Below are 56,635 nucleotides of genomic sequence, written 5' to 3'. Positions count from 1 at the left end.
ACGCAGACGCGGGCGCCGTGGCACGACACGCCGATGGCGTCGGTATCCAGACGATAGGTCGATCGCGCTGCCGCTACAAACGATCGTTTCTGATAGCGGCAATCGAATCTGGAGATAGCGCCCGGCCAGTCGCCACCCCAATCGTCATGGGGTTTTTCCACTTTTCAAATAAAAATAATTATCATTTGCATCTACGAACGGAAACGCCCCCCGGCGAGGAGAGCGCCATGCAGACCACCATCGTCGAAGCCGAACCGTCCCGCCCCGACCACGACGCGCTGGCGCGCTGGCGCCGCTCGATCACCTGGGGCAACCGCGCCTTCGACGAGCGCGACTATCCGAGCGCGATAGCCCATTACGACGCGGCGGTCTCGACGGCCGAATCGATGTACGGCCGCCTCGACGATGCCGAGGCCGGCACGGCCGCCTGGGTGGTGGCCCATCACAACCTCGCGGATACCTACGAGCGGATGGGACGCGATTGCGACCAATGCCGCCATCTGTGCGCCGCGCATGCGCGCCTGTGCGACACCATGAACCGCGGCGGCCTGCCGATCCGCTGGCAAGCCGCCGCCCAGCGGCATTGCCGCCGCACCTATGCCGAGCTCACCCATTTCGCGGCGCGCCATCCCGACGACGAGGCCGCCCGCGAAGCCTGCCAGCTCGGCGCGGCCGGCGCCACCCAGGGGCTGCCGCGCCAATGACCTTCCCGCGGCGCGCCGTGCGCGGCCGCGCCGCCGTCCCGCATCCATCCAACGGAGCCTTCGATGCCCTACGCCCTGCCCCCGCTGCCCTATGCCTATGACGCGCTCGAGCCGCATATCGACGCGCAGACCATGGAGATCCACTACACCCGGCATCACCAGACCTACGTGAACAACGTCAACGCCGCGCTGGAAGGCGCGGGCCTGCCCTTCCCGCCGGTCGAGGAACTGGTCGCCGGCATCGAATCGCTGCCCGAGGCGGTGCGCGGCGCGGTGCGCAACAACGGCGGCGGCCATGCCAACCACAGCCTGTTCTGGAGCGTGATGACGCCCGGCGGCGGCGGCCAGCCGCAAGGCCGGCTCGGCACCGCGATCGACGCCGACCTGGGCAGTTTCGACTCGTTCAAGGACGCCTTCACCAAGGCCGCGCTGACGCGCTTCGGCAGCGGCTGGGCCTGGCTCAGCGTGAACCCGCAGAAGAAGCTGGTGGTGGAGAGCAGCGGCAACCAGGACAGCCCGCTGATGCACGGCAATACGCCGATCCTCGGCCTCGACGTCTGGGAGCACGCCTACTACCTGAAGTACCAGAACCGCCGGCCGGAATACATCGCGGCCTTCTACCAGGTGATCAACTGGCCCGAGGTCGCGCGCCGCCACGAAGCGGCGCTGGCCGCGCTGGGCTGATCACGCGCCGCCGGCACCTGGCGCGTCGCGCCGGTCCCTGCCCGCGCTCCGGTCCGTGACCGGGACGCGGCGCTTGCCATGCCTGGCTGGATGTTGTATGTAATCCAAATCATCCAGACAGCATCGCGCCCATGAGAAAGTCCAGACAGGAGGCGGCCGAAACCCGCCAGCGCATCGTCGAGGCCGCCTCGCGGCGGTTTCGCGAGAACGGCATCGAGAACACCGCGCTGGCCGACCTGATGGCCGAGGCCGGCCTCACCCACGGCGGCTTCTACAAGCACTTCGCCTCGAAGGACCAGGTGGTGGTGGAGTCGCTGCAACTGGCCACCGAGAACGCCCGCAACACCATGTCGGCCACCCTGGAAGGCGCGCCCGGCAAGCGCGGCGTAAATGCCACCATCGACAACTACCTGTCCAGGACGCACCTGGGCAATGCCTGCGACGACTGCGCCTTCGTCTCGCTGGCCAGCGAGCTCGCGCGCGGCAGCGAGGAAGTGCGCGAGGCGACCTCGGCCGGGGTGGTCGCGCTGATCGAGCTGTTCGCGCGCCACCTCACCGACCTGACGCCGGCCGCGGCCCGCAAGCGGGCCTCCGTGATCGTCTCGACCATGATCGGCGCGCTGACGGTCGCGCGCCTCGTCAACGACGAGGCGCTCGCGGCATCGGTGCTGCGCGAGGCGCGCAAGGCGCTCCAGCAGTAGGCAGGCCGCCGGCCGTTCAGCCGGCCGGCTTCGCGGCCGAGGCCGGCGTGTTGGTCGACACCGGCGAACGCATCGCGGCGGGCGGCAACGAGGCCGCGGCAGCCGCCGATTCGGCAACCGGCGCCGCCGCCGTGCTCGCCGCCCCGGTCGCCCATCCCCCGCCCAAAGCACGGAACACCGACACGGCCGCCCGCGCCGAATCGGCACGCGTGGCGTCGAGATCGTCGCGTGCGCTGAGCAGTTGCCGGTCGGCGTCGAGCACGTCGGTCAGCGTGATCGCGCCGGCCTTGTAGGCCCGCTCCGACAGATCCCGCGCCCGCGTGAGCGACTTCACCTCGGCATCGAGCTCGGCCTGCCGCAACTGCGTCTGGCTCAGCGCCACGAAGGCGTTCTCGACATCCTCGGCGGCCTTCAGCACGGTCTGCCGATAACTGGCCAGCGCCTCGGCGTTCGCGCCGCGCGCCGAGGCCACCTCGGCGTCCACCTTGCCGAAATCGAACAGCCGCCAGCGCAGCCCGGCCGTCACGCCCGGCTGGAAAGCGCGCGCCGTGAACAACTGCCCCGCGCTGATGCTGTCGAAGCCGAGCAGGCCCGAGATCGACAGCTTCGGGTAGTAGTCCGACAGCGCCGCGCCGATGCGCTCGTTGGAGGCCGCCAGGCGTCGCTCGGCCGCGATCACGTCGGGGCGGCGGCGCAGCACGTCGGTGGGCGTGGCGCTCGCGTCCACCGAGGGAATCCCCGGGATCTCGCCGGGTAGCGCCAACTGGCTCGCATAGGTGCCCGGCTGCGCGCCCATCAGGATGTCGAGCCGGTTCAACTGCGCGACCAGGTTGGTCTGCAAGGTCGGCACCAGCGCACGGGCCTGCCGCAGCAAGGCATCGGCCTGCGCGATCTCGCGCTCGTCGGCGGCCCCCGCGCGGCGGCGCGCCTTCACCAGTTCGAGCAGGTGCGCATCGGTCTGCACCTGGTCGTTGGCGACCGCGAGCCGGGCCTGGTAGCCACGCACCTGCAGGTAGGCATCGGCCGCGTCGGCGGCCACCGTCACGCGCGTGCCGAGCCGATCCGCCTCGGCCGCCTGCGCCTCGTTGGCCGCCGCGGCCGCGTTGCGGCGCAGCCCGCCCGCGAGATCGATCTCCCAGCTCGCCGCCGCGCCCAGCGTGTATTCGCGCTGGTTGCGGTCGTAGCCCGGGAAGGCCTTGGCCAGCGAGCCGGTCGGGCTCAGCTCGCTCTGGTGCTGCTCGCTGGCCGAGCCGTCCAGGTCAAAGGTCGGCAGCAGCTCGGCGCCGGCCGCCGAGGCGGCGGCGCGAGCCTGCCGAACCCGCGCGAAGGCGGCAGCCAGGTCGAGGTTCTGCGCCAGCGCGCGATCGACGATCGACACCAGCATCGGATCCTGGAACCCGGTCCACCAGGTATCGAGCGAGGGCGCCGGCGCGGCGGCCGCGCCCTGCGCTTGAGACGAAGCGGGCACGTGCTGGAACGGCGCCAGCCCGGAAGCGGGCGGCTTGTAGTCGGGGCCGACCGCGCAGCCGGCCAGCGCGAACACGAAGGCGCAGGCCGCGGCGAGTGCCGGGAAACTGGCCGGAAGACGCGCGACGCCGACGCTCGCGCGTGCGCCCGCCTCGGCGGAGGATGTCATCGACTTCATCATGCTTGCTCCTCGCGACCTTGCCAGGCCGCTTGCTTCTTCAGGCCGAAGCGGCGGATGAACACATAGAACGCCGGGGTGAACAGCAGGCCGAAGCCCGTCACGCCCAGCATGCCGAACAGCACGGCGGTGCCCAGCGACTGCCGCATCTCGGCGCCCGCGCCGGTGGCCACCGCCAGCGGCGCGACGCCAAGGATGAAGGCGAACGAGGTCATCAGGATCGGGCGCAGGCGCGTGCGGGCCGCGTGCACGGCGGCCTCGGCCGCGTCGGAACCTTCCTCCTCCTTCTGCCGCGCGAACTCGACGATCAGGATCGCGTTCTTGGCGGCCAGCCCGACCAGCACCACGAAGCCGATCTGCGCCAGGATGTCGATCGGCATGCCGCGCAGCGACAGCCCCGTGACCGAGGCCAGGATGCACATCGGCACGATCAGCACGATCGCCAGCGGCAGCTTCCAGCTCTCGTACTGGGCGACCAGCACCAGGAACACGAACAGCGCGGCGGCACCGAACACCACCAGGGTGGGCGTGCCCTTTTGCTGCTGCTGGTAGGCCAGGTCGGTCCACTCGAAGGAGATGCCCTGCGGCAGCACCTCGTGGGCGAGCTCCTCCATGCGATGCAGCGCGGTGCCGGTGGCCACGCCCGGCGCGGCGGCACCCTGCACCTCGGCGGCCGGATAGAGGTCGTAGCGAGGCACGCGATACGGGATCGTGCGGTCCTCGAAGGTGGCCACCGAGCCGATCGGCACCATCTCGCCGGCCTGGTTGCGGGTCTTCAGGCGCGAGATATCCTCGCCGCTGCGGCGGAAGCCCTCGTCGGCCTGCACGATCACCTCGTAGGTCCGTCCCAGGTAGTTGAAGTCGTTCACGTACTGCGAACCCAGGTAGACCTGCAGCGTCGAGAACACGTCGGTGGGCGTGACGCCCAGCTTCTGCGCCTTGACGCGGTCGATGTCGGCGAACACCGAGGGCGAACCGGCGTTGTAGAGCGTGAACACGCCGGCGAAATGCGGATCCTTGTTGGCCGCCGCCACCAGCGACTTGGCCGCCTTCACCAGCGCGTCAGGCCCCAGGCCCGCACGATCCTCCAGCATCAGCTTGAAGCCGCCCGCGCTGCCCAGGCCCTGCACCGGCGGCGGCGGGATGGTCAGCACATAGGCGTCCTTGATCACCGACAGACGGCGGCGCAGGTCGGCCAGCACGGTCTCGGCGGTCACCCCCGGCAGCGAGTGGTTGTAGAGCGAGGGCAGGCCCGTAAACACCGTGCCCGAATTCGAGGCGACCGTCAGCGTGGTCGCGTCGAGCCCGACGAAGGGCGCGGCGTGTTCGATGCCGCGCGTGGACAGCGCGATGTCGGTGACCTGGCGCACCACCTTCTCGGTGCGCTCCAGCGAGGCGCCCGGCGGCAACTGGATCACGGTGATCAGGTAGCCCTGGTCCTGCTCGGGGATGAAGCCGGTGGGCGTGCGCGAGAACTCGATGCCCGCCACCGCGATCAGCGCGACGTAGACCGCCAGCACCACGGCCAGGCCGCGCACCAGGCGGCGCGTGACATTGCCGTAGCCGAACGAGAGCCGCTCGAAGCCGCGGTTGAAGCGCGCGAAACCGGCGTCGAGCAAGCACGCAACGCGTCCCCCCTTGCCGGCCTCGTGGCCGTGATGCGACTTGAACAGCACCGCGCACAGCGCCGGGCTCAGCGTCAGCGAGACGAAGCAGGAGATCACCGTCGAGGCCGCGATGGTCACCGCGAACTGCCGGAAGAACAGGCCCGAGATGCCGCTCAGGAAGGCCGAGGGCACGAACACCGCGCACAGCGTCAGCGCGATCGACAGCAGCGCACCGCCCACCTCGTCCATGGTGCGGTGCGCCGCCTCGACGGCCGACATGCCGGCGCGCATGTTGCGCTCGACGTTCTCCACCACCACGATCGCGTCGTCGACCACGATCCCCACCGCCAGCACCAGCCCGAACAGCGAGAGGTTGTTCAGCGAGATGCCGAAGGTCGCCAGCACGATGAAGGAGCCCAGCAGCGAGACCGGGATCGCCACCACCGGGATGATGGTGGCGCGCCAGTTCTGCAGGAACACGAACACCACGCCCACCACCAGCAGGATCGCCACGAAGATGGTGGTGATCACCTCGTCCACCGACTTGCCGATGAAGATGGTCGGGTCGTAGATGATCTGGTAGTCGACGCCGGCCGGGAACTCCTTCTTGAGCCCTTCCATGGCCGCCAGTACCTCGTGCTCGACGGCCAGCGAGTTTGCGCCGGGCTCGGCGTAGATCAGCATCGCGGTGGCGTCGTCGCGGTCCTTGAACGAGGTCGCGCCGTAGTCGGCCGCGCCCACCTCGACGCGCCCGATATCGCGCAGGTGCGTGACCCGCCCCTGCGCGTCCGACTTCAGCACGATGTCGCCGAACTGCTCGGGCGTGGCCAGCCGGCCCAGCGCCTCGACGTTGATCTGGTAGGCGGCGCCGCGCGCCACCGGCGGCTGGTTCAGGATCCCGGCCGAGACCTGCACGTTCTGCGCGCGCAGCGCGGCCAATATCTCGCTGGCGGTCAGGTCGTGCGCGGCGGCGCGATCGGGGTCGATCCAGATGCGCATCGCGTATTCGCGCGCGCCCTGGATCTGCACGTCGCCCACGCCCTGCAGGCGCGCCAGCGTGTCCTTCACGTGCAGGGTCGCGTAGTTCGACAGGTAGAGCGTGTCGTGCGAGTGGTTCGGCGAATACAGATGCACCGCCAGCAGGATGCTCGGCGTCGACTTGCGCACCTGCACGCCGAGCCGCTGCACGTCCTCGGGCAGGCGCGGCAGCGCGTCCTGCACGCGGTTCTGGGTGAGCATCTGCGCGACGTTCAGGTCGGTGCCGATGCGGAACGTGACGGTCACCGTGAGCTGGCCGTTGCCGGTCGACTGGCTGCTCATGTAGAGCATGTTCTCGACGCCGTTGATCTGCTGCTCGAGCGGGGTGGCCACGGTGCGCGCGATGGTGTCGGCCGAGGCGCCGGGATAGGAGGTCGTGACCTGCACGGTGGGCGGCACGATCTCCGGATACTGCGCGACCGGCAGCACGAACATCGCACCCAGGCCGATCAGCGTCAGGAAGGCGCTGACCACCGTGGCGAAGCGTGGGCGGTCGATGAAGAAATGAGCGATACGCATGGAATCGGCGCTCCCTTATTGCGGCTGCGCCGCGTAGCGGATCGTGCCGTCGCGGGTCTTCACCTTCGAGCCGGGCGCCGCGAACGGCAGGCCGTCGATGATCACGCGGTCGCTGTCGGCCAGGCCCGAGCGGATCACGCGCAGGCCGCCGCGCACGTCGCCGGTCTCCACCTGCTTGGGCACCACGGTGCCGTCGGCGGCCACCGTCAGCACCAGGTGCTCGGACTGGTTCGGCAGCACCGAGGCGTCGGGCACCAGCAGGGTGGGCGCCGGATGCGTGACGGCCACCCGCACGCGGGAGAACTCGCCGGGCGTGAAATGGCCGTCGGCATTGGGCACCGTGGCGCGCGCGTGGATCGTGCCGCTGGAGCGGTCGAGCACGTTGTCGACGAAGTCGAGCGTGCCCTGCCGGTCGTAGGTGGTCGAGCCGCCCGAAGCCAGCTCGACGCGGTCGGCCGGCAGGCCCGAGACCTTGCCGCGATAGCGCTGGAAGGCCTCGTAGTCGGACTCGCTCATGTCGAAGTCGAGGTAGATCGGGTCGAGCGAGACGATGGTGGTCAACAGCGTGGTCGGGCTGCTCGCGTAGCGGCTGCCGGCGATCAAGTTGCCCACCGAGACCTGGTGCCGCCCGATTCGGCCGGTGAAGGGCGCGACGATGCGGCAATGGTCGAGATCGAAGCGCGCGTCGCGCACCTGCGCGTCGGCGTCGTCGAGCGCGGCCTGCGCGGCGTGCAGCTCGGAGGTGCGCTGCTCGGTGTTCTGGCGCGTGCCCGCTTCGCTGTGCTCCAGGTCCTGCGCGCGCGTCAACTCCTGCCTGGCCAGTACCAGCCGCGCGGCGGCGCTCTGCTGCTGCGCCTTGGCCTGGCTGTAGCGGATTTCGTAGGGAACCGAATCGATGGTGAACAGCAGGTCGCCCTTGTGGACCACGTCGCCGTCGCGGAAGTGGATGCCGGTCAGGGTGCCGCCCACCTGGGCGCGCAGCTCGACCTGGTCGACCGCCGAGAATTGGCCGAGAAAGCCGAGCCGCGTATCGAGATCGCGCACCAGCGGCCGGCTCACCGTCACCTCGTGCGGCGGCATCGGCGCTGCGGCGGCGGTGCCGGCACCGCCCGTCTGCGCGTGATGGAACCACAGCCCACCACCGATCACCACGATCCCGGCGGCGATCGCCAGGGCCCTGGCGCGCCCCTTCGGCCCGCCGTTGCGGCCGCCACGCAGGTTCGGGCCGTCTTCGTCCAGTCTTGTCTTCGTATCCACTGCTTCACCCTGGAAAGCGTTGCGCCCGGTCGGCCCCGCAAGCGGGACGAACCGGGCGATGTCGGCGCCTCTTACCCTCACCCGGCTGCCGGCCTGAATGGATGTCTATCGACATCCAAGGCTCGTTAGATTACCGATATCATCTAAATGATCAAGCCTGTCAGAATGACGGCTGGCCGCGAGGCGCCCGGCGGTCGGGCGCAATCGCTTGCGGGATGGGGCTTTCGGGGATTGTTGGCGCCTGTCGGCTACTGAATTCAGGCGTATGGCACAGAGCGAATCGCGGAGAAACGTCGGATTTCGTAAGGAAAATCGAAGCTTGGTGCCGTGGCGGACCGATGCAGCGGCCCGCTTGACTTCAAGTCGACTTGAGGCGCCATAGTGCATCGCGTCGCGCCATCCGGCGCTCCGCGAGGACAGCGTCATGCCCACTTCTTCCCCTCCCAGCCAGTCCGAACTCTGGAACGGCAGCTCGGGCCTTGCCTGGGTCGATACCCAGCCGATCCTCGACGCGATGTTCCAGCCGCTCGAACAGCGGCTCACCGAAGCGGCCGCCGCCGATGCGGCGGCGCACCCGCACCGCGTGCTCGACGTCGGCTGCGGCACGGGCGCCACCACGCTGGCGCTGGCCGCGATGGCCGAAGCCGGCGCCGGCGCCGGCGCCGAAGGCGACCGGGGCGGCGCCTTCGGCGACTGCCTCGGCATCGACATCTCCGCGCCGATGCTGGCCCTGGCCCGCGCGCGCGCCGACCAGCGCGGCCTGCACGCCGCCCGCTTCGTGCGGGCCGACGCGCAAACCCACGATTTCGCGCCGGCCGGCTTCGAGCTGGTCCAGTCGCGCTTCGGCGTGATGTTCTTCGACGATCCGCGCGCGGCCTTCGCGAACCTGCGCCGCGCGGCGGCACCCGGCGCGCGGCTGCGCTTCATCGCCTGGCGCCCGGCCGACGAGAATCCCTTCATGACCACCGCCGAACGCGCGGCCGCGCCGCTGCTGCCGGCACTGCCCGCGCGCGATCCGGCCCGTCCGGGGCAGTTCGCGTTCGGCGACCCCGAGCGGATGATCGGCATCCTGCACGGCGCGGGCTGGGAACGCATCGAGATCGCGCCGCTCGACGCCGCCTGCGCCCTGCCCGAACGCGACCTGCCCACCTATGCGCTGCGGCTCGGGCCGGTCGGCCAGCAGTTGCGCGAGGCCGATGCGCGAACCCGCGCGCAGGTGATCGAGACGGTGTGCGCGGCCTTCGCGCCCTTCCTCGACGGCGACATGCTGCACTACCAGGCGGCATGCTGGTGGGTCGAGGCGCGCGCCCCGCGCTGAACCCGGCGCGTCGGCGCGGGCAAAGAAAACGGCCGCCCGAAGGCGGCCGTTCGACTCGACACCCGCGCTCACCTATCGTCGGATCACGCCCAGCAACAGCGTGACGATGAAGATGATCACGAAGATGAAGAACAGGATCTTCGCGATCTCGGCGGCCCCGGCCGCAATGCCGCCGAAGCCGAACACCGCCGCGATGATGGCGATGATGAAAAAGATCACTGCGTAACGAAGCATGTCTACCTCCGGATTGGACTGCGAATAAGCCATGTCGCGCACGGCCGGGCCGTGGCGATCTCGTTCGATGATGCCGGCGCGCCTGTGCTGCGCGCCGCGCCGCTCAGATCGGCACGCGCCGGCGCAGCTCGGCCGGCAGGATCTTCATGCCCTGCCGGTACTTGGTCACGGTGCGCCGCGCCAGCACCACGCCGCGCCCGGCCAGGCGCTGCGCCAGCGCCACGTCGGAGAGCGGCTCGCCGGCCGGCTCGGTCGAGATCATTTCGCGGATCAGCACCTTGGCCGCCGCCGCCGAGCAGGCGCCACGCCCCGCCGCCTCGAGCTTGCGCGGGAAGAAGTGCTTGAACTCGAACACGCCGTGCGGGGTGGCCATGTACTTGTTGCCGGTGGCGCGCGAGATGGTCGATTCGTGCAGGTCGAGCTCCTCGGCGATATCGCGCAGCACCAGCGGCTTGAGCGCGATCGCGCCGTAGCGGAAGAAATCGCGCTGCCGCGCGACGATGCACTCGCCCACGCGCTGGATCGTGTCGAAGCGCTTCTGCGCGTTGCGGATCAGCCAGCGCGCTTCCTGCAACTGCTGCCCCAGCGGCGACTGGGTCGACTCGCTGGACTTGGCGAACAGCTCGGCATAGAGCTTGTGGATCCGCGCACGCGGCATCACCGCGGGGTTGACCGTCACCACCCAGCGGCCGCTCACCTGGCGCACGATCACGTCCGGCACCACGTAGTCGCCGCTCGCGCCGCCGAAATGGTTGCCGGGGCGCGGATCGAGCTTGCGCACCAGCGCGCAGGCCGCGCGCAGCGTGCGCGTATCGCAGCCCAGGCGTCGCTGGATCTCGGCGGTCTCGCGGCGCGCGAGCCGCTCCAGGTGATGCTCGGCGATCGCCTTGGCGCATTCGACGTCGGGGCGCCCGGCCGGCATCGCGGCGAGCTGCAGCGTCAGGCATTCCGACAGCGAACGCGCGGCCAGCCCCGGCTTGTCGAGCGACTGCACGCAGCGCAGCGCGATCGCCAGGTCCTGCTCGTTGAAGCAGTTCTCCGAGTCGGCGATGGTCTCGGCCAGTTCGGCCAGCGACTGGCGCAGGTAACCGTCGTCGTCGAGCGCGTCGATGATGGTGCGGGCCGCCGCGCGGTCGCGCGGATTGAGCGGGTACAGGCAAAGCGCCGCGTGCAGGTGCTCGTGCAAGGAAGGCTCCACCACCAGCCGTTCCGAAGGCTCGAGATCGAAGGCCTCGCCCGAGCGGCGCAGCGAGCTGCCGCGCATCGAGGGCTCGGCGGTGTATGAGGGCTCGCCGTCGGGCGGCCCCGCCTCGGCCGCGATCAGGGTCGGCGGCTCGGTGGTTTCCGCCGACTCGGCCGCCTGGGTGGCCTCGTCGAACGGCGTGCGCGTGTCCTCGTCGCCCGAAATCTGGACGTCCTCGAGAAAGGGGTTGGTGTCCAGCGCTTGACGCAGTTCCTGCTGGAATTCGAGCGACGACAGTTGCAAGAGCCGCAGCGACTGTTGAAGTCGCGGCGTCAGTGTCAGGTGTTGTCGCATCTGTAGCGCGAGCGTTGCGGGCATCCGGATGCTCCTCGTCGTTGATTGGGACTGTCCCGACTTTTGCAACATCCGTACCAGGCTGGCGAAGCCTTGTGCCACGGGGCTCGCGCACGCGCGAGGGCGGCGCTCCCCACGCGGCCGGAGCATTTTTTACAAGCAGCTTCGCAAGATTTGGTCCGGGAGAATCGGTCCCGGGCACATGCTCCGCGGCCTTTTCGCGTGCCCCGCACCGAAGGCTTCCTCTAGTCACGCTAAAGAACCCACGAGCCCCTGCCCTCGGGCGATGCAGCGCCATGCGATGGGTCCGGCCGCCCCCCGAAGCGCATCCGCCACGCGCCTTCCAGATACCGCCGGGTACGCATCCTGCTCATTGTCATCGCCCGCCGGCGCATCGTGCGGGACCGGCGAGGGGGGCGCCAATCAGGCCGCATTCGCCGTGCAAGCCGTAACCACTGGTCGCGCAAGCTCGTGCCGGACCGTGCACGCAGCGCAGCTCATATGAACGACAGAATCAGAGAGGAAAGTATGAAAGGACTACGTACCCTGGCCGTGATGGTGTCCGCGGTGGCCATGCTCAGCGCATGCGGCGGCGATGACGGCAACGACGTCGGCACCATCATCGGCGTCTCGAAGCCGCAGGCGCGCTTCATCAACGCGGTGCCGCTCGGCCCCAATCTCGACTACTACCTGAACGGCCAGGTCAACACCGCCAACATCGCCTACAAGGGCGTGACGCGCTACGCCGACCTCGGCACCGGCAACCAGACCGCTTCGTACGACGCCAACGGCACCACCGTCACGCTGGGTTCGCAGGGCTTCTCGACCGCCAACGGCCATCACTACACCACCATCGCGCTGCCGAGCACCTCGGCGCCGATCTCGGTGATCGACGACCCCTACGCCAAGGGCCTGCTGTCGGACAAGGCGCGCGTGCGCGGCTTCAATGCCTCGCCGAACGCGCAGAACGTCGACATCTACGTGGTGCCGGCGGGCAAGACCGACATCAGCGCGATTGCCCCGACCATGCCGGGCCTGGCCTACCAGGGCGCGGTGCCGGCCAGCGGGCAGGATTCGATCTACATCGAGGGCGCCAGCGTCCAGGTGATCGTCACCTCCACCGGCTCGAAGACGCCGATCCTGACCACCGCGCCGGTCACGCTCTCGGACAACGCCGACTGGCTGGTGCTGACGATTCCGGCGGGCGGCATCAAGGACGTGGTGCCGAACGACATCCACGTGCTGGTGGCGCAGGGCAACGATGCCGATACCTCGGCGCAGGAACTGGGTCCGCAAGGGCAATAAGCCTCGCCGCCGCGCGTCGCGCCACGCGACGCGCGCGATATACGACGACGCCCCGCTTCGAGCGGGGCGTCGTGCCATTGGGGGTCGTGCCGCTAGAGTGAGGAGTGAGCCGCGCAGGCCTCAGCTCGAGGACGGGCCCGCGGGTTCGAGCCGGATCACGCGCTCGGTGCGCGCGCCGTAGGTGCGGCCCGCGTCGACGATGCCGGCCTGGCTGACCTGCCAGCCCAGCCGTGTCTCGACGGCCGGCTGCGAGCCGCCGCGACGGCTGGCGAAACCGGCCAGGCCGTCGTCGGGCGTGCTCACGCTATCGTCGAGCGAGGCGTTCGAATGGATCACGTTATCGCGCCAGTGCGGCGCGTCGCGATGGGCGTCGAAGCTCTTGCCGTCGACGTCGACGCAACTGTCGGAGGCGCCCATGTTGGCGTTGTCGAGCGTCGCGATGCGGCTTGCCGCGCGACGCACCGGATCGCCGTGCTCGAGCAGCGCATAACGCGCGCGGTCGATCGGCGGCAGCCCGGTCGGCATCTTCGCGGCGATCCGCTCGGGCGTGAGCCTGCGATCGGCCGCCGCCGGCTTGCCGGCTGCTTCGGTTTCCGAATGATTCTGTTCCATCGTCTCCTCCAGGTCGAAACACCGGGCGGGCGCCGGGCACGAAGCCCGGCGCTCGCCAATCGAACCGCCCGACGCGCGAGGACGCGGCCGGACTAGAACTGGTAATTGATCGACAGGTCGAACGTGGCGTTTGCCGAGCTCTGCGTGATGGGACTGTGGCGCGCGCTGCCGACCAGCTGCTGGATCGCGCCGTCCGCGGTCATGAACCAGTGCTTGCGGAAGTACCAGACCATCGTGATGCCGCCGCCGTAGGACCTCAGGCCTGCCTTGGCAGAATACTCCGGAATACCCGAGCGCGCCGAGGCCGCGGGGTTCACGCCGAACCAGCTGTTCATGTAGCGCGAATCGGCGAAGGTCACGTTCGGCCCGGCGAACCAGAAGAAGTGCTCGGAGCTGCCCGGCAGCGGCATGTAGGCGGCGAAGTCGGCCACCCAGCCGTTCGCGCCGCCGATGCTGCGCTGCACATCGCCGCGCAGCACCAGCGGGAAGCGCTTGGAGAGCACGTAGTCGGCCGACAGCTTGATCTTGGCCGCCGGATTGATGTTGTCGAGGCCGTGCAGGTGGCCGAGATCGTCGGCCGAACGCCGCCCCAGGTCGTAGCCGACCGACAGCGTGGCGCGCCAGTTCTGGCCGCGCAGGAAGTTCACGCCGAGCCCCTCGCCGGTCGACAGGAAGAACAGGTCGCGGTAGCGGATGTCGATGCTCGGGCCCGCCATCGCGCGGTACTGGTCCGAGCCATCGTAGCGCGGCCGGAAGGTGGAGGCGACACCGATACTGGTCTGCCAGGTGTCCTTCGGATTCGGATTGAACAGCTTCTCGAGCGGCACGCCGGCCGAGTACTGCCATTCGCTCAGGGGGCCCGGCGTCTGCGCGCGGGCCGTGACGCTGGCCGCGCAGCACAGCGCCAGCAGGGTGAGCCGTGAGGGCACGATCGCGCGGCGCGGCATCGGGCGGGCGCGGCGCGGGGGGACGGAAACGGCACGGCATCGAATCATCAGCTCATCCTCTTGGTGTTGTCAGTTCTACTGGAAGAGTCCCGACGCAAGCCCGCGCACGCCGTGCACCGCCGCATGAAGAACGCGGCGCGGCGCGCGCAAGCCGGCGGTCGCACCGCGGCTGCGCATGTTGCCCTCGCTCATGTTACCCGCGCCGCATGCATCCTGCCTCGCGAAGCCGGGCCACCCGCTCGGGTGGCTCGCGCGAGGGCGGATCGCCCGCCGGCGGATGCTGCGGCGTCGGCGGATCGGGCGGCCCGTCGTCGCCCTCGTCGGGCTGCGGATCGGGATCGTCGATCTGGGGATACGGCGGCTCGGGTCGATGCAGCGAGATGCCGGTTGGCCAGCCGGCGAAGCCCGATGCACCGGACATGGCGAACCCGGGCGGCGAAGCTGACACAGGCTCCACGGTCGGTCCTCCTAATGCGAGTCAGCGGCAAATACTGCAATTCGTATGCCAGGCGAGCCGGCGGTGATCCGGCCCGGCCGCCGCCGCGCCGGAACCGGGCCCGGCCGCCGTTGATCGCGCACCCTGGGCATTCCTTACATCCGGCACTGAAAATTTTTCAGACGCCCGGCGCGCGCCACGGACCGCCGTGCCGCCCGCAACGGGCGGCACGGCTCGGCACGCGGCTTGCTGAATCGAAAGCATGATCACTCGGAGGGCAAGCGATGCGATCCTTTAACCGATCCCCATTCCCGAGCTCGGCGGAAATCGAGCACCGGCCGCCGCAGCGGATGCACGACCATGGGCAAGTCCAGGCCGCCGGCAAGGACCAGCCCCCGCCGCGCCAGCAGCCCGCGCGTCCCGCCGAGGAGCGGCGCATCGACCGCGCGCTCGAGGACACCTTCCCGGCCAGCGACCCGCCGGCCACCGGCGGCGTGACCCGCATCGATCCGGCCACGCCCGCCCCCCAGCCGCCTCACCGCGGCGAACCGGGCTCGCCCTGAACGGGCGAGCGCTCATTGCAGCAGTTCCTTGCACCAGGAGGTCGAAGATGAACCTGCATCCCGAGACCCAGGGCGCCACCCGCGCCCCCGAGCGCATCATCGGCCGGCCCGCCGATTCCAGCGGCCCCGGCCCCGAGGTGATGGCCGCCTCGACGCTGGACGGCAATCGCGTCTATGCCACCGACGGCGTCCAGGTCGGCCATATCAAGGACATCATGCTGGATGTGCGCGGCGGCCGCATCGCCTACGCGGTGCTGTCCAGCGGCGGCCTGCTCGGCATCGGCGACAAGCTGCTGGCCGTGCCCTGGCACGAGCTGACGCTCGACACCGATCGCAAGTGCTTCGTGCTGCCGGTCACCTCGCAGCAGGTACGCGAGGCGCCAGGCTTCGATCGCCATCACTGGCCGAGCTTCGCCGATGCCGAATGGGTGCGCACCCGCGAGCCGGCCGGCGCCGCGGCCACCGGCTGGGATCCCGCCGATCTCGGCCGCTTCGACGTCGATACCGGCCTGGACGAACCTCCGCACGAAAGCTCGCCGAACCGGCCCGAATCGCGATCCGAACCACGCGACGACCGCCATTGATCTGCTACGGTCGTCACGTTTCCAGGAGCGTCCAGCCAGGACGCTCTCTTTTTTTGGTGCCTAGTTTTTCGTGTCGGGATGGCGCTCGGCGACCGCGGTATCAATGCGCCAGGCCGCCTCGCGCACGCGCCGCGTGGCTGGCGACGGCCTCGCCCGCCACGGCGGCCGGCGCGACTTCCTCGGGCGGCGGCAGCACGGCCGCGAGCCCGAGCGCATCGATCCACAGCTCGCGCGACCAGCCCAGCGTGTGCAGGGCCAGCGGGTCGACCTGCGCCTCGAGCGCCTCGACGGCGTCCTTCAACACCTGCGCGACCGGCCCGGCGGCGCGTTCGGCCGCGATCGCCAGCAGCTTGCGATGCAACTGGTCGCGCGTCTCGACCAGCAGCACGCACTCGGTCGCGACCCGCTCGGCCGCCGCGCGATCCCCGCCCTGCACCGCGTAGGCGATCACCTCGAGCAGGGACTTGCCGAGCGCGGCGGCGGCGGTGCGCACGCGCGAGCTGGCCTCGACGTCGAGGCCGAGCGCGTCGAAGACATCGGCCAGCACCTGGGCGCGGCGATGCGCGGCCTCGCGATGCAGCCGCCATTCGGCGGCCAGTTCCTCGTGCGTGGTGGCGGCCAGCGCGGCGTCGTAGACGGCCATCGCGCGCAGCGTGGTTTCATGCGCCTGGTCCAGCAGTTGATGCAATCCCTCGCGATCGACACGCGTCGTCATCCCGTTTCCTCCTTTCCAGTCCATCGAGCGCCGCCGGCCCCGGCCGGCGGCACGAACGGCGCGCGCCCTCAGCGCCCCACCTCGCGCGCCAGCGTGCGCGCCGCCGCCAGATGCTTGCGCAGCATCGGCAGGCTGTCCTGCGCGAAGCCGCGCAACTCGGTCGAATGCCCGCCGCGCGCCTCGGCCGAGAACAGCCGGATCGCCTGGCGGTGCGCGGCCGGCCCCGCGATCGCCACGTAGGCGACATCGAAATCGTGGCCGCGCTTGTTGCGCAGCGCGTCGATGTCGGGATCGACGATCATCGCCGCCTGCGCGGGCACGCCGACCTTCGCGGCGATCGTGCGCAGTGCCTCGTTGGCGCGGCCGTGGTCGTCCAGCATCATCTTGGCGAACTCGCGCACCGCGGGCGAAGCCGATTGCTCGATCGCCAACTGGCTGGCCTGCACCTCGCGCTTGCCGGCGATCGCGGCCTTGTCGACGAATTCCGGATCGATGCCTTGCGGGCGCTTGGCGATCTCGCTGTCGCCGACCGGCGAGGCCGGCTTGACGATCTCCGCGCCGACGCGCGGATCGGCGGCGGGCGGCTCGTGCGGCGCCGGGTTCGGGTTGGTCTGCGCCGACGCCTCGCAGGCTGCACCCAGCGCGATGGCGAGCGCCACCATTCGCCGGCCCTGACGGCCGGCTGCCCTGGTTCGTTTCATCCTCGCTCTCCTCGATGGGATCGGATCGGCCCTGCCAGCCGCCTCGGGGCGGCGCGCAGCCCGCTCCGGCCTGGAGCGGAACCGGCCGCTACCGGCGGCTTGCTTCGACCGGCTTACTTCGGGTGGATGGTCAGTTGGTCCTGCACCGAGCGCACGCCGTCCACGCTCTTCACCGCGGCCACCGCGAGCGGGCGCTGCGATTCGTCGGGCACGCTGCCGGTGAGCGTCACGTGGCCCTGGCGCGTGCTGACGTGCACGTCGTCCGAGGACAGCCCGCTGGCCTGCACCAGCGCGGCCTTGGCCTTGGTGGTGACGGCCATGTCGCGCATCTTCGCGCCGGCCGAGTGAGTGGCCGAGGCGACCGTGTCGCCCGTGTCCGCGCCGGCGTCGAACGGCATGCTCGCGCAGAACGCGGTGGCGGCCGTCAGCGCGACGGCCAGCAAGCCGCGCGGTCCGCGCGAACGCGCGAGACGACGCGGAGTCGACGAGATCCTGTCTGCGTTGCGGTGCTTCATGCCTGGGCTCCTTGCATCGAGCCGGCCCGGTGCCGGCGACAAGGCAGGAATCGCAAGCGCCATGCCCGGGCCGCGCGCCTTGTCGCGCAAGGCGCGCGCGGCGACGCGGCACTTTTCGTCAAGCCGTTTGAAAGATTTACGAACTCGTCGGGCCGATCGGCAAGCCCGGCTCGAGAGATCGATGCGGCGCCCCCGATATCAATCGCAGTGCGAAGCAAAAAGGCGACAGGCGGGGTGAACGGTGAAAGGCGCGCCGACAAAGGCGCGCCGCGCTCAGTCGCGCGAAGGCGAGGTCAGCGATCGCTCCGGCGCCTGGGTGGCGCGCAGGATCTCGCGCGCCAGGACCTGGATGTCGACCGGCTTGCACAGATAGCCGTTGAAGCCGGCCGCCAGCACGCGGCGCTCGTCGGCCTGCCCGGCATGCGCGGTCACCGCCAGCATCGGCGCGTTGATGGCGGTGCGCGCGCCGCCGCGCAGCGCATCGAGCAGCCAGAAGCCGTCGCCGTCGGGCATGGCCAGGTCGGACAGCACCACGGTCGGCCGCGCGCCGTCGATCTTGGCCAGCGCGTCGCGCCCCGAGGAAGCCACCACCACCGCCGCGCCGAGCGTGGCCAGCGCCGCCGCCAGGCTGGTGCGCGAGGTCTCGTCGTCATCGACCAGCATCACGCGCTGGCCGTCCAGGTTGATGCGCTCGCGCGACAGCGCGTCGTCGTCGCGCCGGCCGCTCCAGGCGATCGCGCCCGAGGGCTGCCAGCCGGCCGGCAGCGCGACCTCGAAGGTGGTGCCGAGGTCGCGCCCGGCGCTGGCGACGCGCACCGCGCCGCCGTGCAGCTCGGCGATGTGGCGCACGATCGACAGCCCGAGCCCGAGCCCGCGCTTGGGCGAGGCCGGCGAGCCCTCGGCGCGGCGGAACGCCTCGAACACATGCGGCAGGAAATCCGCGACCACGCCCTGCCCGGTGTCGGCCACCGTCAGCAGCACGCGCGCCTCGTCGCGGGTCAAGCCGATCGTCACGCGGCCGCCGCGCGGCGTGAACTTGAAGGCGTTGGACAGCAGGTTGGAGAGCATCTGCTTGAGACGCTCGGCGTCGCCCGAGACCACGCAGGCCTCCAACGCGCAGTGGGTCTCCAGCGTGATGCCGTCGTGGCCGGCGGTGGTGCCGAACGAGCCGGCCACGTCGCCGACCACGCGCACCAGGTCGACCGGCATCGGATCGAGCCGCAGCTTGCCGGTGGCCAGCGAGGAGGCGTCGAGGATATCGGCCACCATGCGCGACAGCGATCGGGCGCTGCGGTCGATCGCGTCGATCGCCTGCCGCTGCAGCGCGCCGTCGATCGGATTGCGCATCACCTCGACCCAGCCGTAGATCACGTTCAACGGCGTGCGCAGCTCGTGCGAGACGATCGCCAGCAGTTCGTCCTTGAGGCGGTTCGAGGTGTCGGCCTGGCGCCGCGCATCGCGCGCGCCGCGCAGCCGGTGATGGTTGCGCCGCTCGCGGCGGCGCTGGGCGCGCGTATCGCGCAGCGTCAGCGACAAGGCCACGCAGCGCTGCTGTTCGTCGAACACGGGCGAGGCGGCCAGCGTCACGCGAAACCGCTTGCCGTCCCCCCCCAGGCAAAGCACGTCGAGGCCGCCGATCGCCTCGCGCACCTCGCTCACCTCGGTGGCGATCGGGTGCCGGCGCAGCCAGCGCGGCGCGACCAGCATGTCGATATCGTGGCCGAGCGCGTCGGCCTCGGGATAACCGAACATGCGTTGCGCGGCCGGGTTCCAGCTGGTGATGCGGCGATCCGCGCCGACTCCGATGATCGCATCGGGCGAGGCGTCCACCAGACGGCGCAGCATGCCGTTGGCCAGCGCCCGCTCGTGCTCGGCGCTGACGTCGCGCAGCACCGCCACCGCGCCGCCGCGCGCGCCGTCCGGATCGCGCAGCGGCGAGACCACCACCGCGACAGGCACGCGCGCGGCCTGCCCGGCCGGCTGCAGCCAGTGCAGCTCGCTGGTGCCCGCGCCGTCCTCCGCGCCGGCCAGCACGCGCTCGAGCGCCGCCACGCGGGAACTGACGCCATGGCTGTCGTAGCCGTGGAAGATCTCGTGAAAGGGCTTGCCGTGCGCGCTCGCGCTCTGGTGCCCGGTCAGCGCGGCCGCCACCGGGTTGAGATAGGTGAGCCGGCCGAGCGGGTCGATCACCATCACGCCCTGCGTCAGCGAGGCCAGGGTGATCTCGTAGTGCTGGCGCGCGGCGGCCTCGCGCCGGCGCAGCGTCTCGTTGGTCAGGCGCGCATGGTGGAACGCCGCCACCACCGCGCAGACCACGCCCGCCACCAGCAGGAACAGGCCGACCTGCATCGCCTGCATGGCCGGCGAGAGCGCATAGGCGAGCGGATCGCCGAGGAACAGCAGCCAGATCAGCAGCGCGCTGAGCAGGGTGGCGACCAGCCCAGCGCCGAACGACGCGGTCCAGGCCACCCCCGCGATGAACGGGTAGTAGAGCAGGAGCGGCATGTTCGCGCCGCCGTAATGGACCAGCAACGACTGCAGCACGGTCGGCATCGCCACCAGCGCGGCGATGATCACGCCGTTACGCATCCAGCCTGATTCGAGTTGGGTCATCCGATCGACTCCCGCCCTGGCCGGCTGCCTGCCGACCGGGCGCTGCACGCCGGCCGCCGCAGCGGCCCGCCCTCCCCTGACATGGCATCGTCGGGCGCGGGTACGAGGCCCGCGCCGCGCCTCACGATGCCGTCTTGTCCGTCTTGTCCGCGAGTTGGTCGGCCGATCTGTCGGCCGCCTTGTCGCTCTTGTCGACCTTGTCGGCTTTCTCGCCGCCCTCGATCTGCGCGAGGCGGTTGTAGATCGTCTTGAGGCTGATGTCGAGCACCTCGGCCGCGTGCGTCTTGACCCCACCGCATTGCGCCAGGGTGCCGAGGATCACGCGCCGGTCGACCTCCTCCAGCGTGGTGCCGAACGGCACCGACACCGTGTCGTCGGCCGCCACCGCCTCGCCCGAGACTTCCGCCATGATCGGCGGCGGCAGCGTGTCGATCAGCTCGCCGTCGTTGAAGATGCTGGCGCGCTGCACGAAGTTGCGCAGCTCGCGCACGTTGCCCGGCCATTCGTAGCCGGCCAGCGCCGCGAGCGCGGCCGGCGCGAAGCGCATGTCGCGCCCGCTCTCCTCGTTGAGACGGGTGAGGAAGGCGGCGGCCAGCATCGGGATGTCGTCGCCGCGCTCGCGCAGCGGCGGCAGCGTGATCGGGAACACGTTGATGCGGTGGTAGAGATCGGGGCGCAGCTTGCCGTTGGCCATGGCCGCCTCGGGATCGAGGTTGGTGGCCGCCACGATGCGCACGTCCACGTCGATCTCGCGCGCCGAGCCGAGCCGCGTCAGGCGCCCGGTCTCGAGCACGCGCAGCAGCTTGACCTGCGATTCGACCGGCATCTCGGTGATTTCGTCGAGGAACAGCGTGCCGCCGTCGGCGCGCTCGAAGAAACCCTTGTGCTGGCGGTCCGCGCCCGTGAAGCTGCCGCGGTCGTGGCCGAACATCTCGCTCTCCACCAGGTTCGCGGCGATCGCCCCGCAGTTGATGGCCAGGAACGGGCCCTTGCGGCGCAGGCTCAGGTCGTGGATGGTCTGCGCGGCCAGCTCCTTGCCGGTGCCCGACTCGCCCATCAGCAGCACCGAGGCCTCGGTGCCGGCCACCCGGCTGATCGCGTCGTACATGGTCTGCATCGGCGGCGAGCTGCCCAGCATGCGGCCGAAGCGGCCCAGCCGCTTGAGCTCGCTGCGCAGCGAGGCGATCTCCTCGTGCAGCACGCTGGTGCGCGGCACGCGCGCGAAGATGCTGTTCAGGCGCTGCATGTTGAGCGGCTTGACCAGGTAGTCGGTCGCGCCGCGCCGCAGGGCGTCGATCGCGGTCTCCAGACTCGCGTGGCCGGTGGTCAGCACCATCTCGCAGTGCACGCCCTTGGGCAATTCGTCGAACAGGTCCATGCCGTTGCCGTCGGGCAGCACCAGGTCGCAGAGCACCAGATCGGGCGTGTGGGCAGCGATCAGCGTGCGCGCCTGGGCCAGGGTCGCGGCGGTATCGCAGCTCAGTTGCTGCGTGTGCGCCAGCGCGGCCAGCATGTCACGGGTGTCGGCGTCGTCTTCGACGACAAGAATGTAGGGCATTGATGCTCCGTCGCAAGGCACGTGCCCGGAGGCGGGGCCCCTGCATGGCAACGTGCGGATCGGCCGATCGCGGCGCGGCCGCGGTCGAGACCGTGAGGCGATCGCACGCGGCAACATTGCGTGGATCGCGGGTAGGAATCGGCAATGCTGACCGACGAGGCTCGCGCCCGGTAAGGATGCCCTGAACCGCGGCAGCCGGAGCGGCGTTACGAGTAGTCGCACCGGCCAAGCATTCGGGGAGTATAGAGGAGTCGCCTGCGCCGCCCGGCATTATCGGTTTTTTCTATCCGTACCCCGTAGGCAAATTGGAATTTTCAATTCATGCAGCGGCGGTGGATTCGGCTACGCTTGCGCTTATAAAAATTACACGCTGCGCGGCGACCGTGTAGAGAGTACGAAGGCACGCTGTTTCACCCGAGATCCATCATTCATGTCGAAAACATCCAGCGACGGCCGGCGGCTGGTCGGTTCCTCGCCGCGCATCCAGGCACTGCTCTCGAAGATCGAGAAAGTGGCCGCGACCCGCGCCAGCGTCCTGATCGTCGGCGAGAGCGGGGCCGGCAAGGACATCACCGCGCGGCTCGTGCACGATTCCAGCACGCGCGCGGGCGGCCCGTTCGTGGCCGTCAATTGCGGCGCGATTCCCGCCGACATCGCCGAATCCCAGCTGTTCGGCCATGAGAAAGGCAGCTTCACCGGCGCGGCCGCCCAGCACACCGGCTTCTTCGAAGCCGCGCGCGGCGGCACCATCTTCCTCGACGAGATCGCCGAGATGCCGCGCGAGATGCAGGTCAAGCTGCTGCGCGCGCTCGAGTCGAACACCATCATGCGGGTCGGCGGCACCGAGACCATCGCGCTCGACGTGCGGATCGTCGCCGCCACCCACCACAATCCGGTCGACGCGATCCGCGACGGGCGGCTGCGCGAGGACCTGTTCTACCGGCTCGCCGCCTTCGCGCTGCACGTGCCGGCGCTGCGCCACCGCGACGGCGACGTCGAGGAGATCGCGCGCGACCTGGTGGCCGCGCTCAACGCCCAGCACGGCAGCGACAAGCAGCTTTCGGCGCAGGCGCTGAAGACGCTGCGCGCCTATCCCTGGCCCGGCAACGTGCGCGAGCTGCGCAACACCATCGAGCGCGCCTTCATCCTGGCCGACCACGACATCGACCTCGACCTGCCGCGCCAGTTGCCGCCGCGCGCCGACGTGCGCGACAACGTGATGTCGCTGCCGCTGGGCGCGACGCTCGCGCATGCGCAGCAGCGCTTCATCGTCGCCTCGCTGCGCCACTTCGAGGGCGACAAGCCGCGCACCGCGAAGGCGCTCGGCATCAGCCTGAAGACGCTCTACAACCGGCTCGCGCTGATGCGCGACCACGGCCTGCAGAACGAGCTCGACGACAGCGCGCGGCGCTGAGGGCGGGCGCCGGGTGCTGCCGCGCCACCCTCGCCGCGCGTGCGTCGTCACGGCGAAGGCGATTCAGTGGCGATGGCCATCGGGCCCGGCGCCTGTCGTTGCCCCAGGTCCGGCCGGCCCCGCAGGACCGATCGCACCGGAAGGATGCGCGGCCGGGTCGGGCGAACCAGGATGCGCGGCCGGATGCGAGAGCGCGTCGGCGCGCGGCAGCGGCCTCGGCAGTTCGTCGCGCGAGGCATCGCGCGGCACCCGTACCTGGTTGTCGACGTCGCGCACCCACACGCAACTGGCGGCCAGGTCCTCGATCTCGTGCTTCATCCAGCGCTCGGGCACGCTGCCCTCGAGCCGCACGCAAGCCTCCCGCACCGCCACGCTGACCTCGCTGACGTCGAGGTCGAAGGCATAGGCCAAGCGCTCGCAGACATCCTCGCGAATCCGCTCGTCGGAGCGCGTGTAGCCCTTCGGCCCACGAATGCGCGGCGCGGCGCGCTGGCCGCCGCGCGCGGGTGGCGCGAAGCGCGGGTCGTAGCGCGCATGGGACGGCGCGCCGTGGCCGCCGCCCGATTCGTCGAGCCGGTCGCCGTCGGGCCGGTCGCGGTAGTCGTCGCCCCGGCCCGCGTTGCCCGGCCCGCGCGCGTCGGTGCCCGGGCGCCGCGATTCGCCGTGTACCCGCGAGGGCTCGCCGCGACGCCCCGGCTCGTCCCCCGCCCCCGCTCTTGCGTCCGGGCGGAGAGGTTGCCGGTATGCCTCTTGGTAGGCCTCTCGATACGCCTCGTCGGAGCCGTCGCGCTCGCGCGGCCGGGGAATCTCGCGATCGCGGCCGGCCGCTTCGCGCGGCCCGGCGCGCCAGCGTCGCTCGTCGAACCGATCGCCGGGCAACTGGTCGCGGGCGTCGTGAAAATCGATATCGCGTTCGTCGTCGGGCAGCAGCAGGTCGTCGTAGTGCGGCAGGTCGCGTTCGTCGCTGCCCCAGTACGCGCGTTCGTTGCGCTCCTGCCAGTTCGCAGGCTCGCGGGCGTGTCGCGAGCGATTCGGATGGCGTCCTTGCATCGCTTCCTCCTCGATCGGTAAGGGCCGGCCGGATCCCGGCGCGGCCGGATTCGTCGTTTACTTCAATCGTATTGAAAGATTTCCCGGATCAACGGCGACGGGATCCCGCCCCGCCGGCCGGCAGGGTCGGGTCGGGCGCCCGGGCGTCCTCGTCCTCGTCGTCGCCCACCAGGCGAGCGGTGCGATCGGGCTCGATGTCCTCGTTGTCGACCAGGCCTGCATCGCCATCGGCCGAGGCCCGCTCGCCGGTGCCGGCGCGATCGGTGCCGGCCGCGCCGGCCGCCTCGCCGCGCTCGAGCGCATGCGCGTCGAGTTCGCTGTCGATGTCGAACGGGCGACGCTTCGCGCCGCGCGTGTCGCTGCCGCTGTCGGACGAATCGCTGGGGCCGAGCGTGTCGGCGACGGGCCGGCCGTCATCCGGGTCGAGCGGCTCGTTATCGGGGTTCAGGGTGCTGTTCATTCGGCCTCCTGGTTGAACCGCCGCCCGGCGAGCGGCCGGCGGGAGGGTTGGCGTTCAGGGTTCGCGCGGATCGCGCTCAGGGGTGCGTGTTCAGCCTCCCGAGGCGCCGGAAGCGCCCATGGCACCGGAGGCACCGGACGAATCGCCGGCACCCGAGGCGCCAGTCGCGTCGGAAGCGGCACCCGGCGACATCGGCGCCGGCGTCACGCCGGTCGCGGCACCCGGTTGCGCGCCGCTGTCGCTCGCCGAACTCGATGCCGAGGGCGCAGTGCCCGCGCCGCCGCTGTCGCTCTGCTTCGAACAGCCGGCCGCGGCAAGCAGCGCCGCGCACAGCGTGCCCATCGCGAGCGCGCGCCACACTGGTCGTGTCGGATCGTGTTGCATAGGACCTCCGGTGTTGGATGGAACCTGAAGCGCAGCAAGCCGCGTGCCGCCCGTGCTCGCCCCAGTGGCACGGGGCTTGCTGAATCGGGGAAACACGGGAAACGCCGCCGCATCCCCGGCCATTCGTGCCGACGCGGCTCCGGCGCGGCGCATCGGGCGCGACGCCGCCGTTCAAGCATGGAGGAACGCTCTGTGACCCAAGTCGACCTGCTTCGTTACCTGGTGACGAGCCAGTTGGTCGCGCGCATTCAGACCGGGCGCTGGATGCCGCCCGATCGCGTCGTTACCGCGACGCATGGCTGGCTGGGCGGCCATCGCGTCGAATGCGACTGGCTCGATCGGATTCGAATCGCGATGGCCGCGCGCGGCCTGGCCGGCGAGATCTACGAGGTCGCGACCTCGGGCCAGCACCCGGGCCTCGTCGACGGCCTGCTGGTCGACGAGCACTCGCCGCAGATGGCGGCGCTGCGCGCGCGCTGCGAGCACTATCTGCAGCGGCTGCTGCGCAGCCACTGAGCCGCGCGCTCGTGCCTGCCCCGCTCGTGCTGCCCCGCCCCTCCCTGCCCCATAACCGCCGGCTCGGGGTGGGCGCGCAGCGGCTCGTTTGGCGCTCGACCAGCGTGTCGGCCGGCGCGAGGCGGGCACGCGTGCCGCGCATTGCAGCGGCGCCGCCTCACGCGCGCCTCAGGCCGCGCGCCAGGCGCTCGGCGACAGCGTCTCGATCTGCCGCCAGGCCGAGCGGAACGCCTGCACGCTCGCGAAGCCGCATTGCTCGGCGATCCGCTCGACCGGCGCGTCGCTGTCGCGCAGCAGTTGCCTGGCCCGCGCGATCCGCAACTGCTGATGATAGGCCTTCAGCGTGATGCCGCAGGCATCGCGAAAGCGCCGTGCGAGATGTCGATAGCTGAGCGCGAAACGCCCGGCCAGCTCGGTATAGGACAGCGTGCAGGCCGGCTCGGCCACCAGGAAATCCTGCACCGCGTGGATCAGCTCGTGATCGTGGTCGCGATAGCGCAGTTGCGCGTCGAGCGCGGCGTCGCCGCTCATGCGCCGGAACGGCACCACGTTCTCGCGCGCCACCTCGATCGCGGCGGCCGCGCCGAACTGCCTCGCGATCAGGTGCAGCGCGAGATCGATGCCGGCCGCCACGCCCGCCGAGGTCAGCAGCGCCCCCTCGTCGACCAGCAACCGGTTCGCCAGCACGCGCGCCTCGGGATGGCGCTGCTGCAGGCGCGTCAGGTGCGCGTGATGGGTGGTGCAGGCCTGGCCGTCCAGCAGCCCGGCCGCGCCGAGCAGGAAGGCGCCGGTGCAGACGCCGGCCAGCACGATGCGCTCGCGCTGCGGCGCCACCACGCGCCGCAGCCAGCTCACCAGTTGCGCGTACTCGGCCGACGGCGGCGCGCGGAAGTCGTGCTTCGAGCCGATCACGATCACCCAGTCGCCGGCCGGCACGCGCTCGGGCAAGGGCGCGAGATTCGCGATCCGCAGGCCCTGGTGGCTGTCCAGCGTCGCGTCCGCGCCGATGCAGCAGGTCTCGACCGCCGCGATGCGCAGCGGCGCCAACGAGGCGATCAATTGCAGCGGGCCGCCGAGGTCGAGCATGTGCACGCGCGGCGGCAGCACGAACCAGGCACGCCGGGGCGCCCGGGCGGAACGGGGAACGGTGGCGAGGGCGGCGCACATGCGGGCTCCAGGAACGGGATCGGCGGGATACCTCGCATGATGGCAGGAAATTTGTCGATCCTGTCAGGCAAGCGAATTGTCCCGTCCCGATGCGCTGGCTACCATGGCACGAAATCTTCCTCTTGGATTTCCACCGCGGAGTTAGCCATGTCCCATCGAATCGCATTGCTGATGTTTCCCGGCGTCCAGGCGCTCGACCTGGTCGGCCCCTACGACGTGTTCGCCGCCCTGCCCGACACGACGGTCCACCTGGTCTCCAGCGACGGCGCGCCGGTGCAGGCCGCGCATGGCCTGACGCTGAGTCCCGATACGCGCTTCGAGGATTGCCCGCCGGTGGACGTGCTGTGTGTGCCGGGCGGCCGCGGCATCGGCGAGTTGCTGCTCGACGATGCGACCCTGTCCTTCCTGCGCCGGGCCGCCGGCACCGCGCGCTACCTGAGCTCGGTCTGCACCGGCTCGCTGGTGCTCGGCGCGGCAGGCCTGCTGCAAGGCCGGCGCGCCACCACGCACTGGGCCTTCCTGCCGTTGCTCGAAGCCTTCGGGGCCACCCCGGTGCGCGAGCGCGTGGTTCGCGACGGCAGCCTCGTGACCGGCGGCGGCATCACCGCCGGCATCGATTTCGCGCTGACCATCGCGCGCGAGCTGCATGGCGACGCCGTCGCGCAGGCCACCCAGTTGTCGATCGAATACGCGCCCGCGCCGCCGTTCGACGCCGGCAGCCCCGAGACGGCGCCGGCCGAGGTGGTCGCAGCCGTGCGCGAGCGCTACGCGCCGATCTACGCGACCCGCGAGGCCCTGGTGAAGCGCGCCGCCGAGCGGCTCGGCACCGGGCATTGAGATTGCGGCGCGCGCCCTGCCCCCGAAGGTGCGCGCGCGTTATCGCGCGACTGCATGAGGCCGAATAAAACATTAATCCACCGGCGGGATTTCACATGAAAGCAATTGGTAAAGATTCGGGGATTTTTTAATAAGCCAATCCACTTTCCGCGATTACCCGAATAGTTCATTCGAGCCACCCGCCGCGCAACGAATCCGTCAATCGCGCGCATGCCTTTTCCGATGCCGGGAACCGGTACCTTCCCCCATCCCCCGCTCAAAGCCGCCCTGCCTGCCGATGGCGACACCCATCGCGCCGCATCGCAACAAAATCCCCGTTACAAAACTCCACACGAAATTTTTCGAATTTCGATTGACGCAAATATTTTTCATTCTTACGCTGCTTGCCGACCCACGCGAGTCGATAAACCATAAAAACAATGAATCTGGCGCAATTCAAGCCCATAAAGCCGCGATTGCATCACCATCCTGATTGATTTAAATAAATCGAAAGGAAAAGGAAGCAAGAATGAAAGAGAGAAACCAGGGTCTGGGGCGCGGATCGCAGCGTGCGATCCGGCAAATCGGAGGGATCGTCCTGTCGATGTCGGCGCTCGCGCTGAGCGCGTGCGGCGGCGACGGCACCAGCAGCAGCATCGCCTCGGTCGACGCCTCGGCGAACCATCCCTTCACCGACAACACCGCGTACTCCACCAGCGCCGGCGCGAACCTGCAGGCCTCGCAGGTCAACGAATCGGCGGCCGTCATGCATCGCCAGTGGACGGGCGGCGGCAAGACCGTCAGCTACACCTCCACCACCGGCCACCTCACCGCGATCGATCCGAGCGGCAAGGCCGAGGCGAGCATGTCCTACGTCGCCTACACGGCGCCGAGCCAGGACGGCAAGCCGCGCCCGGTCACCTTCTTCTACAACGGCGGCCCCGGCTCCTCCTCGGTCTGGCTGCGGCTCGGCTCGTTCGCGCCGACCCGCGTGGCCACGCCCGATCCGCTGATGACGAACTGGCCGAACTTCCCGCTGGTGAGCAACGACGAGAGCCTGATCGGCACCACCGACATGGTGTTCATCGACCCGCCCGGCACCGGTTTCTCGGAAGCGATCGCACCGAACACCAACCAGACCTTCTGGGGCGCGGACCCGGACGTGCGCGTGATGCGCGACTTCATCCGCCGCTACATCGCGGTGAACAATCGCGCGAGTTCGCCGCTCTACCTGTACGGCGAGTCCTACGGCACGCCGCGCACCGACATGCTCGCGCTGTCGGTCGAATCGGCCGGCGTGAACCTGACCGGCATCGTGCTGCAGTCCTCGATCCTCAACTACTTCGCGGATCCCGGCGAAACCTACGCGATCACCAACGGCAACGCGGCCAACAACGCGCTGGAGCTGAAGTACACGACCGACGGCATGATCGGCTACTTCCTCGGTTATGCCCAGGTGGCGGCCTACTTCAACCAGGTCTCGCCGGCGCCGACCAGCAACGGCCAGTTCGCGCTGCAGATCCAGAACTTCGTGACCGCGCAGTATTCGCAGCTGGCCACCTACGCGCCGACCTTCTTCTTCGCCGGCAGCCCGCTGGTGCCGAACCCGACCTTCCCCGACAACAACACCTTGTCGCAATGGTCGACGCAGACCAACATGTCGGTCGCCTCGCTGAACGCCTACTTCGGCAACGACTACTACGGCACCAACCTGGTACCGGGCTCGACCATCGGCCGTTACGACGGCCGCGTGATCCTGCCGAGCAGCGACCCGCGCCTGCAGCAGGATTCGGATCCCTCCGACATCCTGATCACCCAGCCCTTCACCAATGCGCTGGCCACGCAGTTGCCCAACGAGCTCGGCTTCGAGGCGCCCAACGCGACCTACGCCACCCTCAACAACGACATCATCGGCGCCTGGGACTTCAGCCACGCGGGCCAGGCGGTGCCGGACACGATCCCGGACCTGCTCGCGGCGCTGCAGCTGAACCCGCAGCTGAAGGTGCTGTCGGCCAACGGCTATCACGACCTGGCCACGCCGTTCTTCCTGACCGAGAACCAGCTCGCGCGGCTGCAGACGGTGCCGGGCCTGAACCCGAACCTGCAGATGACCTTCTACCAGGGCGGCCACATGATCTATCTCGACAATGTCGCGCGGCCGCAGCTCAGGTCGGACCTGGTCTCGTTCTTCGCCAACCAGCCGATCTCGAACGCGCTGTCGCTGGCGCAGTTGCCGGCGCCCTGGCCCGACGAAAGCCCGGCCGGCACGCCGACGCTGAAGACCGCGGTCGCGGCCCGCTGAACCGACAGGCGCGGCGCCGCCCGCCGGGCGGCCCGCGTTCGCCACGCCAACCTCATCGATGAGACAAGCCATGATCCAATCCCATCCGATCGCGCGCCTGCTCGCGCTCGCCCTGCTGCTCGCGCTGCCGGTGCTGCCGGCCACCCAGGCCATGGCGGCCACGCAACAGGCCGTCTCCACTCCGGTGCCGCTCAGGGGCGGCGTGGACGGCCCGTTCCTGCCGCGGCGCCCGCTCGCCGCGCCTGCGGCGGCCACCACCGGCAACGACCTGGCCCAGCAGGCCCAGTCGCGGCTGGCCTCGAGCCTGGCCACCAACAGCGCGCTGGCCAACGGCCAGTCGATCACCAAGGCCCAGGCCCAGGCCGACGGCCTGCCCTTCATCGCGCGCAACTTCGACCAGATCGATACCGCGCACAGCGGCCGCGTGAGCATGCAGCAGGTCAGGCAGTACCTGCAGCAACAGCAGTAAGCGGCAAGAGCGGCAACACGCGGCGGCACGGCACGCCCTCGCCCACCCGCCCCGCCCGAGCCACGGGCGGGGCGGCGACGGTCAGGCTGCGCCGCCGCCGCGTTTTCGTTATGATCGGTCACATACCGGACGATCAGGCCAGGGCCTGTTCAAGCCACCGGGCATCGCGGGCCGGCCGCCTCGGCAGCCGGCTTCCTCGTTGACCAGTACAACAACATCACCGATCCTCCGCCTATGAAAACACGCCGTCTCGGGGCCGCCGGCCTCGCCTGCGCCCTGCTGGGCGCCATGAGCCTGGCCGCCTCGGCCACCACCCTCGCCGCCGAGCCCAAGGCGCTCGACGCCGCGCTCGACTGCTCGTCGAACGGCCATCGCTTCATCGCGCCGCTGGCCGAGGCCGGCGACATCCAGACCAAGCCGATGCATGTCGAGTCGAACTCGATGAATGCCTTCCATACCGAGCACCCGCTCAGCGCCTACGGCTTCTCGGTCTACGTGGTGCTCGGCTACCAGCAGGACGATCCGCTGTTCCAGCACGGCGACGGCAAGCCGATCGACGAATGGGGCTACGGCGTGGTGGTGCGCGGCTCGAAGAGCGCCGTCGAGGCCAAGGTGCGCGCCGCCGGCAGCCAGGCCACCGTGAAGGCCGCCTTCCCGTTCCTTACCGCGATCGTCTGCACCCCGTAGGGATCGGCCGAAAACGACAACGGCCGCACCTGGGTGCGGCCGTCGAGGCACGGGCGGCCCTGGAACGGGCCGGCCGAGGCGAGGCTCGTCAGGCTTCGGTATAGACCACGCGATACGGAATCCCGACCTTCTCCCATTCCGCTGCTTCCTGGCTCAGGCTGTAGTCGGTGAGCGGATTCTGCTCGACCCAGCTGCTCGGCAGCCGGACCTCGTAGCCGCCCTTCCTGACGTGCGATACCGAGATCTCGGGCAGGCCCGCATCGGTTCGCCGACGGCACAGCAGCGCGGCCAGGCGCAGGCAGAACAGCAGCGGCCACTCGACGTCGCGCGACTGCGAGAGCTTGCCGAGCTTGCCCGCGTGACCGAGCACCAGTGCCGCCAGGCGAGCCTGGTCGGTACGCGAGAAACCCGGCATGTCGGCATTGCTGGCGATATAGGCCGAATGCTTGTGATAGGCGCTGTGCGAGATCGACAGGCCGATCTCGTGCAGCGCGGCCGCCCAGCCGACGAAGGTGCGATCTTCCTCGCGGGACGCTTCTTCGGTGTGTTCAAGCTGGTCGTAGAAGCTGGTGGCCAGCGAGGCGATACGGTCGGCCTGCGGGCGATCGACGCCGTAGCGGCGCATGAAGCCTTCCACCGTCACGGCGCGCATGTCCTCGTGCTGGGCCCGGCCGAGCAGGTCGTAGAGCACGCCCAGGCGCAGCGCGCCGTCGGTGGTGTCGACGTAGTCGATGCCGAGCTCCTCGAACACCGCCAGCATGATCGACAGGCCGCCCGCCAGCACCGGGATGCGGTCCGGCTTGAGCGCGACCAGCTTCAGGCGGTTGACGTTCTCGGCCTTGATCAGGGCGCGCTTGAGGCGCTCCAGCCCGCCGCGCGAGATGCCGTGCGAGATGCCGGCGTCGTTGAAGCCATTGCCCTCGACCAGCTCGGCCAGCGCGCGGGCCGTGCCCGAGGAACCGATCGCCTGGTCCCAGCCGGCCTTCTTGTACTCGCCCGAGATGATCTGGATTTCGCGCTTGGCGGCCAGTTCGGCCTGGCGCATGGTGTATTCGTCGACGTTGCCGGCCGGGAAGAACTGGCGGCTATGGCTCACGCAGCCGATATAGAGGCTTTCCATCACGATCGGCGTGTAGTGCTGGCCGATGATGAACTCGGTCGAGCCGCCGCCGATGTCGACCACCAGACGCTTGCCGGCGCTGGCCGGCACCGAATGCGCGGCGCCCGCGTAGATCAGGCGCGCTTCCTCGCGGCCCGCGATCACCTCGATCGGGAAACCGAGCGCGGCTTCCGCCTCGACCAGGAATTCGCCGGCGTTCTTCGCCACGCGCAGCGTGTTGGTGGCGACCGCACGCACGTGATCGGGGTGGAAGTCGCGCAGCCGTTCGCCGAAGCGCTTGAGCGCCTCCCAGCCGCGCTCCTGCGAGGCGCGATCGAGCATCTTGTCGCGCGACAGGCCGGCCGCGAGACGGACCGGCTCGCGCAGCGCGTCGACCGGGTAGATCTGGCTGCCCGCGGGAGTTTCCTCGACGCGGCCGACGATCAGCCGGAAGCTGTTCGAGCCGAGATCGACGGCGGCGAGCAATTGCGGGGATGTAACCATCGGGTAGAAGCTCCGTTCTCAGGCCGGCAAGTCGCCGCCGTGCCGGCCCAGTGCATGACAAACGCGACATTCTAAAGGCTGGCGCGCTTGCGGTGTCGGATCATCGCGCCCTGCCGCGCTCCACCGCAGTATCCGCGATTTGTATCGATTGAAACAGGTGGTGAGTTTCCGCTTGGGCGGACGTATTATTTGTAGACAAAACTGTGATTGTCATCAAGTCGTCATCAAATCATGGAATGTCAAGCCGTATCATTCCAGAACAAGATCAAATACGTCATCAAGATGTCATCGCACCGTGAGAATTTCCGAACTTCCGTTTCTGCCCGCCGCGCCCGATCTGCCATCCTCGCTGCCGATGTCCATCCGCTACCCGCTGCTCAACCGTGAACTAGGCATCCTCGGCTTCAACGAGCGCGTGCTGGCGCAGGCCGCCGATCCGCAGGTACCGCTGCTCGAGCGGCTGCGCTTCATCTGCATCACCAGCAGCAACCTCGACGAATTCTTCGAAGTCCGGATGGCCGGGCTGCAGGAGCAGATGCGCGACAACCCGGGCGCGCTGTCGCCCGACGGCATGTCGCTGCAGCATGTCTACGACCTGGTGGTGGACCGCGCGCAACGCCTGGTGCACAAGCAATATGCGATGCTGCACGAGACCATCTTCCCGGCGCTCGAGACCGAAGGCATCTATTTCCACGGCACCGATACCTGGAGCGAGGCGCAGCTCGAATGGGCGCGCGCCTACTTCCTCGACGAACTGCTGCCGGTGCTCACGCCGATCGGGCTCGATCCGGCCCATCCGTTCCCGCGCGTGCTCAACAAGAGCCTGAACTTCGTGGTCGAGCTGGAAGGCCGCGACGCCTTCGGCCGCCAGGCCCTGCTCGGCATCGTGCAGGCGCCGCGCGCGCTGCCGCGCCTGGTGCGCATGCCGCAGGAGCTGTCGGGCTTCCGTCACGGCTTCGTGCTGCTCAGCTCGCTGATGCAGCGCTTCGTGGGCGAGCTGTTCCCGAAGCTGGTGGTCAGGAGCTGCAACCAGTTCCGCATCACGCGCAACAGCGAGCTGTTCGTCGACGAGGACGAGATCACCAACCTGCGCGTGGCGCTGCAGGGCGAACTGCCGGCGCGCCACCTCGGCAACGCGGTGCGGCTCGAAGTGTCGGCCGACACGCCGGCCCATATCGTGCGCCGCCTGCTCGACGAGAGCGAGCTCAACGAGCGCGATTGCTATCGGGCCGACGGCCCCGTCAACCTGGTGCGGTTGATGCAGCTGCCCGACCTGGTCGACCTGCCCGAGCTGAAGTTCGTGCCGCACACGCCGTCCACGCCGGCGGCCATCGCCAACGACACCTCGATGTTCGACGCGATCGATCGCGGCGACATCCTGCTGCACCACCCCTACGAGAGCTTCCAGCCGGTGCTGGAGTTGCTGCGCGAGGCGGCCAGGGATCCCAACGTGGTCGCGATCAAGCAGACCATCTACCGCACCGGCACCGATTCACCGCTGATGGACGCGCTGATGGAAGCCGCGCGCAACGGCAAGGAAGTGACGGTGGTGGTCGAGCTGCTGGCGCGTTTCGACGAGGAAACCAACATCAACTGGGCCTCGCGCCTGGAGGCGGTGGGCGCGCACGTGGTGTACGGCGTGGTGGGCCACAAGTGCCACGCCAAGATGGTGCTGATCGTGCGCCGCGAGAAGCGTGGCGGCAAGACCGTGCTGCGCCGCTACGTGCACCTGGGCACCGGCAACTACCATCCGCGCACGGCGCGCCTCTATACCGACTTCGGGCTGATGACGGCCGATGAGAGGATCTGCGAGGACGTCCACCACGTGTTCCAGCAGCTCACCGGCATCGGCGGCGAGCTCAAGCTGCACGAGCTGTGGCAATCGCCGTTCACGCTGCATCCGAAGCTGATCGAGGGGATCCGCAACGAGATCGCCAATGCGCGCGCCGGCAAGCGCGCGCGCATCGTCGCCAAGATGAACGCGCTGCTCGAACCCTCGGTGATCGCCGAACTCTACGAGGCCTCGCAGGCCGGCGTGAAGGTCGACCTGATCGTGCGCGGCGTGTGCGCGCTGCAGCCGGGCGTGCCCGGCCTCTCGGAGAACATCACGGTGCGCTCGATCATCGGGCGCTTCCTGGAGCATCACCGGATCTACTACTTCCATGCCGGCGGCGCCGAGCAGGTCTACCTGTCGAGCGCGGACTGGATGGATCGCAACCTGTTCCGCCGCGTCGAGGTGGCCTTCCCGATCCACGATCGCAAGCTCAAGCGCCGCGTGATCGCCGAGGGCCTGTCGGTATTCCTCGGCGACAATCAATCGGCCTGGGTGATGCAGAGCGACGGCCACTACAAGCGCCGCCGCTCGGGCAAGACCCGGCGCAGCGCGCAGCTCGGCCTGCTGGAGAAGTTCGGCGGCTGAGGCCGCGCCGATCCCGGGCCGCTTCAACCGCCGCGCAATGCAAAACGCCACTCGCTAGCGAGTGGCGTTTTGCTTGCCGCGCCGCGAACAGGGCACGGGAACCGGATGGACGGCGGCTGCCGCCGGCCCGCCTCAGGCCGCGCGCGGCCGGCGCACCACCGTGCGCTGCGCCGGGAAGCGCGCCGTGAAGGTGCTGCCCCGCCCTTCCTCGCTCTGGATCAGCAACTGGCCGTCGTGGCGCTGCAGCACGTGCTTGACGATCGCCAGGCCCAGGCCGGTGCCGCCGGTATCGCGCGAGCGGCTGCGGTCGACGCGATAGAAACGCTCGGTGAGCCGCGGCAGGTCCTCGGCCGGGATCCCGAAGCCGCTGTCCTTCACCGAGAACACCGCCTGCGAGCCGTCGCGGCGCCAGCAGACGCGGATCTTGCCGCCCTCGGGCGTGTAGCGCACCGCATTGGTCACCAGGTTGCCGAGCGCGCTGAAGATCTCGGTCTCGGCGCCCGTCACGCTGAGCGTGTCGTCGATCTCGAAGGAGATCTCGTGATGGCCGGCCGACAGCGTCTGCGCGACGTCCTCCAGGTGGCCGAGCACGTCGCCCATGTCGACCGGCTTGTCGGTCGGCGGCTTGCCCTCGCCCTCGAGCTTGGCCAGCACCAGCAGGTCGGTGACGATCTTGCGCATGCGCCCGGCCTGCTGCTCCATCATGTCGAGGTAGCGGGCGCGCTCCTCGTCCGACAGCGGCAGTTCGCGCAGCGTCTCGAGGAAGCCCGAGAGCACCGTGAGCGGCGTCTTCAGCTCGTGCGAGACGTTGGCGACGAAGTCGCGGCGCATCGCGTCGGTGCGCTCGACCTCGGTGATGTCCTGGGTGAGCAGCAGCTTACGGTTGTCGCCGTAGGGGAACACCTGCACCGCGATCACGTGCTGGCGTCCCTCGCCCATGCCGCGCATCACCAGCATCTCGTCGTAGTGCTGGGCATTCAGATAGCGCACGAAGTCGGGATGGCGGACCAGGTGAGTGATGTGCTGGCGCAGGTCGCGCTTGGCGTCGAGCCCGAAATGCAGCTCGGCGATCGCATTGCACCATTCGATCTGGTCGTGGTCGTCGAGCATCGCCACGCCGTTGGGCGAGGCCTGGATCGCCTGGATGAAGCGCGAATGCTGCTGCTCGACCTGGCGCACCTGGGCGTGCCATTGCTTGGCGAGCTTGTGCAGGCGGTAGTAGATCTCGCCCCAGATGCCCGGCGCGCTCGGCACTTCGCCGTACACGGGCGCATCGAGCAGGCGCCAGAGCTGCTGGGTGTGGAAGGTGCTGAAGAATGCCTGCGCGACCAGCAGCGCGACGGCCACGGCCAGGCCGGCGCGCACGCCGATCGTCACGCCGGCCAGCGTCGCGACCAGCGCGAGCAGGACGAGCGACACCAGAAAGCGCGCCCAGATGATGTTCATGGTTGGCGCTCGACAGGAAACGGGATGGAGGCGAAACGCGGCGCCGGCTTCATGCGCCGCGTCGCGTCACGCGTGCTTGGCGAGGCGGTAGCCGCTGCCGCGCACGGTTTCGATCATAGCATCGCAGCCGGCCGGCTTGAGGGCCGCGCGCAGGCGCTTGATATGGACGTCGACGGTGCGTTCCTCGACGAACACGTGGTCGCCCCACACCTGGTCGAGCAGCTGGGTGCGGCTGTGCACGCGTTCCGGATGCGTCATGAAGAAGTGCAGCAGGCGGAACTCGGTCGGGCCGAGGTCGAGCTTGATCTCGTTGCCCTCGGCGGCGGCCGCCACCCGGTGCGTGGCCGGGTCCAGGCGCAGGCCGTTGATCGAGACCACGTCCTCGGTCAGCTGCGGCGCGCGGCGGCGCAGCACCGCCTTGATGCGCGCCATCAGCTCCTTGGGCGAGAACGGCTTGGTGACGTAGTCGTCGGCACCGATCTCCAGGCCGAGCACCTTGTCCTGCTCGTCGCCGCGCGCGGTCAGCATGATGATCGGGATGTGCTTGGTACGCTCGTTGTTGCGCAGTTCGCGCGCGAAGGCGATCCCCGACTTGCCCGGCAGCATCCAGTCGAGCAGGACCAGATCAGGCAGCACGTCGCTGATCAGGTTCTGGGCCTGCTCCGCGTTGTACGCGCGAATCGCACAATGTCCCGCGTGCTGAAGGTTCACCGAAATCAATTCGGAGATCGCGGGCTCATCTTCGATGACGAGAATGTTGCTGGGCATCGGCACCTCGGTGCGTCCTCTGACGTGGGTTAACTATTGGCTTCGCGATCGAGCAGGTCGCGCGGCTGGTGCCGCACGTCGGTGCCCTTCACGATGTAGATGATGAATTCCGCGATGTTCTTGGCGTGATCGCCGACCCGCTCGATCGCCTTGGCGATGAACAGGAAGTCGAGGCCGACCGAGATGGTGCGCGGGTCTTCCTGCATGTAGGAGACCAGCTTGCGCACGAAGGCGCGGAATTCCAGATCGATTTCCTTGTCGTCCTTGACGATCTGCGCGGCGGCCACCGTGTCCAGGCGCGCGAACGCGTCGAGCGCGCGGCGCAGGATGGTCACGGCCATCTCGCCCGAGACCTTGATCTCGGCGATGTTCACGCCGCGGGCGATCGGCTCGTCGGCCAGGCGCCGCACGCGCTTGGCGATCTTCTCGGCCTCGTCGCCGGCGCGCTCGAGGTTGGTGATGGTCTTGGAGATCGACATCAGGAGGCGCAGGTCGCGCGCGGCCGGCTGGCGGCGCGCGATGATGTTGCCGCACTCCTCGTCGATCTCGACTTCCATCAGGTTCAGGCGATCCTCGTTGGCGATCACGCGCTCGGCCGCTTCGCGGTCGAACTCGTTGAGCGCGTGGATCGCCTCGGTGATCTGGGCCTCGACGAGGCCGCCCATTTCCAGGACCTTGGACGACACCGCGTTCAGATCGGCGTCAAACTGGCTGGACAGATGCTTGTCGGTCATTATTGTCGCTCCCTCGTCAACCGAAACGGCCGGTGATGTAGTCTTCCGTTTCCTTGCGGGCCGGCTTGATGAAGATCTTCTCGGTGTCGCCGAACTCGATCAGCTCGCCGAGGTACATGTAGGCCGTGTAGTCCGAGCAACGCGCCGCCTGCTGCATGTTGTGCGTGACGATCACCACCGTGTAGTCGCTCTTGAGCTCGGCGATCAGCTCCTCGATGCGGCCGGTGGAGATCGGGTCGAGCGCCGAGCACGGCTCGTCGAGCAGCAGCACTTCCGGGCGGATCGCGATGCCGCGCGCGATGCACAGACGCTGCTGCTGGCCGCCCGACAGGCCGTAGCCGCTCTGGCTGAGCTTGTCCTTCACCTCGTTCCAGAGCGCGGCCTTGGTCAGCGCCCACTCGACGCGGTCGTCCATTTCCGAGCGCGTGAGCTTCTCGAACATCTTCACGCCGAACGCGATGTTGTCATAGATCGACATCGGGAACGGGGTCGGCTTCTGGAACACCATGCCGATGCGCGCGCGCAGCAGCGAGATGTCCTGCTTCGACTCCAGCAGGTTCTCGCCGTCCATCATGATCGCGCCTTCGGCACGCTGCTCGGGATAGAGCGCGTACATCTTGTTGAAGGTGCGCAGCAGCGTCGACTTCCCGCAGCCCGACGGGCCGATGAAGGCGGTCACCTTGCCTTCGGGAATGCGCAGGTTGATGTTCTTCAGCGCGTGGAACTTGTTGTAGAAGAAGTTCAGGTTGTCGACTTCGATCTTCGCGTCGAGCGGGGCGAGCGGGCGCTGGCCGTTTGCCGCGTTGCCGCCGGCGGGCGCGTTGCCGTGTTCGATCGGATTGAGGTGGCTCTCTGCCATGTTCATCGGATTGCTCCGCCGTTACTTTTTCGAGAAGATCGAGCGCGCCAGGATGTTCAGTCCCAGCACTCCCAGCGTGATCAGGAAGACGCCCGCCCAGGCGAGCGATTGCCACTGCGCGAACGGGCTCATCGCGAACTTGTAGATCGTGACGGGCAGATTGGCGATCGGCTTGGACATGTCGACCGAGAAGAACTGGTTCGACAGTGCCGTGAACAGCAGCGGCGCCGTTTCGCCGGCGATCCGCGCCACCGCCAGCAGCACGCCCGTGATGATGCCGCCGATCGAGGCGCGCAGCGTGATCTTCATGATCATGCGCCACTTCGGCGTGCCGAGCGCGAACGAGGCCTCGCGCAGCGCGTTGGGTACCAGGTTCAGCATGTTCTCGGTGGTGCGGATCACGATCGGCACCTGCAGCAGCGCCAGCGAGATCACCCCGGCCCAGCCCGAGAAGCGGCCCGAGGGCGCCACCACCACCGCGTAGACGAACAGGCCGACCACGATCGAGGGAGCCGACAGCAGGATGTCGTTGATGAAGCGCATCAGGCTCGCGAGCCAGTTCTTCTGGCCGTATTCGGCCAGGTAGACGCCAGCCAGCACGCCGATCGGGGTGCCCACCAGGGTGCCGAGCGCGACCAGCATCAGGCTGCCGACGATCGCGTTGGCCAGGCCACCGCCTTCGCTGTCCGGCGCCGGCGTCGACTGCGTGAACAGTTCGATCGACAGGCCGCCGATGCCCAGGTGCAGCGTGGTGTAGAGGATCCAGACCAGCCAGATCAGGCCGAAGGCCATCGCGGCCAGCGAGAGGGTCAGCGCGACGGCATTGGTGCGCTTGCGGCGTGCCTGCAGGCGCGAGCGCATCGCTTCGAGCGCGGCGCCGGACTGGCCGCCCGGCATGTTCAGGACGCGTTCGCTCATTTCTTGCCTTCTCCCTTCTGGAGGCGCAGCAGCATCAGTTTCGAGATCGTCAGCACGATGAAGGTGATCACGAACAGGATCAGGCCGAGTTCCATCAGCGCCGAGGTATGCAGGCCCGGCGCGGCTTCCGCGAATTCGTTGGCGAGCGCCGAGGTGATGCTGTTGCCCGGCGAGAACAGCGATATGTTGTCGAGCAGGTTGGTGTTGCCGATCACGAAGGTGACGGCCATGGTCTCGCCGAGCGCGCGGCCCAGGCCGAGCATCACGCCGCCGATCACGCCGCTCTTGGTGTAGGGCAGCACGATCTTCCACATCACTTCCCAGGTCGTGCAGCCGATGCCGTAGGCCGATTCCTTCAGCAGCACCGGGGTGACCTCGAACACGTCGCGCATCACCGAGGCGATGTACGGGATGATCATGATCGCCAGGATCACGCCAGCGCAGAGCAGGCCGATGCCGATCGGCGGGCCCTGGAACAGCGCGCCGATGAAGGGCACCGGGCCGAGGATCTGGCCGAGCGGCTTCTGGAACCAGGCCGCGAAGATCGGCGCGAACACCAGCAGGCCCCACATGCCGTAGACGATCGAGGGGATCGCGGCGAGCAATTCGATGGCGATGCCGAGCGGGCGTCGCAACCACACGGGCGACAGCTCGGTCAGGAACAGGGCAATGCCGAAGCTGACCGGCACGGCGATGATCAGCGCGATCAGCGAGGTGGCGATGGTGCCGTAGATGGGCACCAGCGCGCCGTAGACGTCGGCGTTGGGGTCCCATTCGGACCGCCAGAGGAAACCGAGGCCAAACTTCTCGATGGTCGGCAGCGAGGCGATGATCAGCGAGACGATGATGCCGCCGAGCACCAGCAGGGTCACCACCGCGGCGATGCGCGTGAGGCCGCCGAAGATGACGTCGCCGAGCCGGCCGGGCGCGCGCATCTGGCCGGCGGGGCGTGACGTGAGAGGAATGTCGGACATGGGCGCCTGAAGGTTCGATGGCGGGGGCCACGGGCCGCCCGCCGGTACCGCACGCGTCGCCCGGCACATGCCGGACGACGCGACCACGACTTGCTTGCTGCTACCCCAGGCTTATTCCGCGACCGGCTTGCCCGAGGCGTCCGTCACCTTGGTCTTCCACTGCTTGCGGATCTCGGCCGTGACCGACGCCGGCAGCGAGATGTAGTCCAGGTCCGTCGCGGCCTTGCCGCCGTTCTTGAAGGCCCAGTCGAAGAACTTGAGCGTTTCGGCGCCCTGCTCCGGCTTGTCCTGCTTGGTGTGCAGCAGCACGAAGGTCGCGCCGACGATCGGCCACGCGTCCTTGCCCTGCTCGTTCGTCAGGATCTGGTAGAACGACTTCGACCAGTTCGCGCCGGCAGCGGCTGCCGCGAAGGTCTTCGCGTCCGGCGTGACCACGGCGCCCGAGGCGTTCTTCAGGTCGACGTAGATCATCGAGTTCTTCTTCGCGTAGGCCGATTCGACATAGCCGATCGCGCCCGGCAGGCGCTGCACGAAGGCGGCGACGCCGTCGTTGCCCTTGCCGCCCGTGCCGGTCGGCCAGTTGACCGTGGTACCTTCGCCGACCTTGGTCTTCCACTCGTCGTTGACCTTCGAGAGGTAGTTCGTCCAGATGAACGAGGTGCCCGAACCGTCAGCGCGGCGGACCACGGCGATGTCCAGGTCCGGCAGCTTGACCTTCGGGTTCAGCGCGGCGATCGCCGGGTCGTTCCACTTCTTGATCTTGCCCAGGTAGATGTCGCCGAGCACTTCGCCCGACAGCGTGATTTCGCCGGCCTTGATGCCCGGGACGTTCACCACGGGAACGATGCCGCCGACCACCGTCGGGAACTGGAACAGGCCCTTCTGGGCGAGTTCGTCGTCCTTCAGCGGCGCGTCCGAGCCCGCGAAGTCAACCGTCTTGGCGTCGATCTGCTTCAGGCCGCCGGACGAGCCGATGCCCTGGTAGTTGATCTTCGCGCCGCCGGTTTGCTGGTATTCGGCAGCCCACTTCGAGTAGATCGGGGCTGCGAAGGTGCTGCCCGCGCCGGTGACGTCGACTGCGTGAGCGGCGACAGCGAAAAGCGCGCCGGCCAGACCAGCAAACGCGGTTTGCATCAATTTCATGAGACCTCCAGTGTGTGAGCGGATGACTACGGCACCGCGAAGATTAGGGGGTGTCCATGACAGTAATGTGACAATTGATGAACCTGGCGTGACAGCAACATGACAGACCGAAAGCTGGCGCCCGGGCTTCGCCGACCGCCTGCCGCCGGCGCCGCGGGCCCGGCCGGCAAGGCTTGCGCCGGGTTGCCGGGCGGCGCGCGGACATCGCCGCGCGGTCCGCCCCCTCTGCTCGCGCATCGTAAACGTGCACGTCAGCGCCGATTGTTCACCCGGTCGGCGGACCGGCGACGGCGCTCAAGCAGCTTAGATGAAATGTCATGAAACGGAAGGATTTCGGGCGCGCAAACGATTTCGTCTGTGGAATCCGGGGTGGATAGTTGAGTGGATCAGTCGGGAATGGCGCCGGCGCGCGCCCGGGTCGATGATCTCGGCGCATGTGCGCCTGCGACAACATGGCGCCCTCCTGCGCGGGCTCGCCAATAAAAAACGGCGGCCAACCTGGCCGCCGTCGTGGTTTCCGCTGGCGCGGACTCAGGCCGTCGCGAGCCGCACCGCGCCGGCGATCGCCTCGGCATGGCGCTGGGCATCGGCCGCCTCACGCGCCTCGACCATCACGCGCAGCACCGGCTCGGTGCCCGAGGCGCGGATCAGCACGCGCCCGCTCTCGCCGAGCTCGCGCTCGGCCGCGGCGATCGCCGCCTGGATCGAGCTCTCGCCCTTCCAGTCGGCACCGGCCTTCATGCGCACATTGATCAACGTCTGCGGGAACAGCGCCACGCCCTCGAGCAGTTCGGCCAGGGTCTTGCCGCTGCGCTTGAGCGCCGCCAGCACCAGCAACGCCGAGACGATGCCGTCGCCGGTCGAGTGGCGGTCGAGCGAGAGGATATGGCCCGAGCCCTCGGCGCCGAGCTGCCAGCCGCGCTCGCGCAACTGCTCGAGCACGTAGCGGTCGCCCACCGCGGCGCGCACGAAGGGCACGCCGAGCTTGCCCAGCGCAACCTCGACCGCGAGATTCGTCATCAGCGTGCCGACCGCGCCCGGCACCTTGCCGTCGGTCTCGATGCGATCCTTCGCCAGCACGTAGAGCAGCTCGTCGCCGTTGTAGAGACGGCCGGCCGCGTCGACCACCAGCAGGCGGTCGGCGTCGCCGTCCAGCGCGATGCCGAGATCGGCGCCGTTTTCCTTGACGGCCGCGATCAGCGCCTCGGGCGCGGTCGCGCCGACCTTGTCGTTGATGTTGAAGCCGTTCGGCTTGACGCCGATCGGCACGACGTCGGCGCCCAGTTCGTGGAACACGTGCGGCGCGATCTGGTAGGCGGCGCCGTTGGCGCAATCGACCACCAGCTTCATGCCGCGCAGGTCGAACGAGGCCGGGAAGGTGCTCTTGCAGAACTCGATGTAGCGGCCGTTGGCGTCGTCGAGCCGGCGCGCCTTGCCGAGCCCGTCGGAGGCTTCGCAGGCGAGCGGCTTGTCGAGCCAGGCCTCGATCTCGGCCTCGGTCTCGTCCGGCAGCTTGTTGCCGTCGGCCGAGAAGAACTTGATGCCGTTGTCGTGATAGGGATTGTGCGAGGCGCTGATCACCACGCCCGCGGCCAGGCGCAGCGCGCGCGTCAGGTAGGCGACGCCCGGCGTGGGCATCGGCCCGGCCAGCATCACGTCCACGCCGGCGGCCGAGAAGCCCGCCTCGAGCGCGGCCTCGAGCATGTAGCCCGAGACGCGCGTGTCCTTGCCGATCAGCACGGTCGGGCGGCCACTCGCCCCGCGCGCCTTCGAATGCGCGAGCACCTTGCCGGCCGCGTAACCGAGCCGCAGCACGAAGTCGGGCGTGATCGGCGACTCGCCGACCAGGCCGCGGATCCCGTCCGTACCGAAATAACGACGTCCCATGAATGCATTCCTCCTCGTATGTTCTCTCTCAGGCGAGGCGTGCCGCGTCGCGCACGGCGCCCCAGATCTTCAATGCGTCGACGGTGGCCGCCACGTCGTGCACGCGGATGATGGCCGCGCCGCGCTCGGCCGCGCAGACCGCGGCGGCCACGCTGGCCGCCACGCGCTCGGCCGGCGGCTTGCCGATCAGCGCGCCGAGCATGGACTTGCGCGACATGCCGGCCAGGATCGGATATGGGCGTCCGTCGGGGCGCGGCGGCGCCGTGTCGGGCAGGCGCGCCAGCAAGGCGTAATTATGTTCGATGGTGGCCTTGCCGAAACCGAAGCCCGGATCGACGCTGATCCGCTCGGCGGCGATGCCGGCCGCGAGGAAGTCCGCGGCGCGCCCGGCCAGGAACGCCCGCACCTCGGCCACCACGTCGAGATAGTCGGGCTCGCCGAGCTGCATGGTTCGCGGCTCGCCCAGCATGTGCATCACGCACAGCCCGCAGCCGCTGTCCTTCACCGCTTCGAGCGCGCCGGGCTGGCGAAAGCCCCAGATGTCGTTGATCAGGTCCGCGCCGGCCGCGAGCGTGGCGCGCATCACCTCGGGCTTGTAGGTGTCGATCGAGAGCGGCACGCGCATCGCCTGCAGCGCCTCGACCACCGGCACCACGCGCGCCAGTTCCTCGTCGAGCGGCACCGGCGGTGCGCCGGGGCGGGTCGATTCCCCGCCGATATCGATCAGGTCGGCGCCCTCGGCCAGCATCTGCTCGGCCTGGCGCAGCGCGGCGTCGCGCGCGATGTAGCGCCCGCCGTCGGAAAACGAATCGGGGGTCACGTTCAGGATGCCCATCACCAGCGGGCGCTCGAAACTCAGCGTGAAGCGGCCGCATTGCAGCGACGGTGGAAGGGTTGGTTGGAAAACGCTCAAATCAAATGATCCGGAAGCAGAAACAAAACGGGCCGGTGTGATTCACACCAGCCCGTCGATTGGAATCCCGTGGCGGGATTACGCCGGCGCGGTCGCGTTGCCCGGCTTGACTTCGGCGCCGGCGCCGCCCGAAGGATCGCTCGCCGGCGGCACGTTGCCGCTGCTCTTCGGCGAGCGCGGCGGGCGGCCCGCCATGATGTCGTTGATCTGGTCGGCGTCGATGGTCTCCCACTCCATCAGCGCGGCCGTCATGGCCTCGACCTTGTCGCGGTTCTCGTCGAGCAGGCGTCGCGCCAGGCTGTACTGGTCGTCGATCACGCGGCGGATTTCCGCATCGACCTTCTGCTGCGTCGCTTCCGAGATGGCACGCGTGAAGCCCTTGCCGAACGGGCCGCCGTCGTTGTCGTCGTCGGCGTAGACCATCGGCCCGAGCGCATCGGTCATGCCGAAGCGCGTCACCATCGCGCGGGCCGTCTGGGTCGCCTTGTTGAAGTCGTCCGAGGCGCCGGTGCTGATCAGGTTCATGAACAGCTCTTCGGCAACGCGGCCGCCGAACAGGATCGCGAGACGGTCGAGCAGGTAGTCCTTCGAGTAGGTCTCGTTGTCGTGCTCCGGCAACTGCCAGGTCACGCCCAGCGCGCGACCGCGCGGGATGATGGTGACCTTGTGGACCGGATCGGCCTTCGGCAGCAGCTTGGCGACCACCGCGTGGCCGGCTTCGTGGTACGCCGTGGCACGCTTGGCCTCCTCGCGGATCACGGCCGACTTGCGCTCCGGACCCATGAAGATCTTGTCCTTGGCGTCCTCGAAGTCCTGCATCTCGACGATGCGCTTGCCGCGACGCGCGGCGAACAGCGCCGCCTCGTTGACCAGGTTGGCCAGGTCGGCACCCGAGAAGCCCGGCGTGCCGCGCGCCAGCACGGCCGCGTCGACGTCGTTGGAGATCGGTACCTTGCGCAGGTGCACGCGCATGATCTGCTCGCGGCCGCGGATGTCGGGCAGGCCGACATAGACCTGGCGGTCGAAACGGCCCGGGCGCAGCAGCGCCTTGTCGAGCACGTCGGAACGGTTGGTGGCGGCGATCACGATCACGCCCGAATTGGCCTCGAAGCCGTCCATCTCGACCAGCATCTGGTTCAGCGTCTGCTCGCGCTCGTCGTTGCCGCCGCCCATGCCGGCGCCGCGATGGCGACCGACCGCGTCGATTTCATCGATGAACACGATGCAGGGTGCGTGCTTCTTGGCCTGCTCGAACATGTCGCGCACGCGGGCCGCGCCCACGCCGACGAACATTTCGACGAAGTCCGAACCCGAGATGCTGAAGAACGGCACCTTGGCCTCGCCGGCGATGGCGCGCGCCAGCAGCGTCTTGCCGGTACCCGGGGGGCCGACCAGCAGCACACCGCGCGGGATGCGCCCGCCCAGCTTCTGGAATTTCTGGGGATCACGCAGGAAATCGACCAGCTCGGACACTTCTTCCTTGGCTTCGTCGCAGCCCGCGACGTCGGAGAAGTTCACGGCGTTGTTGTTCTCGTCGATCAGCCGCGCGCGCGACTTGCCGAACGAGAAGGCGCCGCCTTTGCCGCCGCCCTGCATCTGTCTCATCATGTAGAACCAGAACACGATGATCAGCAGCGTCGGCCCCAGGTAGTACAGCGCGGAGACGAGCGCGTTGGGCTCGTCGTCGGCCTTGCCGCTCACCTGGACGCCGAACTTCATCAGGTCGCCGACCATCCAGATGTCGCCAGGCGACACGATCTGGTATTTCTGGCCTTCGGCAGGAGTGACGGTGAGGTTGCGCCCCTGCACGATCACGTTCTTGATCTTGCCGGCCTTGGCGTCGTCCATGAACTGCGAATACGACACACCTTCCTGGACGCGGGGCTTGTCGAACTGCTTGAACACTGTAAACAGCACCAGTGCGATCACGAGCCACACTGCCGCTTTCGAGAACATATTGTTGTTCAAAGCACCACTCCTTCACTCATAGAAGAGCGCCCGCAGTTTTCCTGCGGCACTCCCGTGGCATTCTAATCCAGTCCGAAGCCCGTCGCCATAAGGTTCGCCAAACGCTTCGATAGGCAAACCCCATGACCGGCAAGGCTCCCGGCCGGGCTGCGGCGGCTGCGCATCCGTCAGCGCGGATGCTTCAGATGCCGACCCAAAATAAATGTCTCCGACGATTTATCGCGCGAAGCCTTCGGCTTGCGCGGCGCGACCGTGCGGAACTGATGCTTGAACTTTTCGACAATCTGGCTGTAGCCGCTGCCGTGAAAGCACTTCACTAAAAGGGCGCCATCCGGTTTGAGATGGTTCTGGGAGAATTCGAGCGCGAGGTCGCAGACATGTTCGATCCGCGCCGCATCCGCCAGGGCCACGCCGGACAGGTTGGGGGCCATGTCGGAAATTACAAGGTCCACCGCGCGGCCTTCCAGCACGTCCTCGAGCTGGCGCAGCACCTCGTCCTCGCGGAAGTCGCCCTGGATGAAGTGCACGTCGGCGATCGGCTCCATCGGCAGCATGTCGAGCGCGATGATGATGCCGTCGATCCCGCCTTCGCGCTGGCTGTCGCGCTGCTTGCCCTGGGCCAGCTTGTTGCGCGCGTACTGGCTCCAGCTGCCCGGAGCGGCGCCCAGGTCGACGATCACCTGCCCGGGACGGATCAGCTTGTCCTGGTCGTCGATTTCCTTGAGCTTGTAGGCCGCGCGCGCGCGGTAACCCTCCCGTTGCGCCAGCTTCACGTAGGGGTCGTTGATATGGTCGTGCAGCCACGACTGATTGAAACGGTTCTTTGCCATGCAGGGGAAAAATGTCTGCCAAATGCCACAGTGCCGCCGCGAAACCAGGCTTGCGGCGGCCCGCCGGGCCCCTCGAACGCGCAATGGTTTCGTCGGCACCGGCTTTTGGCGGATAATACGCGTCTATTTCGCGCGGCGGACGCCTCGAAGGCGTACCGCCGCGATTTTACGTGGTTTTCGCGCGCGCCCGCGGGCGCGCCGTTCTATTCGATTCCAGAGTTCCGATGCCTGCCCTTTCGCTTTCCCCCGTCGAGCGCTCCGCGCTGCGTTCACAAGCCCATGCGCTGAAGCCGGTCGTGCTGATCGGCGCCGAAGGCCTGACCGACGCCGTGCTGGCCGAGATCAAGGTCCACCTGGCCGCGCACCAGTTGATCAAGATCCGCGTATTCGGCGACGAGCGCGATGCCCGCATCGCGATCTACGAAGACATCTGCGACCGCCTGAATGCCGCGCCGATCCAGCACATCGGCAAGCTGCTGGTGATCTGGCGCCCGGAGCAAGCCGAGGTGGCGCCGGTTCGCGGCCGCCGCGGCCTGCCCAGCGCGCGCGAGGCCGCCAAGCTCGGCGCCGCCGAGCCCGCGACTAAAGGCCGCGCCCCGCGTACCGTGAAGGTGGTCAAGCACTCGCCCGACGCCAGCCCGGTGCGCAAGCCGCGGGCCACCAAGGTGGTGGTGCGCGGCAACGAGCGCGTGACCGCGGGCGGTACCGTGAAGCGTGCCAAGAAGCGTCAGCAGAGCGCGAAGCGCCCGTTCCAGAACGACAAGTGATCGCTGATGATGCCGGCCGGCGCGGGCATCTTTCCCGCCGGCCCGGCCACATGCCGCTCCAATCAAGGGCGGCGTCAGGAACGGCTCAAGCGCCGCCGCGGCCCTCGCCCGCCACCGGCAGGCTCCACACCAGCCACAGTCCCAGCACGCTTTCGACCAGGTAGAACAGGCTCGACATGCCGTGCAGCATCCCGAAGCGGCTCGCATATTCAGAATGGCCGACATCGGTGCCGGCCGCCTGGGCCGCCAAGCGCATCGCGTCCATGAAGGGTTCGATCGCGAAATAGCCGACCAGCACGCACAGCAGCATCGCGGCGACCAGCAGGCGCGAACGCCGGTAGGCAACATCGCCCGCGCGCACGCGCGCGTTCGCGATCAGCAGCATCAGCACGGCGCAGACCACGCCGATCAGTCCCTCGATCCGGAACAGGCGCGCGGCCACGCCGCCCGCGCTGGCGCGATCGAGCGCGACGAACAGTATCGGCGCGACCGCATAACCGATGGTCAGCAGGCTGCCGACCCAGATCGTGGTGAGAAGACGGAACAACCGGGGCGCATGGCGCATCGGATCGCTCCCGGGCTCAGACGTAGCTGACCGAGATGATCTCGTACTCGCGCACGCCGCTGGGGGCCTGCACGGCGGCCACGTCACCCTCGGACTTGCCGATCAGGGCACGCGCGATCGGCGAGCTGACCGAGATCAGGCCGTGGTCGATATCGGCTTCGTCGTCGCCGACGATCTGGTACTTCACCGTGGCGCTCGACCCGAGATCCTCGAGTTCGACGGTAGCGCCGAACACCACGCGGCCTTCCGCGTCGATCACGGACGGGTCGATCACCTGGGCGGCCGACAGCTTCGACTCGATCTCGGCAATCCGGCCCTCGATGAAACCCTGCTTTTCCTTGGCGGCGTCGTATTCGGCGTTTTCGGACAGATCGCCCTGCGCACGCGCTTCGGCGATCGCATTGATCACGGCCGGACGCTCGACCGATTTCAGGCGCTGCAACTCACTGCGGAGTTGTTCGGCGCCACGTTTGGTCAACGGAATGGTGCTCATAAAAACGGCTCAATAAACAAAAACGGGCATAAAAAAAATCACCGCGATTAAGCGCATTTCCGGGAACGCCGGAAACACCGCTTAATCGCGGCATGTGGTGCCTGGGAAAACCCGACGGCTTAGTTTAGGCGAGCATGAAGACCTTGTAAATCATAGACTTCGAGGTCTTTCAGGTAGCGCAGGCCTTCCACCGCCGCGCGCGCGCCCGACATGGTGGTGTAGTAGGTGACCTTCTGCGCCTGCGCGCTCATGCGGATCGAACGCGAGTCGGCGATCGCCGCGCGCGTCTCGTCGACGGTGGTGAACACCAGCGCGATCTCGCCGTTCTTGATCATGTCGACGATGTGCGGACGGCCGTCCTTCACCTTGTTGACCACCTTCACCGGCACGCCGGCCGCCTCGATCGCGGCGGCCGTGCCGCGCGTGGCGACGATCGGGTAGCCGAGGTCGTGCAGCATGCGCGCGACTTCGACCGCCTTGGGCTTGTCGGCATCCATCACCGTCAGCAGCACCGTGCCCGACTCGGGCAGGCGCGAGCCGGCCGCGAGCTGCGACTTGAACAGCGCTTCGCCGAAGGTGCGGCCCACGCCCATCACTTCGCCGGTCGAACGCATTTCCGGTCCGAGCACCGGATCCACGGTCGGGAACTTGACGAACGGGAACACCGCTTCCTTGACGCTGAAATAAGGCGGCTCGACTTCCTTGGTCACGCCCTGCGCGGCCAGCTTCTGGCCGACCATCGCGCGCGCGGCGATCTTCGCCAGCGGCAGGCTGGTGGCCTTCGACACGTAGGGAACGGTGCGCGAGGCGCGCGGGTTCACTTCCAGCACGTAGATGACGTCCTGCTTCGAGCCGTCCGCCTGCGGCACCTGCTGGATCGCGAACTGCACGTTCATCAGGCCGACCACGTTCAATGCGCGGGCCATCGCGGCGGTCTGGCGCTTCAGCTCGAGCACGGTTTCCTTGGCCAGCGAGTACGGCGGCAGCGAGCAGGCCGAGTCGCCCGAGTGCACGCCCGCCTGTTCGATGTGCTCCATCACGCCGCCGATGAACACGGCCTCGCCGTCGCAGATGCAGTCCACGTCGCATTCGATCGCGTCGTTGAGGAAGCGGTCGAGCAGCACCGGCGAATCGTTCGAGACCTTCACGGCCTCGCGCATGTAGCGCTCGAGGTCGCGCGGCTCATGGACGATCTCCATGGCGCGGCCGCCCAGCACGTAGGACGGGCGCACCACCAGCGGGTAGCCGATCTCGGCGGCCAGCGCCAGCGCCTCGTCCTCGGCGCGCGCGGTGCGGTTCGGCGGCTGGCGCAGGCCCAGCTCCTGCAGCAGCTTCTGGAAGCGCTCGCGGTCCTCGGCGGCATCGATCATGTCCGGCGAGGTGCCGATGATCGGCACGCCCGCAGCTTCCAGGTCGAGCGCCAGCTTCAGCGGCGTCTGGCCGCCGTACTGGACGATCACGCCGACCGGCTTTTCCTTGTCGACCACTTCCAGCACGTCCTCGAGCGTGAGCGGCTCGAAGTAGAGACGATCGGAGGTGTCGTAGTCGGTCGAGACCGTTTCCGGGTTGCAGTTGACCATGATGGTCTCGTAGCCGTCCTCGCGCATCGCCAGCGCCGCGTGCACGCAGCAGTAGTCGAACTCGATGCCCTGGCCGATCCGGTTCGGGCCGCCGCCCAGCACCATGATCTTCTTGTTGTCGGTCGGCTGCGCCTCGCACTCTTCCTCGTAGGTCGAGTACATGTAGGCGGTCTTGGTGGCGAACTCGGCCGCGCAGGTATCGACCCGCTTGTAGACCGGGCGCACGTTCAGCTCCAGGCGGCGCGCGCGCACCTCGGCGGGGCTCGCGGCCAGCAACTTCGCCAGGCGGCGATCCGAGAAGCCGCTCTGCTTCAGGAAGTAGAGCTCGTCCTTCGTGAGGCTCGCCAGCGTGCGACCGCCGAGCGCCTTCTCCTTCAGGATGATCTGCTCGATCTGGGCCAGGAACCACGGGTCGATCGCGGTTTCCTCGAAGATCTGCTGGGCCGACATGCCGACCCGGAACGCATCGCCGACATACCAGATCCGGTCCGGACCCGGCTCGCCGATCTCGCGCACGATCTCGTCGCGATCGACCGACTTCTCGTCGAGGCCGTCGACGCCGACTTCCAGGCCGCGCAGCGCCTTCTGGAACGATTCCTGGAAGGTCCGGCCGATCGCCATCACCTCGCCCACCGACTTCATCTGGGTGGTCAGGCGCGAATCGGCCTCGCGGAACTTCTCGAAGGCGAAACGCGGGATCTTGGTCACCACGTAATCGATGGTCGGCTCGAACGAGGCCGGCGTCTGGCCGCCCGTGATCTCGTTCTTCAGCTCGTCGAGCGTGTAGCCGATGGCGAGCTTGGCCGCCACCTTGGCGATCGGGAAGCCCGTGGCCTTCGAGGCCAGCGCCGAGGAACGCGACACGCGCGGGTTCATCTCGATCACCACCATGCGGCCGTCGTTCGGGTTGATCGCGAACTGCACGTTCGAACCGCCGGTGTCGACGCCGATCTCGCGCAGCACCGCCAGCGAGGCATTGCGCAGGATCTGGTATTCCTTGTCGGTGAGCGTCTGGGCCGGCGCGACGGTGATCGAATCACCGGTGTGCACGCCCATCGGGTCGAGGTTCTCGATCGAGCAGACGATGATGCAGTTGTCCGCGCGGTCGCGAACCACCTCCATCTCGTATTCCTTCCAGCCCAGCAGCGATTCCTCGATCAGCAGCTCGCGCGTCGGGGAGAGGTCGAGGCCGCGCTTGCAGATTTCCTCGAATTCCTCGCGGTTGTAGGCGATGCCGCCGCCCGAGCCGCCCAGCGTGAAGGACGGGCGGATCACCGTCGGGTAGCCGCTGCCGCCGGTGATCGCGGCGATCTCGCCGTGCACCTTGAGCGCCTCTTCCATCGAATGCGCGATGCCCGATTTGGCCGAACCCAGGCCGATCTTGGTCATCGCGTCCTTGAACTTCTGGCGGTCTTCCGCCTTGTCGATCGCCTCGGGCGAGGCGCCGATCAGCTCGACCTGGTACTTCTCCAGCACGCCGTGGTGGTGCAGGTCGAGCGCGCAGTTCAGCGCGGTCTGGCCGCCCATGGTCGGCAGGATCGCGTCCGGGCGCTCCTTGGCGATGATGCGCTCCACCACTTCCCAGGTGATCGGCTCGATGTAGGTGACGTCGGCCGTGTTCGGGTCGGTCATGATCGTCGCCGGATTGCTGTTGACGAGGATGACCTTGTAGCCTTCCTCACGCAAGGCCTTGCATGCCTGCGCGCCCGAGTAGTCGAACTCGCACGCCTGGCCGATGATGATCGGGCCGGCGCCGATGATGAGGATGCTCTTGATGTCTGTGCGTTTTGGCATGGCTCGAGTATTCAAAAAGTAATCGTTAATGCGCTTGAGCGGCGGCTGCGTTCATCGGATCGTCGCGAAGGCGAGCTTGAGGCCGAAGCCGATGAACAGACTGCCCACGCCGCTGGCCGCGCCCGCCGCGAGCTTGCGGCGGCGGCGAAACTGTTCGGCAAGACGTGCGCCCGCGAAGATCAGCGTGCTCAGGTACAGGAAGCTCGTGAACTGCGAGATCGCGCCCAGCACGACGAAGGACACCACCGGATAGCGGTAGCTCGGATCGACGAACTGGATGAAGAACGAGATGAAGAACAGGATCGCCTTCGGATTCAGCAGGCTGACGACCAGCGCCTTGCGGAACGGCCGCTCGCCGTCCACGGTGCGCGCGGGGGCCGTCGGCGCGGGGGCCGCGGTGCCGGCGCGCGAGGCACGCAGCGCCCGCCAGCCGCCGCGCAGCATGCCGAAGCCGATGTAGAACAGGTAGGCGGCGCCGCCATATTTGACGACCGAGAACAGCAGCGGGTTGGCCTTGAGCAGCGAAGCGACGCCGGCCGCCGACAGCAGCATCAGCACCGCGTCGCCGACGAACACGCCGCAGGCCGCGCGATAACCGGCCTTGACCCCGCGCTGCGCCGCCAGCGACAGCACGTACATCGAATTCGGGCCGGGCAGCAGGATGATGAACACCACGCCGACGACGTAGGTCCAGAAATCCGTGATCCCGAGTGCATGTCCGAACATGATGTGCCGTCTCCGCTCGCTCAGGCGCTGCGCGCCTTCGCGGTTTCCATCAGCGAGGTGAAGCGATCGAACAGGTAGCCGATGTCGTGCGGGCCCGGCGAGGCTTCCGGGTGGCCCTGGAAGCAGAAGGCCGGCTTGTCGGTCAGCTCGAAGCCCTGCAGCGTGCCGTCGAACAGCGAGACGTGGGTGGCGCGCGCATTGGCCGGCAGCGAGTCGGCGTCGACCGCGAAACCGTGGTTCTGCGAGGTGATCACCACGCGGCCGTCGGTCAGGTCCTTCACCGGGTGGTTCGCGCCGTGGTGGCCGGTCTTCATCTTCAGCGTCTTGGCGCCGACCGCCAGGCCCATGATCTGGTGGCCCAGGCAGATGCCGAAGGTCGGCACGCCGCGCTCGATGAACTCCTTGGCGGCGGCGATCGCGTAGTCGCAAGGCTCCGGATCGCCGGGGCCGTTCGACAGGAACACGCCGTCCGGATTCAGCGCCAGCGCCTCGGCCGCGCTCGCCTGGGCGGGCAGCACCGTGACGTCGCAGCCGCGCTCGGCCAGCATGCGCAGGATGTTGTACTTGACGCCGAAATCGTAGGCGACGACCTTGAAGCGCGGCGCGCTCTGCTCGCCGTAGCCGCTGCCGAGGCGCCACTCGCTCTGCTTCCAGGCGAACGGCTTGTCGGTCGAGACCACCTTCGCGAGATCCATGCCGGCCAGACCCGGGAACGAGCGTGCCAGCGCGACCGCCTTGGCCTCGTCGTCGGAACCGGCCAGGATGCAGCCGTTCTGCGCGCCCTTGTCGCGCAGCACGCGGGTCAGCTTGCGGGTGTCGATGCCGGCGATCGCGACCACGCCTTCGTCGCGCAGGTAGTCGCCGAGCGTACGGTCCATGCGGAAGTTGGACGCCAGCACCGGCAGGTCGCGGATGATCAGGCCGGCGGCGTGCACCTTGGTGGCTTCGACGTCTTCGCGGTTGACACCGACATTACCGATGTGGGGATACGTGAGCGTTACGATCTGCCGCGCGTAGCTCGGGTCGGTCAGGATTTCCTGATAGCCGGTGATCGCGGTATTGAACACGACTTCGCCGATCGTATGGCCGGCCGCGCCAATCGAATAACCGCGAAACACCGTGCCGTCGGCGAGTGCGAGCAAGGCGGGAGAAAAAGACGGCAACACGGGAGGCTCCTTGGGGGACACCCTTGCTGCCGACCTGTCGACCTGCCGCGGCCGGTTCGCCTCACGGGAGGCGTTCGCCGGCGCTCGCTCGGCTCACCCGGACGACGCGCCGGAGCTGCGCCGGATCGATGGATCGGCAGGCTGCATTCGGCGGCGTCGCGTGCCGGGAGGCAGGCGGCGGAAGACGGGGATTTGGAGGTAGGCGCTAGGGTGCGGGGTTGAATTGCACAAACCTTCAAATTATAGCGTGAAACGGGACCTATCTCAAATCGGATCTACCCAGCCTTGTGTGACAAGGGTTTGACCGCCTGGCCCGGCGACATCGGCCGATTCCTCGACACCAGCCGGCGTCGAACGATTCGAGAGGGTCAGAACCACCGCACCTGCCGCCCCGCCCCGCTCTGCTCCAGCGACCTCAGGACGAGGGATGCTGCCCGGCCCCGATCCGCGCACGCCCCGGCAACACGTACCAGATCGCGCTGGCCAGTTGCAGCGCGACCAGCACGCCCCAGGCAGTCAGGTGCGCGGCGGCGGGATAGTGGCCGCCCAGCGTCGGCCATTGCGACAGCACCGCGCCGACCCCGACCTGGAAGCCGAAGATCAGCAGGAAGATCACCAGGGTCAGCGTGGTGTTGGCGCGACCGATCAGTTGCGAGGGGAAATGCTCGGCGAGGATCGCGTAGCTGAGGATGCCGATCCCGCCGAATGCGCCGTAGGCGGCCCACAACACCACGGCCGGCAGCGGCGCGCGCAGCATGATCGCCAACTGGGTGAGCACGAAGCAGCCCATGCCGATCCCGCAGAAGGCATAGACCGACAGGCCGCAGCGTTCCAGCAGGCGCGCCGCCGCGCCGGTGCCGACGCTGCCCGCCATCATCGCCAGGCCGATCACCGACACCAGCGCGGCCGCCTCGCGCGGCGCCAGGCCCATCACGTCGCGCATCCAGGCGCCGACCCACAGCGACTGCATGGCGTAGAACACACCCTGCGTGAGCACCGAGAACGAGGCGATCTTCCAGAACGCCGGGCTCTTCAGGATGTGCCAGGTGCCCTTGAACTGGCTGCCGATGCTGGCCTGGCGATGGGTGCGCGCGGCGTCCGGCGCGCCGAGCCAGATCAGCGCGGCCACCGCCACGGTCAACAGCACCAGCCCCGCGCAGACCGCGCGCCAGCCCACGAAGCCGAGCGTCCAGGCCAGCGGCGAGCCGACCGCCACGCCGCCGAAGCCGCCCACCGCCATCACGAAGCCGTTCACCATCGGCAGCCGCGCGATCGGGAAATGCTCGGCGATCGCCTTGAAGGCCGCGCCCAGGCAGACCGACACGCCGATCCCGATCAGCAGGCGCCCCGCCATCAGCGCGCCGATCCCGTGGCCGAGCCCGAACAGGCCGATGCCGGCCGCCGCGAACAGCAGCATCGCGGCCGTCACGCGGCGCGGGCCGTAATGGTCGAGCAGCACGCCGGCCGGGATCTGCGCGCCGGCGAAGCCGAGGAAATAGAGACTGGTCAGCAGCCCGAGATCGGCGGCCGACAGGCCGAGCTCGTGGGTGATCAGCGGCGCGAAGCCGAGATTGACGCCCCGGAACACGTAGGAAACGAAATACCCGATCGAAAACAGCGCGAACACGCGCAGCTGGACGGAAGACATGCGGCTTACCTCGAATGCGCCGCGCGCGATGGCGCGCGGCCGACCCAAAACGAAAACGCCGTCACCTCGGTGACGGCGTGCGGGCGGATCATAAGCGACGCGCAGCGGATCGGGCGCAATGCCCCCGCGCGCGCGGAGACCGAATCACGTTACTTCTTCTTGCTCTTGTTTGAGGCGGTCTTGGCGGCCGGCTTGGCGCCCTTCGCGGCGGCCGGCTTGGCGGCGGCCTTGGCCGGCGCGGCGCGCCCACCGCGCTTGCTGGCCTTGCCGCCGGTATGCAGGCTGGCGCGTTCGACGCGCGCGCCGCCCGTCGAGGTGGCGATCCGCTGCGGACCCGGCTCGGCCGGCACCACGCGGCCCACCGGCACGTGCAGCA

The 56,635-nt window shown here is 68.7% G+C and carries 51 protein-coding genes (1 of these 51 cut by a window edge); 15 read left to right on the top strand and 36 right to left on the bottom strand.

Annotation, left to right across the window (positions count from 1 at the left end; translation table 11 throughout):
• The first annotated feature begins 227 nt into the window (after positions 1-227).
• From FB600_RS14250 to FB600_RS14240, 3 genes are all read left to right on the top strand, one after another.
• Complete coding sequence (locus tag FB600_RS14250; RefSeq protein WP_145756873.1) at positions 228-704, top strand: hypothetical protein; 477 nt, start codon at positions 228-230, stop codon at positions 702-704.
• A gap of 63 nt (positions 705-767) precedes the next feature.
• A complete protein-coding gene (locus FB600_RS14245; protein ID WP_096749318.1) occupies positions 768-1,388 on the top strand; it encodes a superoxide dismutase in 621 nt (206 codons plus the stop codon).
• Between the two features lie 131 nt (positions 1,389-1,519).
• On the top strand, positions 1,520-2,089 hold the full coding sequence (locus FB600_RS14240; RefSeq protein WP_096749319.1) for a TetR/AcrR family transcriptional regulator: 570 nt from the start codon (positions 1,520-1,522) through the stop codon (positions 2,087-2,089).
• A gap of 16 nt (positions 2,090-2,105) precedes the next feature.
• On the opposite strand, the gene FB600_RS14235 is transcribed toward FB600_RS14240, so the two are convergent.
• The 3 genes from FB600_RS14235 to FB600_RS14225 are packed head-to-tail and all read right to left on the bottom strand — an operon-like array spanning position 2,106 to position 8,155.
• Positions 2,106-3,725, bottom strand: coding sequence for an efflux transporter outer membrane subunit (locus FB600_RS14235; RefSeq protein ID WP_244112506.1), 1,620 nt, complete (start codon positions 3,723-3,725; stop codon positions 2,106-2,108).
• An 8-nt stretch (positions 3,726-3,733) separates the two neighbouring features.
• Complete coding sequence (locus FB600_RS14230; protein WP_145756874.1) at positions 3,734-6,898, bottom strand: efflux RND transporter permease subunit; 3,165 nt, start codon at positions 6,896-6,898, stop codon at positions 3,734-3,736.
• A 15-nt stretch (positions 6,899-6,913) separates the two neighbouring features.
• Positions 6,914-8,155, bottom strand: coding sequence for an efflux RND transporter periplasmic adaptor subunit (locus tag FB600_RS14225; protein ID WP_098154253.1), 1,242 nt, complete (start codon positions 8,153-8,155; stop codon positions 6,914-6,916).
• A 424-nt stretch (positions 8,156-8,579) separates the two neighbouring features.
• Here FB600_RS14225 and FB600_RS14220 point away from each other — a divergent pair, with 424 nt between their 5' ends.
• Complete coding sequence (locus FB600_RS14220; RefSeq protein WP_145756875.1) at positions 8,580-9,473, top strand: class I SAM-dependent methyltransferase; 894 nt, start codon at positions 8,580-8,582, stop codon at positions 9,471-9,473.
• A 72-nt stretch (positions 9,474-9,545) separates the two neighbouring features.
• Here FB600_RS14220 and FB600_RS14215 read toward each other — a convergent pair whose 3' ends face one another.
• Together FB600_RS14215 and FB600_RS14210 are read right to left on the bottom strand one after the other, a co-directional pair.
• The gene (locus tag FB600_RS14215; protein ID WP_013697398.1) at positions 9,546-9,707 is read right to left on the bottom strand and encodes a DUF1328 family protein; all 162 of its coding nucleotides are present in this window, start codon (positions 9,705-9,707) and stop codon (positions 9,546-9,548) included.
• Between the two features lie 103 nt (positions 9,708-9,810).
• Positions 9,811-11,268, bottom strand: a complete 1,458-nt coding sequence (locus FB600_RS14210) for an RNA polymerase factor sigma-54 (RefSeq protein WP_013697397.1) — start codon at positions 11,266-11,268, stop codon at positions 9,811-9,813.
• Between the two features lie 504 nt (positions 11,269-11,772).
• Here FB600_RS14210 and FB600_RS14205 point away from each other — a divergent pair.
• A complete protein-coding gene (locus FB600_RS14205; protein WP_036034014.1) occupies positions 11,773-12,549 on the top strand; it encodes a DUF4397 domain-containing protein in 777 nt (258 codons plus the stop codon).
• A gap of 120 nt (positions 12,550-12,669) precedes the next feature.
• On the opposite strand, the gene FB600_RS14200 is transcribed toward FB600_RS14205, so the two are convergent.
• From FB600_RS14200 to FB600_RS14190, 3 genes are all read right to left on the bottom strand, one after another.
• Positions 12,670-13,161 (bottom strand): DUF3005 domain-containing protein, encoded by a 492-nt coding sequence (locus tag FB600_RS14200; RefSeq protein WP_036052014.1) that lies wholly within the window; start codon positions 13,159-13,161, stop codon positions 12,670-12,672.
• 92 nt (positions 13,162-13,253) lie between these two features.
• Positions 13,254-14,108, bottom strand: coding sequence for a MipA/OmpV family protein (locus FB600_RS14195; protein ID WP_175427752.1), 855 nt, complete (start codon positions 14,106-14,108; stop codon positions 13,254-13,256).
• 193 nt (positions 14,109-14,301) lie between these two features.
• Positions 14,302-14,529, bottom strand: coding sequence for a hypothetical protein (locus tag FB600_RS14190; protein ID WP_052142898.1), 228 nt, complete (start codon positions 14,527-14,529; stop codon positions 14,302-14,304).
• 365 nt (positions 14,530-14,894) lie between these two features.
• Here FB600_RS14190 and FB600_RS14185 point away from each other — a divergent pair, with 365 nt between their 5' ends.
• Together FB600_RS14185 and FB600_RS14180 are read left to right on the top strand one after the other, a co-directional pair.
• Positions 14,895-15,107: a hypothetical protein gene (locus tag FB600_RS14185; protein WP_098154255.1), complete on the top strand. Its 213-nt coding sequence runs from the start codon at positions 14,895-14,897 to the stop codon at positions 15,105-15,107.
• A gap of 53 nt (positions 15,108-15,160) precedes the next feature.
• Entirely contained in the window at positions 15,161-15,691 is a 531-nt protein-coding gene (locus FB600_RS14180; protein ID WP_372586746.1) for a PRC-barrel domain-containing protein, read from the top strand.
• 100 nt (positions 15,692-15,791) lie between these two features.
• Here FB600_RS14180 and FB600_RS14175 read toward each other — a convergent pair whose 3' ends face one another.
• From FB600_RS14175 to FB600_RS14155, 5 genes are all read right to left on the bottom strand, one after another.
• On the bottom strand, positions 15,792-16,406 hold the full coding sequence (locus FB600_RS14175) for a hypothetical protein (RefSeq protein ID WP_017921073.1): 615 nt from the start codon (positions 16,404-16,406) through the stop codon (positions 15,792-15,794).
• 68 nt (positions 16,407-16,474) lie between these two features.
• Positions 16,475-17,107, bottom strand: coding sequence for a DUF4142 domain-containing protein (locus FB600_RS14170; protein WP_145756877.1), 633 nt, complete (start codon positions 17,105-17,107; stop codon positions 16,475-16,477).
• Between the two features lie 113 nt (positions 17,108-17,220).
• Positions 17,221-17,622 (bottom strand): BON domain-containing protein, encoded by a 402-nt coding sequence (locus FB600_RS14165; RefSeq protein ID WP_096749327.1) that lies wholly within the window; start codon positions 17,620-17,622, stop codon positions 17,221-17,223.
• A 273-nt stretch (positions 17,623-17,895) separates the two neighbouring features.
• Entirely contained in the window at positions 17,896-20,235 is a 2,340-nt protein-coding gene (locus tag FB600_RS14160; protein ID WP_096749328.1) for an ATP-binding protein, read from the bottom strand.
• Positions 20,236-20,356: 121 nt separating this feature from the next.
• Positions 20,357-21,793: a sigma-54-dependent transcriptional regulator gene (locus FB600_RS14155; protein WP_013697386.1), complete on the bottom strand. Its 1,437-nt coding sequence runs from the start codon at positions 21,791-21,793 to the stop codon at positions 20,357-20,359.
• Between the two features lie 430 nt (positions 21,794-22,223).
• Here FB600_RS14155 and FB600_RS14150 point away from each other — a divergent pair, with 430 nt between their 5' ends.
• Complete coding sequence (locus FB600_RS14150; protein WP_013697385.1) at positions 22,224-23,207, top strand: sigma-54 interaction domain-containing protein; 984 nt, start codon at positions 22,224-22,226, stop codon at positions 23,205-23,207.
• A gap of 63 nt (positions 23,208-23,270) precedes the next feature.
• Here FB600_RS14150 and FB600_RS14145 read toward each other — a convergent pair whose 3' ends face one another.
• The 3 genes from FB600_RS14145 to FB600_RS14135 all read right to left on the bottom strand — a co-directional run bounded on the left by FB600_RS14145 (position 23,271) and on the right by FB600_RS14135 (position 25,101).
• Entirely contained in the window at positions 23,271-24,257 is a 987-nt protein-coding gene (locus FB600_RS14145; RefSeq protein WP_096749329.1) for a BON domain-containing protein, read from the bottom strand.
• A gap of 88 nt (positions 24,258-24,345) precedes the next feature.
• Complete coding sequence (locus FB600_RS14140; RefSeq protein ID WP_096749330.1) at positions 24,346-24,717, bottom strand: chemotaxis protein; 372 nt, start codon at positions 24,715-24,717, stop codon at positions 24,346-24,348.
• A 90-nt stretch (positions 24,718-24,807) separates the two neighbouring features.
• Positions 24,808-25,101 (bottom strand): hypothetical protein, encoded by a 294-nt coding sequence (locus FB600_RS14135; protein ID WP_098154259.1) that lies wholly within the window; start codon positions 25,099-25,101, stop codon positions 24,808-24,810.
• A gap of 192 nt (positions 25,102-25,293) precedes the next feature.
• Between FB600_RS14135 and FB600_RS14130 the strand changes: the two genes are divergently transcribed.
• On the top strand, positions 25,294-25,617 hold the full coding sequence (locus FB600_RS14130; protein WP_098154260.1) for a hypothetical protein: 324 nt from the start codon (positions 25,294-25,296) through the stop codon (positions 25,615-25,617).
• Between the two features lie 168 nt (positions 25,618-25,785).
• Here FB600_RS14130 and FB600_RS14125 read toward each other — a convergent pair whose 3' ends face one another.
• Entirely contained in the window at positions 25,786-26,784 is a 999-nt protein-coding gene (locus tag FB600_RS14125; protein ID WP_227743822.1) for a GlxA family transcriptional regulator, read from the bottom strand.
• 147 nt (positions 26,785-26,931) lie between these two features.
• Between FB600_RS14125 and FB600_RS14120 the strand changes: the two genes are divergently transcribed.
• From FB600_RS14120 to FB600_RS14105, 4 genes are all read left to right on the top strand, one after another.
• Positions 26,932-27,621, top strand: coding sequence for a DJ-1/PfpI family protein (locus FB600_RS14120; protein ID WP_047835391.1), 690 nt, complete (start codon positions 26,932-26,934; stop codon positions 27,619-27,621).
• A 508-nt stretch (positions 27,622-28,129) separates the two neighbouring features.
• Positions 28,130-29,902, top strand: coding sequence for a S10 family serine carboxypeptidase-like protein (locus FB600_RS14115; protein WP_036052029.1), 1,773 nt, complete (start codon positions 28,130-28,132; stop codon positions 29,900-29,902).
• Positions 29,903-29,972: 70 nt separating this feature from the next.
• Positions 29,973-30,371, top strand: a complete 399-nt coding sequence (locus FB600_RS14110) for a hypothetical protein (RefSeq protein WP_096749332.1) — start codon at positions 29,973-29,975, stop codon at positions 30,369-30,371.
• A 288-nt stretch (positions 30,372-30,659) separates the two neighbouring features.
• Positions 30,660-31,058 carry a hypothetical protein gene (locus tag FB600_RS14105; protein WP_186023057.1) on the top strand — a complete coding sequence of 133 codons (399 nt, stop codon included), beginning with the start codon at positions 30,660-30,662 and terminating at the stop codon, positions 31,056-31,058.
• Between the two features lie 88 nt (positions 31,059-31,146).
• Here the strand turns inward: FB600_RS14105 and ppx are convergent, their stop codons facing one another.
• Positions 31,147-32,661 carry an exopolyphosphatase gene (gene ppx / locus FB600_RS14100; RefSeq protein ID WP_098154262.1) on the bottom strand — a complete coding sequence of 505 codons (1,515 nt, stop codon included), beginning with the start codon at positions 32,659-32,661 and terminating at the stop codon, positions 31,147-31,149.
• A gap of 355 nt (positions 32,662-33,016) precedes the next feature.
• Here ppx and ppk1 point away from each other — a divergent pair, with 355 nt between their 5' ends.
• Entirely contained in the window at positions 33,017-35,080 is a 2,064-nt protein-coding gene (ppk1, locus tag FB600_RS14095; protein ID WP_098154263.1) for a polyphosphate kinase 1, read from the top strand.
• Between the two features lie 132 nt (positions 35,081-35,212).
• On the opposite strand, the gene phoR is transcribed toward ppk1, so the two are convergent.
• The 11 genes from phoR to FB600_RS14040 all read right to left on the bottom strand — a co-directional run bounded on the left by phoR (position 35,213) and on the right by FB600_RS14040 (position 47,520).
• Complete coding sequence (gene phoR / locus FB600_RS14090) at positions 35,213-36,526, bottom strand: phosphate regulon sensor histidine kinase PhoR (protein ID WP_145756879.1); 1,314 nt, start codon at positions 36,524-36,526, stop codon at positions 35,213-35,215.
• Positions 36,527-36,592: 66 nt separating this feature from the next.
• Complete coding sequence (gene phoB, locus FB600_RS14085; RefSeq protein ID WP_025099650.1) at positions 36,593-37,294, bottom strand: phosphate regulon transcriptional regulator PhoB; 702 nt, start codon at positions 37,292-37,294, stop codon at positions 36,593-36,595.
• A gap of 29 nt (positions 37,295-37,323) precedes the next feature.
• Complete coding sequence (phoU, locus tag FB600_RS14080) at positions 37,324-38,028, bottom strand: phosphate signaling complex protein PhoU (protein WP_013697372.1); 705 nt, start codon at positions 38,026-38,028, stop codon at positions 37,324-37,326.
• Between the two features lie 16 nt (positions 38,029-38,044).
• Positions 38,045-38,893, bottom strand: a complete 849-nt coding sequence (pstB, locus tag FB600_RS14075) for a phosphate ABC transporter ATP-binding protein PstB (protein WP_096749336.1) — start codon at positions 38,891-38,893, stop codon at positions 38,045-38,047.
• Positions 38,894-38,908: 15 nt separating this feature from the next.
• Complete coding sequence (pstA, locus tag FB600_RS14070) at positions 38,909-39,805, bottom strand: phosphate ABC transporter permease PstA (protein ID WP_096749337.1); 897 nt, start codon at positions 39,803-39,805, stop codon at positions 38,909-38,911.
• Entirely contained in the window at positions 39,802-40,779 is a 978-nt protein-coding gene (gene pstC / locus FB600_RS14065; protein WP_013697369.1) for a phosphate ABC transporter permease PstC, read from the bottom strand. Before pstC ends, pstA begins: the two co-directional genes overlap by 4 nt.
• Positions 40,780-40,890: 111 nt before the next feature.
• Positions 40,891-41,922 carry a phosphate ABC transporter substrate-binding protein PstS gene (gene pstS, locus FB600_RS14060; protein WP_013697368.1) on the bottom strand — a complete coding sequence of 344 codons (1,032 nt, stop codon included), beginning with the start codon at positions 41,920-41,922 and terminating at the stop codon, positions 40,891-40,893.
• Positions 41,923-42,453: 531 nt separating this feature from the next.
• A complete protein-coding gene (gene glmM / locus FB600_RS14055) occupies positions 42,454-43,809 on the bottom strand; it encodes a phosphoglucosamine mutase (RefSeq protein WP_098154264.1) in 1,356 nt (451 codons plus the stop codon).
• Positions 43,810-43,837: 28 nt separating this feature from the next.
• The gene (folP, locus tag FB600_RS14050; RefSeq protein ID WP_223997817.1) at positions 43,838-44,644 is read right to left on the bottom strand and encodes a dihydropteroate synthase; all 807 of its coding nucleotides are present in this window, start codon (positions 44,642-44,644) and stop codon (positions 43,838-43,840) included.
• A 156-nt stretch (positions 44,645-44,800) separates the two neighbouring features.
• A complete protein-coding gene (gene ftsH / locus FB600_RS14045; RefSeq protein WP_013697365.1) occupies positions 44,801-46,690 on the bottom strand; it encodes an ATP-dependent zinc metalloprotease FtsH in 1,890 nt (629 codons plus the stop codon).
• A 167-nt stretch (positions 46,691-46,857) separates the two neighbouring features.
• Positions 46,858-47,520, bottom strand: a complete 663-nt coding sequence (locus tag FB600_RS14040) for an RlmE family RNA methyltransferase (RefSeq protein ID WP_013697364.1) — start codon at positions 47,518-47,520, stop codon at positions 46,858-46,860.
• A 224-nt stretch (positions 47,521-47,744) separates the two neighbouring features.
• Here FB600_RS14040 and FB600_RS14035 point away from each other — a divergent pair, with 224 nt between their 5' ends.
• Entirely contained in the window at positions 47,745-48,287 is a 543-nt protein-coding gene (locus FB600_RS14035) for a YhbY family RNA-binding protein (protein WP_013697363.1), read from the top strand.
• 85 nt (positions 48,288-48,372) lie between these two features.
• On the opposite strand, the gene FB600_RS14030 is transcribed toward FB600_RS14035, so the two are convergent.
• From FB600_RS14030 to FB600_RS14000, 7 genes are all read right to left on the bottom strand, one after another.
• On the bottom strand, positions 48,373-48,852 hold the full coding sequence (locus tag FB600_RS14030) for a DUF4149 domain-containing protein (protein WP_096749339.1): 480 nt from the start codon (positions 48,850-48,852) through the stop codon (positions 48,373-48,375).
• A 16-nt stretch (positions 48,853-48,868) separates the two neighbouring features.
• The gene (gene greA / locus FB600_RS14025; protein WP_013697361.1) at positions 48,869-49,345 is read right to left on the bottom strand and encodes a transcription elongation factor GreA; all 477 of its coding nucleotides are present in this window, start codon (positions 49,343-49,345) and stop codon (positions 48,869-48,871) included.
• 119 nt (positions 49,346-49,464) lie between these two features.
• The gene (carB, locus tag FB600_RS14020; protein ID WP_096749340.1) at positions 49,465-52,719 is read right to left on the bottom strand and encodes a carbamoyl-phosphate synthase large subunit; all 3,255 of its coding nucleotides are present in this window, start codon (positions 52,717-52,719) and stop codon (positions 49,465-49,467) included.
• 51 nt (positions 52,720-52,770) lie between these two features.
• Positions 52,771-53,445, bottom strand: a complete 675-nt coding sequence (gene leuE, locus FB600_RS14015; RefSeq protein WP_025098576.1) for a leucine efflux protein LeuE — start codon at positions 53,443-53,445, stop codon at positions 52,771-52,773.
• Between the two features lie 20 nt (positions 53,446-53,465).
• Positions 53,466-54,611, bottom strand: coding sequence for a glutamine-hydrolyzing carbamoyl-phosphate synthase small subunit (carA, locus tag FB600_RS14010; RefSeq protein WP_017918449.1), 1,146 nt, complete (start codon positions 54,609-54,611; stop codon positions 53,466-53,468).
• A 415-nt stretch (positions 54,612-55,026) separates the two neighbouring features.
• Positions 55,027-56,259, bottom strand: a complete 1,233-nt coding sequence (locus FB600_RS14005; protein ID WP_098181962.1) for an MFS transporter — start codon at positions 56,257-56,259, stop codon at positions 55,027-55,029.
• A 149-nt stretch (positions 56,260-56,408) separates the two neighbouring features.
• Positions 56,409-56,635, bottom strand: the 3' end of a protein-coding gene (locus FB600_RS14000; RefSeq protein WP_096750632.1) for a transglycosylase SLT domain-containing protein. The gene runs 1,357 nt beyond the window's last position; only the last 227 of its 1,584 coding nucleotides appear in the window; its start codon lies beyond the right edge, outside the window; the stop codon is at positions 56,409-56,411.

Source organism: Burkholderia sp. SJZ089 (assembly GCF_007828315.1).
Lineage (GTDB): Bacteria > Pseudomonadota > Gammaproteobacteria > Burkholderiales > Burkholderiaceae > Burkholderia > Burkholderia gladioli.
The sequence above is the reverse complement of the archived record's forward strand: the minus strand, read 5'-3'. Positions and strand labels throughout refer to the sequence as shown.

What these genes read in the sequence shown, in the direction of transcription:
- FB600_RS14185 (WP_098154255.1), top strand. Translation starts at nt 14,895, where the DNA reads ATGCACGACCATGGGCAAGTCCAGGCCGCCGGCAAGGACCAGCCCCCG.
- FB600_RS14250 (WP_145756873.1), top strand. Translation starts at nt 228, where the DNA reads ATGCAGACCACCATCGTCGAAGCCGAACCGTCCCGCCCCGACCACGAC.
- FB600_RS14035 (WP_013697363.1), top strand. Translation starts at nt 47,745, where the DNA reads ATGCCTGCCCTTTCGCTTTCCCCCGTCGAGCGCTCCGCGCTGCGTTCA.
- FB600_RS14190 (WP_052142898.1), bottom strand. Translation starts at nt 14,529, where the DNA reads ATGTCCGGTGCATCGGGCTTCGCCGGCTGGCCAACCGGCATCTCGCTG.
- phoU (WP_013697372.1), bottom strand. Translation starts at nt 38,028, where the DNA reads ATGACCGACAAGCATCTGTCCAGCCAGTTTGACGCCGATCTGAACGCG.
- FB600_RS14030 (WP_096749339.1), bottom strand. Translation starts at nt 48,852, where the DNA reads ATGCGCCATGCGCCCCGGTTGTTCCGTCTTCTCACCACGATCTGGGTC.
- ppk1 (WP_098154263.1), top strand. Translation starts at nt 33,017, where the DNA reads ATGTCCATCCGCTACCCGCTGCTCAACCGTGAACTAGGCATCCTCGGC.
- FB600_RS14110 (WP_096749332.1), top strand. Translation starts at nt 29,973, where the DNA reads ATGATCCAATCCCATCCGATCGCGCGCCTGCTCGCGCTCGCCCTGCTG.
- FB600_RS14150 (WP_013697385.1), top strand. Translation starts at nt 22,224, where the DNA reads ATGTCGAAAACATCCAGCGACGGCCGGCGGCTGGTCGGTTCCTCGCCG.
- FB600_RS14155 (WP_013697386.1), bottom strand. Translation starts at nt 21,793, where the DNA reads ATGCCCTACATTCTTGTCGTCGAAGACGACGCCGACACCCGTGACATG.
- FB600_RS14160 (WP_096749328.1), bottom strand. Translation starts at nt 20,235, where the DNA reads ATGACCCAACTCGAATCAGGCTGGATGCGTAACGGCGTGATCATCGCC.
- phoR (WP_145756879.1), bottom strand. Translation starts at nt 36,526, where the DNA reads ATGAACATCATCTGGGCGCGCTTTCTGGTGTCGCTCGTCCTGCTCGCG.
- FB600_RS14135 (WP_098154259.1), bottom strand. Translation starts at nt 25,101, where the DNA reads ATGCAACACGATCCGACACGACCAGTGTGGCGCGCGCTCGCGATGGGC.
- pstB (WP_096749336.1), bottom strand. Translation starts at nt 38,893, where the DNA reads ATGAACATGGCAGAGAGCCACCTCAATCCGATCGAACACGGCAACGCG.
- FB600_RS14115 (WP_036052029.1), top strand. Translation starts at nt 28,130, where the DNA reads ATGAAAGAGAGAAACCAGGGTCTGGGGCGCGGATCGCAGCGTGCGATC.
- pstS (WP_013697368.1), bottom strand. Translation starts at nt 41,922, where the DNA reads ATGAAATTGATGCAAACCGCGTTTGCTGGTCTGGCCGGCGCGCTTTTC.
- FB600_RS14245 (WP_096749318.1), top strand. Translation starts at nt 768, where the DNA reads ATGCCCTACGCCCTGCCCCCGCTGCCCTATGCCTATGACGCGCTCGAG.
- FB600_RS14235 (WP_244112506.1), bottom strand. Translation starts at nt 3,725, where the DNA reads ATGACATCCTCCGCCGAGGCGGGCGCACGCGCGAGCGTCGGCGTCGCG.
- FB600_RS14040 (WP_013697364.1), bottom strand. Translation starts at nt 47,520, where the DNA reads ATGGCAAAGAACCGTTTCAATCAGTCGTGGCTGCACGACCATATCAAC.
- pstA (WP_096749337.1), bottom strand. Translation starts at nt 39,805, where the DNA reads ATGAGCGAACGCGTCCTGAACATGCCGGGCGGCCAGTCCGGCGCCGCG.
- FB600_RS14215 (WP_013697398.1), bottom strand. Translation starts at nt 9,707, where the DNA reads ATGCTTCGTTACGCAGTGATCTTTTTCATCATCGCCATCATCGCGGCG.
- FB600_RS14195 (WP_175427752.1), bottom strand. Translation starts at nt 14,108, where the DNA reads ATGCCGCGCCGCGCGATCGTGCCCTCACGGCTCACCCTGCTGGCGCTG.
- leuE (WP_025098576.1), bottom strand. Translation starts at nt 53,445, where the DNA reads ATGTTCGGACATGCACTCGGGATCACGGATTTCTGGACCTACGTCGTC.
- FB600_RS14175 (WP_017921073.1), bottom strand. Translation starts at nt 16,406, where the DNA reads ATGACGACGCGTGTCGATCGCGAGGGATTGCATCAACTGCTGGACCAG.
- glmM (WP_098154264.1), bottom strand. Translation starts at nt 43,809, where the DNA reads ATGGGACGTCGTTATTTCGGTACGGACGGGATCCGCGGCCTGGTCGGC.
- FB600_RS14240 (WP_096749319.1), top strand. Translation starts at nt 1,520, where the DNA reads ATGAGAAAGTCCAGACAGGAGGCGGCCGAAACCCGCCAGCGCATCGTC.
- FB600_RS14125 (WP_227743822.1), bottom strand. Translation starts at nt 26,784, where the DNA reads ATGTGCGCCGCCCTCGCCACCGTTCCCCGTTCCGCCCGGGCGCCCCGG.
- FB600_RS14230 (WP_145756874.1), bottom strand. Translation starts at nt 6,898, where the DNA reads ATGCGTATCGCTCATTTCTTCATCGACCGCCCACGCTTCGCCACGGTG.
- FB600_RS14165 (WP_096749327.1), bottom strand. Translation starts at nt 17,622, where the DNA reads ATGAAGCACCGCAACGCAGACAGGATCTCGTCGACTCCGCGTCGTCTC.
- greA (WP_013697361.1), bottom strand. Translation starts at nt 49,345, where the DNA reads ATGAGCACCATTCCGTTGACCAAACGTGGCGCCGAACAACTCCGCAGT.
- ppx (WP_098154262.1), bottom strand. Translation starts at nt 32,661, where the DNA reads ATGGTTACATCCCCGCAATTGCTCGCCGCCGTCGATCTCGGCTCGAAC.
- phoB (WP_025099650.1), bottom strand. Translation starts at nt 37,294, where the DNA reads ATGCCCAGCAACATTCTCGTCATCGAAGATGAGCCCGCGATCTCCGAA.
- FB600_RS14005 (WP_098181962.1), bottom strand. Translation starts at nt 56,259, where the DNA reads ATGTCTTCCGTCCAGCTGCGCGTGTTCGCGCTGTTTTCGATCGGGTAT.
- FB600_RS14145 (WP_096749329.1), bottom strand. Translation starts at nt 24,257, where the DNA reads ATGCAAGGACGCCATCCGAATCGCTCGCGACACGCCCGCGAGCCTGCG.
- FB600_RS14140 (WP_096749330.1), bottom strand. Translation starts at nt 24,717, where the DNA reads ATGAACAGCACCCTGAACCCCGATAACGAGCCGCTCGACCCGGATGAC.
- FB600_RS14210 (WP_013697397.1), bottom strand. Translation starts at nt 11,268, where the DNA reads ATGCCCGCAACGCTCGCGCTACAGATGCGACAACACCTGACACTGACG.
- FB600_RS14105 (WP_186023057.1), top strand. Translation starts at nt 30,660, where the DNA reads ATGAGCCTGGCCGCCTCGGCCACCACCCTCGCCGCCGAGCCCAAGGCG.
- pstC (WP_013697369.1), bottom strand. Translation starts at nt 40,779, where the DNA reads ATGTCCGACATTCCTCTCACGTCACGCCCCGCCGGCCAGATGCGCGCG.
- carB (WP_096749340.1), bottom strand. Translation starts at nt 52,719, where the DNA reads ATGCCAAAACGCACAGACATCAAGAGCATCCTCATCATCGGCGCCGGC.
- FB600_RS14205 (WP_036034014.1), top strand. Translation starts at nt 11,773, where the DNA reads ATGAAAGGACTACGTACCCTGGCCGTGATGGTGTCCGCGGTGGCCATG.
- FB600_RS14120 (WP_047835391.1), top strand. Translation starts at nt 26,932, where the DNA reads ATGTCCCATCGAATCGCATTGCTGATGTTTCCCGGCGTCCAGGCGCTC.
- FB600_RS14170 (WP_145756877.1), bottom strand. Translation starts at nt 17,107, where the DNA reads ATGAAACGAACCAGGGCAGCCGGCCGTCAGGGCCGGCGAATGGTGGCG.
- FB600_RS14220 (WP_145756875.1), top strand. Translation starts at nt 8,580, where the DNA reads ATGCCCACTTCTTCCCCTCCCAGCCAGTCCGAACTCTGGAACGGCAGC.
- folP (WP_223997817.1), bottom strand. Translation starts at nt 44,644, where the DNA reads ATGGGCATCCTGAACGTGACCCCCGATTCGTTTTCCGACGGCGGGCGC.
- FB600_RS14200 (WP_036052014.1), bottom strand. Translation starts at nt 13,161, where the DNA reads ATGGAACAGAATCATTCGGAAACCGAAGCAGCCGGCAAGCCGGCGGCG.